49 protein-coding genes, 10 tRNA genes and 3 rRNA genes (2 of these 62 running past the window's edge) are annotated in these 57,671 nt (G+C 54.0%); 56 read left to right on the forward strand and 6 right to left on the reverse strand.

Features of this window, described 5'->3' with window-relative positions; all coding sequences use genetic code 11:
* The 28 genes from MKY58_RS06255 to MKY58_RS06390 all read left to right on the forward strand — a co-directional run.
* Positions 1–160, forward strand: partial view of a M50 family metallopeptidase gene (locus MKY58_RS06255; protein ID WP_339323889.1) — the final stretch only. The gene continues 707 nt to the left of window position 1, outside the view; only the last 160 of its 867 coding nucleotides appear in the window; its start codon lies beyond the left edge, outside the window; the stop codon is at positions 158–160.
* 127 nt (positions 161–287) lie between these two features.
* A complete protein-coding gene (locus MKY58_RS06260; protein ID WP_212952635.1) occupies positions 288–1,532 on the forward strand; it encodes an Rne/Rng family ribonuclease in 1,245 nt (414 codons plus the stop codon).
* Positions 1,533–1,688: 156 nt separating this feature from the next.
* Complete coding sequence (gene rplU, locus MKY58_RS06265) at positions 1,689–2,000, forward strand: 50S ribosomal protein L21 (RefSeq protein ID WP_036713027.1); 312 nt, start codon at positions 1,689–1,691, stop codon at positions 1,998–2,000.
* 14 nt (positions 2,001–2,014) lie between these two features.
* Positions 2,015–2,347: a ribosomal-processing cysteine protease Prp gene (locus MKY58_RS06270; RefSeq protein WP_036713028.1), complete on the forward strand. Its 333-nt coding sequence runs from the start codon at positions 2,015–2,017 to the stop codon at positions 2,345–2,347.
* Between the two features lie 17 nt (positions 2,348–2,364).
* The gene (gene rpmA, locus MKY58_RS06275; RefSeq protein ID WP_036713030.1) at positions 2,365–2,676 is read left to right on the forward strand and encodes a 50S ribosomal protein L27; all 312 of its coding nucleotides are present in this window, start codon (positions 2,365–2,367) and stop codon (positions 2,674–2,676) included.
* 277 nt (positions 2,677–2,953) lie between these two features.
* Entirely contained in the window at positions 2,954–3,691 is a 738-nt protein-coding gene (locus tag MKY58_RS06280; RefSeq protein WP_339323890.1) for a Spo0B domain-containing protein, read from the forward strand.
* A 13-nt stretch (positions 3,692–3,704) separates the two neighbouring features.
* Positions 3,705–5,018, forward strand: coding sequence for a GTPase ObgE (gene obgE / locus MKY58_RS06285; RefSeq protein WP_212952631.1), 1,314 nt, complete (start codon positions 3,705–3,707; stop codon positions 5,016–5,018).
* Positions 5,019–5,287: 269 nt separating this feature from the next.
* The gene (locus tag MKY58_RS06290) at positions 5,288–5,725 is read left to right on the forward strand and encodes an ACT domain-containing protein (RefSeq protein ID WP_036713034.1); all 438 of its coding nucleotides are present in this window, start codon (positions 5,288–5,290) and stop codon (positions 5,723–5,725) included.
* Positions 5,726–5,820: 95 nt separating this feature from the next.
* Positions 5,821–7,107: a homoserine dehydrogenase gene (locus tag MKY58_RS06295; protein WP_036713037.1), complete on the forward strand. Its 1,287-nt coding sequence runs from the start codon at positions 5,821–5,823 to the stop codon at positions 7,105–7,107.
* 99 nt (positions 7,108–7,206) lie between these two features.
* Positions 7,207–8,277 (forward strand): threonine synthase, encoded by a 1,071-nt coding sequence (gene thrC, locus MKY58_RS06300; RefSeq protein WP_036713038.1) that lies wholly within the window; start codon positions 7,207–7,209, stop codon positions 8,275–8,277.
* Positions 8,274–9,242: a homoserine kinase gene (gene thrB, locus MKY58_RS06305; protein WP_339323891.1), complete on the forward strand. Its 969-nt coding sequence runs from the start codon at positions 8,274–8,276 to the stop codon at positions 9,240–9,242. The genes thrC and thrB overlap by 4 nt, the downstream gene beginning before the upstream one ends.
* Complete coding sequence (pheA, locus tag MKY58_RS06310; protein ID WP_339323892.1) at positions 9,239–10,129, forward strand: prephenate dehydratase; 891 nt, start codon at positions 9,239–9,241, stop codon at positions 10,127–10,129. Before thrB ends, pheA begins: the two co-directional genes overlap by 4 nt.
* Before the next feature lie 3 nt (positions 10,130–10,132).
* The gene (ilvE, locus tag MKY58_RS06315; protein ID WP_339323893.1) at positions 10,133–11,014 is read left to right on the forward strand and encodes a branched-chain-amino-acid transaminase; all 882 of its coding nucleotides are present in this window, start codon (positions 10,133–10,135) and stop codon (positions 11,012–11,014) included.
* 171 nt (positions 11,015–11,185) lie between these two features.
* On the forward strand, positions 11,186–13,072 hold the full coding sequence (locus MKY58_RS06320) for a LysM peptidoglycan-binding domain-containing protein (protein WP_339323894.1): 1,887 nt from the start codon (positions 11,186–11,188) through the stop codon (positions 13,070–13,072).
* A 559-nt stretch (positions 13,073–13,631) separates the two neighbouring features.
* Positions 13,632–15,185: ribosomal RNA gene (locus tag MKY58_RS06325) — 16S ribosomal RNA — on the forward strand.
* Between the two features lie 352 nt (positions 15,186–15,537).
* Positions 15,538–18,466, forward strand: a 23S ribosomal RNA gene (locus MKY58_RS06330).
* Positions 18,467–18,611: 145 nt separating this feature from the next.
* A 5S ribosomal RNA gene (rrf, locus tag MKY58_RS06335) occupies positions 18,612–18,728 on the forward strand.
* Together the 16S, 23S and 5S rRNA genes with 10 tRNA genes alongside form the textbook arrangement of a ribosomal RNA operon.
* An 8-nt stretch (positions 18,729–18,736) precedes the next feature.
* Positions 18,737–18,812 (forward strand) — tRNA-Asn (locus MKY58_RS06340).
* Positions 18,813–18,816: 4 nt separating this feature from the next.
* Positions 18,817–18,891, forward strand: a tRNA-Glu gene (locus MKY58_RS06345).
* Between the two features lies 1 nt (position 18,892).
* Positions 18,893–18,968 (forward strand) — tRNA-Val (locus MKY58_RS06350).
* 31 nt (positions 18,969–18,999) lie between these two features.
* Positions 19,000–19,073, forward strand: a tRNA-Met gene (locus MKY58_RS06355).
* A 74-nt stretch (positions 19,074–19,147) separates the two neighbouring features.
* Positions 19,148–19,224: transfer RNA gene (locus tag MKY58_RS06360), tRNA-Asp, on the forward strand.
* 49 nt (positions 19,225–19,273) lie between these two features.
* Positions 19,274–19,349: transfer RNA gene (locus tag MKY58_RS06365), tRNA-Lys, on the forward strand.
* A gap of 15 nt (positions 19,350–19,364) precedes the next feature.
* Positions 19,365–19,439: transfer RNA gene (locus tag MKY58_RS06370), tRNA-Gly, on the forward strand.
* Between the two features lie 5 nt (positions 19,440–19,444).
* Positions 19,445–19,518: transfer RNA gene (locus tag MKY58_RS06375), tRNA-Arg, on the forward strand.
* 10 nt (positions 19,519–19,528) lie between these two features.
* A tRNA-Leu gene (locus tag MKY58_RS06380) sits at positions 19,529–19,608 on the forward strand.
* 13 nt (positions 19,609–19,621) lie between these two features.
* Positions 19,622–19,695, forward strand: a tRNA-Pro gene (locus MKY58_RS06385).
* Between the two features lie 101 nt (positions 19,696–19,796).
* The gene (locus tag MKY58_RS06390) at positions 19,797–20,462 is read left to right on the forward strand and encodes a BofC C-terminal domain-containing protein (RefSeq protein WP_339323895.1); all 666 of its coding nucleotides are present in this window, start codon (positions 19,797–19,799) and stop codon (positions 20,460–20,462) included.
* Between the two features lie 75 nt (positions 20,463–20,537).
* On the opposite strand, the gene MKY58_RS06395 is transcribed toward MKY58_RS06390, so the two are convergent.
* Positions 20,538–21,605, reverse strand: coding sequence for a branched-chain amino acid aminotransferase (locus MKY58_RS06395; protein WP_339323896.1), 1,068 nt, complete (start codon positions 21,603–21,605; stop codon positions 20,538–20,540).
* Positions 21,606–21,724: 119 nt separating this feature from the next.
* Between MKY58_RS06395 and MKY58_RS06400 the strand changes: the two genes are divergently transcribed.
* The 8 genes from MKY58_RS06400 (at position 21,725) to yajC (ending at position 29,785) form a co-directional block, all read left to right on the forward strand.
* A complete protein-coding gene (locus tag MKY58_RS06400; RefSeq protein ID WP_339323897.1) occupies positions 21,725–22,621 on the forward strand; it encodes a LysR substrate-binding domain-containing protein in 897 nt (298 codons plus the stop codon).
* Between the two features lie 219 nt (positions 22,622–22,840).
* Positions 22,841–23,344 carry a crossover junction endodeoxyribonuclease RuvC gene (gene ruvC / locus MKY58_RS06405; RefSeq protein WP_036711181.1) on the forward strand — a complete coding sequence of 168 codons (504 nt, stop codon included), beginning with the start codon at positions 22,841–22,843 and terminating at the stop codon, positions 23,342–23,344.
* Positions 23,341–23,955, forward strand: a complete 615-nt coding sequence (gene ruvA / locus MKY58_RS06410) for a Holliday junction branch migration protein RuvA (RefSeq protein ID WP_036711183.1) — start codon at positions 23,341–23,343, stop codon at positions 23,953–23,955. Before ruvC ends, ruvA begins: the two co-directional genes overlap by 4 nt.
* 36 nt (positions 23,956–23,991) lie before the next feature.
* Positions 23,992–24,996, forward strand: a complete 1,005-nt coding sequence (ruvB, locus tag MKY58_RS06415; protein ID WP_212951810.1) for a Holliday junction branch migration DNA helicase RuvB — start codon at positions 23,992–23,994, stop codon at positions 24,994–24,996.
* 66 nt (positions 24,997–25,062) lie between these two features.
* On the forward strand, positions 25,063–27,165 hold the full coding sequence (locus MKY58_RS06420; RefSeq protein WP_339323898.1) for a SpoIID/LytB domain-containing protein: 2,103 nt from the start codon (positions 25,063–25,065) through the stop codon (positions 27,163–27,165).
* Positions 27,166–27,171: 6 nt separating this feature from the next.
* On the forward strand, positions 27,172–28,200 hold the full coding sequence (queA, locus tag MKY58_RS06425) for a tRNA preQ1(34) S-adenosylmethionine ribosyltransferase-isomerase QueA (RefSeq protein WP_339323899.1): 1,029 nt from the start codon (positions 27,172–27,174) through the stop codon (positions 28,198–28,200).
* A gap of 36 nt (positions 28,201–28,236) precedes the next feature.
* A complete protein-coding gene (gene tgt, locus MKY58_RS06430) occupies positions 28,237–29,376 on the forward strand; it encodes a tRNA guanosine(34) transglycosylase Tgt (protein ID WP_212951807.1) in 1,140 nt (379 codons plus the stop codon).
* A 67-nt stretch (positions 29,377–29,443) separates the two neighbouring features.
* Positions 29,444–29,785, forward strand: a complete 342-nt coding sequence (gene yajC, locus MKY58_RS06435; RefSeq protein ID WP_339323900.1) for a preprotein translocase subunit YajC — start codon at positions 29,444–29,446, stop codon at positions 29,783–29,785.
* A 236-nt stretch (positions 29,786–30,021) separates the two neighbouring features.
* On the opposite strand, the gene MKY58_RS06440 is transcribed toward yajC, so the two are convergent.
* A complete protein-coding gene (locus tag MKY58_RS06440; protein WP_339323901.1) occupies positions 30,022–30,864 on the reverse strand; it encodes a phosphatase PAP2 family protein in 843 nt (280 codons plus the stop codon).
* 75 nt (positions 30,865–30,939) lie between these two features.
* Complete coding sequence (locus MKY58_RS06445) at positions 30,940–31,332, reverse strand: TIGR04086 family membrane protein (RefSeq protein WP_339323902.1); 393 nt, start codon at positions 31,330–31,332, stop codon at positions 30,940–30,942.
* A 203-nt stretch (positions 31,333–31,535) separates the two neighbouring features.
* Between MKY58_RS06445 and MKY58_RS06450 the strand changes: the two genes are divergently transcribed.
* Complete coding sequence (locus MKY58_RS06450) at positions 31,536–32,357, forward strand: DUF421 domain-containing protein (RefSeq protein WP_339323903.1); 822 nt, start codon at positions 31,536–31,538, stop codon at positions 32,355–32,357.
* Positions 32,358–32,360: 3 nt separating this feature from the next.
* Here MKY58_RS06450 and spoVB read toward each other — a convergent pair whose 3' ends face one another.
* A complete protein-coding gene (gene spoVB / locus MKY58_RS06455) occupies positions 32,361–33,974 on the reverse strand; it encodes a stage V sporulation protein B (RefSeq protein ID WP_339323904.1) in 1,614 nt (537 codons plus the stop codon).
* Between the two features lie 244 nt (positions 33,975–34,218).
* Between spoVB and MKY58_RS06460 the strand changes: the two genes are divergently transcribed.
* From MKY58_RS06460 to MKY58_RS06485, 6 genes are all read left to right on the forward strand, one after another.
* A complete protein-coding gene (locus tag MKY58_RS06460; RefSeq protein WP_156124605.1) occupies positions 34,219–34,476 on the forward strand; it encodes a post-transcriptional regulator in 258 nt (85 codons plus the stop codon).
* Positions 34,477–34,639: 163 nt separating this feature from the next.
* Positions 34,640–35,911 carry a protein translocase subunit SecD gene (secD, locus tag MKY58_RS06465; protein ID WP_339323905.1) on the forward strand — a complete coding sequence of 424 codons (1,272 nt, stop codon included), beginning with the start codon at positions 34,640–34,642 and terminating at the stop codon, positions 35,909–35,911.
* Positions 35,901–36,809: a protein translocase subunit SecF gene (gene secF / locus MKY58_RS06470; RefSeq protein ID WP_036711197.1), complete on the forward strand. Its 909-nt coding sequence runs from the start codon at positions 35,901–35,903 to the stop codon at positions 36,807–36,809. Before secD ends, secF begins: the two co-directional genes overlap by 11 nt.
* 178 nt (positions 36,810–36,987) lie before the next feature.
* Positions 36,988–37,944 (forward strand): cation diffusion facilitator family transporter, encoded by a 957-nt coding sequence (locus MKY58_RS06475; protein WP_036711304.1) that lies wholly within the window; start codon positions 36,988–36,990, stop codon positions 37,942–37,944.
* A gap of 56 nt (positions 37,945–38,000) precedes the next feature.
* A complete protein-coding gene (gene recJ / locus MKY58_RS06480; RefSeq protein ID WP_339323906.1) occupies positions 38,001–40,403 on the forward strand; it encodes a single-stranded-DNA-specific exonuclease RecJ in 2,403 nt (800 codons plus the stop codon).
* Positions 40,404–40,442: 39 nt separating this feature from the next.
* Positions 40,443–40,961, forward strand: a complete 519-nt coding sequence (locus tag MKY58_RS06485) for an adenine phosphoribosyltransferase (RefSeq protein ID WP_036711201.1) — start codon at positions 40,443–40,445, stop codon at positions 40,959–40,961.
* Between the two features lie 17 nt (positions 40,962–40,978).
* On the opposite strand, the gene MKY58_RS06490 is transcribed toward MKY58_RS06485, so the two are convergent.
* Positions 40,979–41,332, reverse strand: coding sequence for a hypothetical protein (locus MKY58_RS06490; RefSeq protein WP_339323907.1), 354 nt, complete (start codon positions 41,330–41,332; stop codon positions 40,979–40,981).
* Between the two features lie 18 nt (positions 41,333–41,350).
* On the opposite strand from MKY58_RS06490, the gene MKY58_RS06495 reads away from it, so the two are divergent.
* Genes MKY58_RS06495 through MKY58_RS06510 form a run of 4 tightly spaced genes read left to right on the forward strand, consistent with a single transcriptional unit; the run spans position 41,351 to position 46,010 of the window.
* Positions 41,351–42,676 carry a sugar ABC transporter substrate-binding protein gene (locus MKY58_RS06495; protein WP_339323908.1) on the forward strand — a complete coding sequence of 442 codons (1,326 nt, stop codon included), beginning with the start codon at positions 41,351–41,353 and terminating at the stop codon, positions 42,674–42,676.
* 19 nt (positions 42,677–42,695) lie between these two features.
* A complete protein-coding gene (locus MKY58_RS06500) occupies positions 42,696–43,577 on the forward strand; it encodes a sugar ABC transporter permease (protein ID WP_339323909.1) in 882 nt (293 codons plus the stop codon).
* Positions 43,577–44,422 (forward strand): carbohydrate ABC transporter permease, encoded by an 846-nt coding sequence (locus MKY58_RS06505; protein ID WP_339325070.1) that lies wholly within the window; start codon positions 43,577–43,579, stop codon positions 44,420–44,422. Before MKY58_RS06500 ends, MKY58_RS06505 begins: the two co-directional genes overlap by 1 nt.
* A 46-nt stretch (positions 44,423–44,468) precedes the next feature.
* Positions 44,469–46,010, forward strand: coding sequence for a DUF4127 family protein (locus tag MKY58_RS06510; RefSeq protein ID WP_339323910.1), 1,542 nt, complete (start codon positions 44,469–44,471; stop codon positions 46,008–46,010).
* A gap of 110 nt (positions 46,011–46,120) precedes the next feature.
* On the opposite strand, the gene uraA is transcribed toward MKY58_RS06510, so the two are convergent.
* Positions 46,121–47,425, reverse strand: a complete 1,305-nt coding sequence (gene uraA, locus MKY58_RS06515) for a uracil permease (protein ID WP_339323911.1) — start codon at positions 47,423–47,425, stop codon at positions 46,121–46,123.
* A 308-nt stretch (positions 47,426–47,733) separates the two neighbouring features.
* Here uraA and MKY58_RS06520 point away from each other — a divergent pair, with 308 nt between their 5' ends.
* From MKY58_RS06520 to MKY58_RS06560, 9 genes are all read left to right on the forward strand, one after another.
* Entirely contained in the window at positions 47,734–49,914 is a 2,181-nt protein-coding gene (locus MKY58_RS06520; RefSeq protein ID WP_339323912.1) for a bifunctional (p)ppGpp synthetase/guanosine-3',5'-bis(diphosphate) 3'-pyrophosphohydrolase, read from the forward strand.
* 34 nt (positions 49,915–49,948) lie between these two features.
* Positions 49,949–50,398, forward strand: coding sequence for a D-aminoacyl-tRNA deacylase (gene dtd / locus MKY58_RS06525; RefSeq protein WP_339323913.1), 450 nt, complete (start codon positions 49,949–49,951; stop codon positions 50,396–50,398).
* 67 nt (positions 50,399–50,465) lie between these two features.
* On the forward strand, positions 50,466–50,627 hold the full coding sequence (locus tag MKY58_RS06530; protein WP_339323914.1) for a hypothetical protein: 162 nt from the start codon (positions 50,466–50,468) through the stop codon (positions 50,625–50,627).
* Positions 50,628–50,770: 143 nt separating this feature from the next.
* Positions 50,771–51,244, forward strand: a complete 474-nt coding sequence (locus tag MKY58_RS06535) for a hypothetical protein (RefSeq protein ID WP_339323915.1) — start codon at positions 50,771–50,773, stop codon at positions 51,242–51,244.
* A gap of 642 nt (positions 51,245–51,886) precedes the next feature.
* Positions 51,887–53,143 (forward strand): histidine--tRNA ligase, encoded by a 1,257-nt coding sequence (gene hisS, locus MKY58_RS06540; RefSeq protein WP_339323916.1) that lies wholly within the window; start codon positions 51,887–51,889, stop codon positions 53,141–53,143.
* A 31-nt stretch (positions 53,144–53,174) separates the two neighbouring features.
* Complete coding sequence (gene aspS, locus MKY58_RS06545) at positions 53,175–54,959, forward strand: aspartate--tRNA ligase (protein WP_339323917.1); 1,785 nt, start codon at positions 53,175–53,177, stop codon at positions 54,957–54,959.
* A gap of 23 nt (positions 54,960–54,982) precedes the next feature.
* Positions 54,983–55,738, forward strand: a complete 756-nt coding sequence (locus MKY58_RS06550) for a tRNA threonylcarbamoyladenosine dehydratase (protein ID WP_036711218.1) — start codon at positions 54,983–54,985, stop codon at positions 55,736–55,738.
* A 152-nt stretch (positions 55,739–55,890) separates the two neighbouring features.
* A complete protein-coding gene (locus MKY58_RS06555) occupies positions 55,891–57,189 on the forward strand; it encodes an NCS2 family permease (RefSeq protein ID WP_339323918.1) in 1,299 nt (432 codons plus the stop codon).
* 94 nt (positions 57,190–57,283) lie between these two features.
* Positions 57,284–57,671: the 5' end (the start) of an HD domain-containing protein gene (locus MKY58_RS06560; RefSeq protein ID WP_339323919.1), read on the forward strand. It continues 575 nt past the right edge of the window; the window shows 388 of its 963 coding nt (coding positions 1–388); it begins with the start codon at positions 57,284–57,286; its stop codon lies beyond the right edge, outside the window.

The raw sequence follows: 57,671 nt of genomic DNA on the forward strand, positions 1-57,671 counted from the left end.
TCAGGCGAAACATTTGGACAGCATTTTGCGTCTATTTAAAAGAGGGAAGTACCATGTCGTTTATGTCATGAACAAACAAGGGGGCGTGATCGCCATGCTTCCCGAACAGCGCCTGATTTCGGCTTATTTTGCCACGGAGCGCCCAACGCTGCCGAGGTGAACCGGTCGGGCTGCTGGAAACATGCGGCGAGACTAAAATGGGGGCAATCCCGAAATAGAGCTTTGGAGCTAAAAAGGAGATTTCATGGTAATATGGGATGTAAATGTCTTCTGGCAGGGGTGAAGCCATGAAACAAATGATTGTTCATTGTGAACCGAAACTGACGCAGATGGCCCTCTTGGAGGAAGGCAAGCTGGTGGAGTTTGCGGCCGAACGCAGCCAAAACCACGGACTGGTGGGCAGCTTTTATAAAGGACGCGTCGTCAATGTGCTTCCAGGCATGCAGGCGGCGTTTGTGGATATCGGGCATAAAAAAAACGCGTTTTTGTATGTCGATGACGTGCTGCATCCGAATCTGGAAAAGCAGCCGAAGGAGAAACCGCCGATCGAGACGCTGCTGCGGGTAGGTCAGGAAATCGTCGTCCAGGTGATGAAGGAGCCGCTTGGCAGCAAAGGGCCCCGCGTGACCACGCATTATTCGCTTCCGGGCCGGTGGGTTGTTTTTATGCCCAATGCGGACTATGTTGCCGTTTCGAAAAAGGTAAGCAAGGACCAGGAGCGCAGCCGCCTTAAAATGCTGGGGGAAGAGATCCGGCAGAAGGGCGAAGGCGTTATCATGCGGACGGTATCGGAGGAAGAACATCCGGATGCGATCTTCGGCGATCTTGCCCTGCTGCGCGAGCAGTGGGCCGCCATTCAGAAGCGCGCCGAGGCTGCTGCAGCGCCCGCGCTTTTGCACCGCGATTTGAGCATCGTCCAGCGGTTTATCCGGGACGTGTTTGACCCGCAACATGACCAGCTTCAGATCGACAACGCCAAGGAAGCGAAGGAAGCGGAGGCGTTCCTGGAGGAAATCGCCCACGGCAGCCATTTGCCCGTGAACGTGTACCAGGGACAGGAGCATATTTTTAAAGCGTTTGGCATCCAGGAACAGATCGAGCGGGATTTCTCGCGCAAAGTCATTTTGGAAAGCGGCGGTTCGATCATATGGGATCAGACGGAGGCGCTCACCGTCGTCGACGTGAATACGGGCAAATATACCGGCGGGGAAAGCCTTGAGGATACGGTGACGAGGATCAACCTGCAGGCCGCCGAGGAGATTGCCAGGCTGATCCGGCTCCGCGACGCCGGCGGCATCATCATCGTCGACTTTATCGACATGGAGCAGGAAAAACACCGGCAAGAGGTCGTGGACAGGCTTGAAGCCGGCATGAGCAAGGACCGCACGAAAAGCCACGTGGTCGGCTGGACCAAGCTCGGCCTGCTTGAATTGACGCGCAAGAAGGTCAGGGACGACACGGCGATGCTTCAGGCGAAGCCTTGCGACCACTGCGACGGCACGGGGCGGATCAGCCTTCTAGGCATCCATTGACTTGGTTCCGTTGTTATGTTAATATCTATGAGTATGTGTCCAGTGTTTCTCTTAAATGCTTGTCACATGCTGTAACCGCTCCGGTCGGGTCAACAAGCGCAGCCTTCGGGAGGCCACCTGGATCAGGCGAGTCTGAGACATGAGGAGGTGCAAGCAATGTACGCAATTATCGAAACTGGCGGCAAACAATACAAAGTTCAAGAGGGCGACGTATTGTACATCGAAAAGCTGAATGCAGGCGACGGCGAAAGCGTGACTTTCGACCGTGTTCTGGCTGTATCCGGTGACAACGGTTTGGTAGCTGGTACGCCAGTCGTATCCGGCGCATCCGTAACCGCAAAAGTGGAGAGACATGGCAAAGGTCAAAAGGTTGTTGTATACAAATACAAACCTAAGAAGAACTACCACAAGAAACAAGGCCATCGTCAACCTTACACTAAAGTAACCATCGAAAAAATCCAAGCGTAAGAAGGTGCGCTCCTTTGATACAAGTGCGCATACTACGACGTAAGGATGGAAGCATCCATGGCTTCGAGGTGAAGGGTCATGCGAACTTTGCGAAACACGGAGAGGATATCGTGTGCGCCGGCGTATCGGCGGTCACCGTCGGAACCGTGAACTCGCTTGAGGAACTGACCGGAACCGTGATGGACAGCAGAATGAAGGACGGGTTTCTGAGCGCTTATTTTCCGGTTGACGGAGAGCAAGGCACGGATCCGAGGTCGCAGCTGCTGCTCGAGTCCATGGTCGTCATGCTGAATTCGATCGCAGAATCATACGGGAAGTATATTCAAATAAAAGAAGTGACTAATTAAAGAAGGAGGTAGACAACATGTTAAAGTTGAATCTTCAATTGTTCGCATCGAAAAAAGGTGTGGGTTCCACGAAAAACGGACGTGACAGTGAAGCGAAACGCCTTGGCGTAAAGCGTGCTGACGGACAAACCGTTACCGGCGGAAGCATCTTGGTTCGCCAACGCGGAACGAAAATTCATCCTGGTACGAACGTGGGCATCGGTAAAGACGATACTTTGTTTGCAAAAGTGGACGGCGTCGTGAAATTCGAACGTTGGGGCCGCGACCGCAAAAAAGTGAGCGTCTACCCTGTTGATGCTGCTCCGGTAGCGGCAGCAGTGGAAGCGTAAGTGTCTTCGCGGATCACGGGTTGATACACAAGAAGAGCCTTCGGCAGTGCTTGCCGAGGGCTTTTTTTTAACAGTTGGGATTTATGCCTTATACGATTCCGCCAAGGGCAGGCGGCGGCATCGGAGCGAAGGCCGGCCGGATTTGCGTGGAACGCCTTCCGGATTTACGGGTCGGGTCGTTTAAGTTTTGAACGGGTGGATGAACAACCGAGGATTGCTGTGGTATACTGGTAATTGATGTAAGGATGATCGGTGATCAGGAATGGGGAGAGGCCATTTGAAATCCTGGAAATGCATATTGGCTATAATCGCCGCATCTGTAGTCGTTCCTTTGTATTTCGTGGTGCGGGACAAGTCGTTCATCTGGAGCATCGTGCTGATGTTGTGGGTGGCTGCGGCTTTGGCCGGAGGTTTCGTCATCATGAGCCGCAGGCAGGAGGAGGAGCGTCAGACGCTGCTTCGAGGCTTCGAAGAAAGCGCCATAAGGACGCTGAACCACCATCGCCATGATTGGATGAACGACCTGCAGATTTTGTATGGTTATATCCGGCTCGGAAAAATTGATAAAGCTGTGGAGTGTGTGGAAAGAATAAAGGTACGGATGAACCGGGAAAGCAAAATTTCGAAGCTGGGCATCCCGTCTCTCGTGTTCTTTCTGCAGTCGTTCCGGACTGAAAACAGCGACTTGGAGCTTGAGGTCGACGTGGATCAGGACATTCAGCTCGATAAATTGAGCCCGAGGGACGGCGCCGATCTGGCGGCCGTCATCATGGAGACCGTCCGGGCTTACCAGGCCGGGGGGAAGGCGTCTTGGGCGGACACCCGCAAATTGTATCTGAGCCTGCGCCAGAACGGTCCGGAAATCGTCGTAGGTTTTGAAGGGGAAGGCCCCATGGGGGACCCGGAATTATTGAAGCAGCAAATTTATAATGTGGTACAAGGCAAACGAATGAAAGCGGAGCAGCTTCATCCCTCCCAGGCTTCGTTTCTGTTACGCGTGCCGTGTGAGTCATGAGGAAGGTGAAGTCATGTTTGTAGATAAAGCGAAAGTTTACGTAAAAGGCGGCGATGGGGGCGACGGTTTGATCGCTTTCCGCCGGGAGAAATACGTGCCTGAAGGCGGGCCGGCCGGCGGTGACGGCGGAAAGGGCGGGGACGTCATTTTCCGCGTCGACGAAGGTTTGCGCACGTTGATGGATTTCCGTTACCAGCGGCATTTCAAGGCCAAACGCGGGGAAAAAGGACGGAACAAAAGCCAGCATGGCGCCAATGCGGAAAATTTGATCGTGCGAATCCCTCCGGGGACCGTGCTGATCGATGATGATACGGGCGAAGTTCTCGCCGACATGGTCCGCCATGGGCAGCAAGTCGTGGTAGCCCGCGGCGGGCGGGGCGGACGGGGCAACATCCGGTTCGCCACGCCGAACAATCCGGCTCCGGAGCTTGCCGAGCATGGAGAAGAGGGCGAGGAGCGTTACCTCGTGATGGAGCTGAAGGTGATGGCCGACGTAGGGCTTGTCGGGTTTCCGAGCGTGGGCAAATCCACGCTGCTTTCCGTGGTTTCCGCCGCCCAGCCGAAAATCGGCGCATACCATTTTACGACGATCACGCCGAATCTCGGGATGGTGGAAGTCGGCGACGGCCGCAGCTTCGTGATGGCGGACTTGCCGGGCCTGATCGAAGGCGCTCACCAAGGCGTCGGACTGGGGCATGAGTTTTTGCGCCATGTGGAACGGACGCGGATCATCATCCATGTAGTGGACATGGCGGGATCCGAAGGACGCGACCCGTTTGAGGACTGGGTGAAAATCAACGACGAGTTGAAGCTGTACAACGCGACCCTGGCCGAACGACCGCAAATCGTCGCCGCGAACAAAATGGACATGCCGGATGCGGAGGCCAACCTGAAAAACTTCCGCGAGCAGGTGGGCAAGCTGAGACCGGACATTGAAATCATGCCGATCTCTTCCTTGACCCGTCAAGGGGTACAGGAGCTTCTTTACCGGGCGGCCGATATCCTGGATGCGATCCCGCAGGAGGTTCACGTCGAGGAAGTCGCCGAGACGGCCGAAAGAAAAGTGTACAAGCTGAACAGGAAAGACGACGACAACGCGTTTACGATTACGCGGGATAACGAAGCCTTTGTCGTTCACAGCGAAAAAATCGAACGCATGCTGAAGCGGCTGCAGATGAATTCGCATGAGGCGATTCTGAAGCTTGCCCGGACGATGCGCCATATGGGCATCGACGACGAGCTGCGCAAACGCGGAGCGGTGGAAGGGACGATCGTCCGGATCGCCGATTTCGAATTCGAATTCGTCGAAGGCAGCAGCTACTATTAAAGGCGGACTCCGCAACCGATGGGCGGCCCCTGAGGCTGCCTGGGGCATATTTCGAACCAAAGCCGTTAAAGGGCGCGCGACGCGCTCTTGAGCGGCTTTTTTCATACCCGGATGTTACCGCGCCGGGGTACATATAACATCGTTCTTGCCAAGTAAGCGCTATTATTGTATTCTTCTGGACAAAAAGGCGCAAATCTATTGACCCCCTGGATGCAATTCTTTATAATGTCCACTATATGAAAACATCAGTCTTTGAGGAGAGGACGTTCGTGAAAGAACGCTATTATTTGGTCCGGGAAGATATTTTGCCTGAAGCGGTGGTCAAAACGATGCAGGTAAAGCAGCTCCTTGCCGCCGGCGACGCAAAGACGGTGCATGAGGCTGTGGAGCAGGTCGGCATGAGCCGCAGCGCATTTTACAAATACAAGGACGGCATCCACATGATCAACCAGCTGGAAAGGGAGCGGATCGTAACGATCTCGATGGACATGGAGCACCGCTCCGGGATGTTGTCGAAGGTGCTGAGCCTCGTGGCGGGATTCGGCGGCAACGTCTTGACGATCAACCAGAGCATCCCGCTGCAGGGAATCGCCAACGTCGTCATTTCCGTCGAGGTTTCCCGCATTAGCGAAGAGCTCGGGGATTTGCTCGAAAGCTTGCGGGACTGCGCCGGCGTTAAACGCGCGAACCTGATCGGTCAAGGCTGATTTTCGGATTCGCCCCAAAGGGAACGTCGCTTGATTTGCAAAAACCTAGGTTAACAGTAAAAAAGAAATGCACGCATGTAACAGGAGGAGAGGGAATGAAGCCGGTTAAAGTGGGTTTATTGGGTCTCGGCACCGTGGGGACGGGCGTCGTCAGAATCGTGGAGGGCCATCAAGAGGATTTGAGCAGTCAGGTGGGCTCCCCGATCATCATTGAAAAAATCGCCGTAAAAAACAGCGACAAAACCCGCAGCATTACCGTGGACAAAAACAAGCTGACCGAAGATCCATGGGAGGTGATCCGGGACCCCGAAATCGACGTCGTCGTGGAGGTCATGGGAGGCATCGATCATACGAAGGATTACATCCTCGAAGCTTTGGACCGCGGCAAGCATATCGTCACGGCCAACAAGGATCTGATGGCGCTGCACGGCTCGGAGATTTTGGCCAAGGCCCAGGAAAAACAGTGCGACGTGTTTTACGAAGCCAGCGTTGCCGGGGGCATTCCGATTATCCGGACGCTGATCGAAGGTTTTTCGTCCGACCGCATTCTGAAGATTATGGGGATCGTAAACGGAACGACGAACTTTATTTTATCGAAAATGAGCCAGGAAGGGGCATCCTACGAAGCCGTGCTGGAAGAAGCGCAGAAGCTCGGGTACGCGGAAGCGGATCCGACCTCGGACGTGGAAGGCTTGGACGCGGCCCGCAAGATGGCCATCCTGGGAACGCTTGGCTTCCGTACCAACGTAGAACTGAAAGACGTCAGCGTGCGCGGAATTTCCCAAGTCTCGAAGGAAGACATTGCATACGCAAAACGGCTGGGATACGAAATGAAATTGCTCGGCATCGCCGACCGGGAAGACGATCATGTAAGCATCAGCGTACAGCCGACGATGGTTCGGAAGGGGCATCCCATCGCATCCGTGGGCGGCGTGTTCAACGCGGTGTACGTTTACGGCGAAGCCGTGGGCGAGACGATGTTTTACGGGGCCGGCGCGGGAGAAATGCCGACGGCGACTTCCGTCGTGGCGGATTTGGTGGCCGTGATCAAAAACCTGAAGCTTGGCGTCAACGGCCTGAAGGCGATCGTGCCGTACAAACCGAAAAAGTTGAAAAACGACGAGCAAATCGCATTCAAAAATTTCATTCTGCTTCACGTGGACGACAAAGCCGGCGTGCTAGCGAAAATCACCCAAGTATTCGCGGAGTTCGGCGTCAGCCTGGAGTCCGTGGTCCAGCAGCCGAACGAACTGAACCCGGAAGCGGAAATCATTATCGTCACCCACAATGCCAGCAAAGCAAGCATGGACAAAGTGCTTCAGCATTTTGAAGGACTTGACGTCATCCGCAAGATCAAAAGCGTGTACCGCGTGGAAGGGTAAAAACCTTCCGCGGCAATCGTACCAGCGCTTCATGATCCGCTTATATATAAAGGATTTTTCGCGAAAATCCTGAACAAAGAACAAAGGAGCCATACCAAAATGTCATACCAAGGACTGCTTCAAACATACAAACCATACCTGCCCGTCAATGAAAACACGCCGCTGCTTACGCTCAAGGAAGGCAACACGCCGCTCATCCGCGCGGTGAATCTGTCGGAGGAGCTCGGGCTGGACCTGCATTTCAAATACGAAGGCTTGAATCCTACCGGTTCGTTTAAGGACCGCGGCATGGTCATGGCCGTTGCCAAGGCGGTGGAAGAGGGCAGCCGCACCATCATGTGCGCCTCGACCGGCAATACGTCCGCGGCTGCGGCAGCATACGCTGCTCGCGCCGGGCTCAACTGCATCGTGCTCATTCCGAACAACAACATCGCCCTGGGCAAACTGGCGCAGGCAATGATCTACGGGGCGAAGGTCATCGCCATCGAGGGCAACTTCGACCGCGCGCTGGAAATCGTGCGCGAAATTACGGCCAAACATCCGATCACGCTCGTCAACTCGGTGAACCCGTACCGCATCGAAGGGCAGAAAACGGCTGCGTTCGAGGTGGTCGACCAGCTCGGGAAAGCGCCTGACGTGCTGGCGATTCCCGTCGGCAACGCGGGCAACATTTCGGCTTATTGGAAAGGGTTCAAAGAATACCATGCCGCAGGCAAAGCGTCCTCCCTGCCGAAAATGGTCGGTTTCGAAGCGGAAGGCGCCATGGCGATCGTGAAGGGCGAACCGATCCTCGAGCCGGAAACGATCGCGACGGCGATCCGGATCGGCAACCCGGCAAGCTGGAAAACGGCGGTCGCCGCGGCGGAAGAATCCGGCGGACAAATCAACTACGTGACGGACGACGAGATTTTGGAAGCTTACCGCCTGATCGCCTCCCGCGAAGGGGTATTTGCCGAACCGGCATCCGCCGCATCGGTAGCCGGCGTGCTGAAGCTGAAACGGGAAGGATATTTCCAAGGCGGCGAAACCGTCGTCTGCGTCCTGACAGGCAACGGCCTGAAAGATCCGAACGTCGCCCTCAAAACCGTCAACGCCGATCCGCTTGTTGTGCCCGACACCGAAGAAGCCGTCATGGAAGCCATTGCGAAGCTGGAAGAGGCTACGGCATGATCAGACCGGAAGGCGTATACGTAAGGATTCCTGCCAGCACCGCGAATCTCGGTCCGGGGTTTGACACGTTGGGCATGGCCTTGTCATTGTACGCATGGATCGGGATGAAGGAAGCGGACGAAACGGCGATTCGGTTGTACGGTAACGAAATGGAAGGGATCCCGACGGATAAAAACAATCTCGTCTATCAGGTCGCCCAAATGGTGTTCCGCGAAGCGGGCGTCCATTTGCCCGAGCTGGAAATATCGATGTATTCGGACATTCCGCTGACCCGGGGGCTCGGCAGCAGCGCATCCGCCATCGTCGGCGCGCTTTATGCCGCGAATGCCTTGATCGGATCGCCACTCCCGGACGCAAGGCTTCTGGATATGGCGACGGCGATCGAGGATCATCCGGACAATGTCGGAGCGTCGCTATTCGGCGGGTTCATTACGGCGGTTTGGGACGGCGAACATGCCGATTACGTCCGGATGGAGCCGCATGAGGATCTGGAGGTCCTCGTCGTCATTCCGGATTTTCAATTGAAGACGTCCGAGGCGAGAAAAGTGCTTCCCGAAAAGATCGGCCGGAAGGATGCGGTCTACAATATCAGCAGATCTTCGCTGCTGGTGGCCGCTTTGGCCCAGGGCAGGCTGGACCTGATCGGCCGGGCGATGTCCGACCGCCTTCATCAGCCGTACCGGGCGGGGCTTGTCCCGGGGATGGCCGAAATCTTGGAGCGGGCCGTGGAGCACGGTGCTTTGGGCATCGCGCTTAGCGGGGCTGGCCCGACGCTGCTTGCGCTCGTCGATCGCCATTCGCTGCGGAAAAAGGAACTGGAGTCTTATCTCCTGAATACGATGAAGGCCGAGGGCATCAGCGCATCTGCACGATGGCTGGTTCCCGACCGCGAAGGAGCCCGTCTGATCGGCAGCATGTCGACAGGCTCATTTATGGACATGATAGAAGGGGAAGTAAACGCATGAAGCGAATAGCATTATTGCCTGAAGGATCGGTGTCGCACGAGGCCGTTGCGCAGCTGCTTGGGGGCGAACCGGCGGAACTGGTGTACCACAAGCTGATCTCCGACGTGTTTTTGTCGACGGTCCATGGAAAAACGGATTACAGCGTCATTCCCATCGAAAATACGATTGAAGGATCGGTCAGCCTTCACATGGATTGGCTCGTCAACGAAGTGGACATTCCGATGCAGGTCGAATGGGTTTATCCGTCGATTCAAAACCTGGTCGGAGACCGGGAGGAGTTCCTTTCGGAGTCCGGGGAACTGGACTTTGCGCGCATTCAAAAGGTTCTGTCCCATCCCGTGGCGACGGCCCAGTGCCAGCAGTTCATCCGCAAGCATATGCCGCAGGCTGAACTGGTCAATGCGGGGAGCACGACGGAAGCGATCGGGATCGTCAAAAGCAATCCGGGACAGGGGCTGGCGGCGATCGGCACCAAACTTGGAGCCGCGACGCACAAGCTGGACGTTTTGGCCGAACGGGTAACGGACCATGACAACAATTACACACGGTTCATTTTGATCGGCAAAGAAGCGCTCGACAAGCTGCCGAAGCCCGTCAAACAGATGAAAACGAGCATCCTGGTCACGCTTCCGGAGGATTTTGCCGGTGCGCTGCATCAGGTTCTCGCGGCTTTCGCATGGAGACGGCTGAACCTGTCCCGCATCGAATCCCGTCCGACGAAGAAAAAGCTCGGAAGTTATTATTTTTATATCGATGTTCTTGAATCGGTGGAATCCGTGCTGCTGACGGCGGCGATCGGAGAGATCGAGGCTTTGGGCTGCCAGGTGCGCGTGCTCGGTTCCTATCCAAGCTATACGTATCAGGAATTAATATCGGAGGTGCTGTAGTTTATGTCAGAGCAGTGGATCTATTTGGATGGTGAATTCGTCACCAAAGAAAACGCGAAGGTATCGGTGTTCGACCATGGTTTTTTGTATGGCGACGGTATATTTGAGGGCATCCGCATCTATGAAGGCAATATTTTCAAATGCGACGAACACTTGGAGCGTCTGTACGATTCCGCAAAATCGATCGATCTCAACATTCCGCTGACGTTCGAGGAAATGCGCGAAGCGATGGCGGAAACGATCCGCCGCAACGACATGAGAAACGGATATATCCGCCTCGTCGTTTCCCGCGGAGCAGGCAATTTGGGCCTTGATCCGAGACGGTGCCCGAAACCGACGGTGCTCATCATCGTGGAACAGCTTGCGATCTATTCGGAAGAAGCCTACAAAAAGGGCCTGCGTGCCGTGTCGGTATCGACGCGCCGCAATTTGCCGGACGCTTTGAATCCGAAGATCAAATCCTTGAACTACCTGAACAATATTTTGGTGAAAATCCAGTCGAACCTGGCGGAAGCGGACGAAGCGATCATGATGAATGCGCAAGGTTACGTGACCGAAGGCTCGGGCGACAACATTTTTATCGTCAAAAGAGGCGTCGTTTACACTCCGCCTTGCTACCTCGGGGCACTCGAAGGCATCACGCGCATGGCGATTATCGAGTTGTGCGAAAAGCTTGGCTACAAGCTGAAGGAAGAGCCGTTTACGATGCATGACGTATACATCGCCGATGAAGTCTTTTTCACGGGTACGGCCGCAGAAGTGATCGCAGCCCGCGAAATCGACGGACGGATCATCGGCACCGGCGAAGCAGGTCCGATTACGCTGAAGCTGCTCGAAGAGTTCCGCAAAGCGGTGACTCAAGACGGATACAAAGTGTGGGAATAATCGTCCGGCGCCCGGTTTATGCGCGCCCGTTCGCAAAAAATCCTTTCATGACAAGCTCATGGAAGGATTTTTTTGTCGTTGGGGATGTCATTCGCCCATCCTCTGCATAAGATGTAGTAACGAAGGGCGGACGATTCATGCGCCTATTAGAGTTTAGGAGGTATTTGCCGCGTGAAGATACACATCGTAAAAAGTGGCGACACTTTATATGAGCTTTCCAAAAAGTACGACATTCCCCTGGAAAAAATCATCGACGCCAATCCGCAAATTGCGGACCCGAATCAGCTGCAGGTCGGGCAAAAGGTGAAAATTCCCGCAAAACCGGTGCAGGTGCCAAGCCAAGATCAAATCATCCATAAACATGTCGTGAAGCAAGGAGACACGCTTTGGAAGCTGTCGAAGGCTTGGGGCGTTTCCTTGAAGGAAATGATCGACGCTAATCCCCAGCTCAAAAATCCGAATGCACTGCTCGTGGGCGAAGTGGTGAATATTCCGAAAACAAAAGGCAACCCGGGAACGAACGATCATCCGAATCCAAGCTCCAACGCGAACGAACATGCCAATGTGCAGCATGAGAAACTCCAACCCGGCGGAAAGGCTTTTACCGGTCCGAAAGAAGAAATCACTGCCCCTAAAGCCGAAACGACGGCTCCGAAGCCGACGCAGCCCCAGCAGCTATCCGAACTGCCTAGCGTACCGCTCCCCAATCTGATGCCGGAACTCCCGAACGTGATGCCGAATGTTCCTAATATCATGCCGAACGTTTCCAACGTGATGCCTGAATTGACGGCCCCCAACGTCATTCCAAACGTGATGCCGAACGTGATGCCGGAAAACGTAACCCCGAATATCATGCCTGAGGCAACCGTTCCGAACGTAAAACCCAACGTGATGCCTGAAATGACCATGCCGAATATAATGCCTAACGTAATGCCTGAAATGACGATGCCAAACGTGATGCCAAATGTCATGCCGAACGTGACGCCAAACATCATGCCGGAAATGGTTGAACCGAACGCGACTCCGAATATTATGCCCTTTTCCGAGAAAAAGCCGACAGGCCTCAAACCTGTTGCGGAAGAGCCGTGCGGCTGCGGAGGAGATCCTTATTTCGGCGGAGCCCATCATCCGTTTATGCAGTTCCCGACAGCAGTTCATGAAGCAGGTGCTTATTATCCGGTGCCTTACGACGATGAGGTTCAGGCCGTGCATACTTACGACGACATGCCTTACCATGGGAAATCTTCGAAATATCCGGGGATTGTGGAGGGGGCCGAGGATCACTATGCACCTAACCAATCCTGGGTGAGCCCGTCCATGCAACATCCTAACGGACACTTTGATCATCATTGGGAAAATCAAGTTTCGCCGGTCGCTTACGAACCCAATATGCAGTCTCCCGTAAGTTATCAACCGAATCAGCCGTATCATCATGACCAGGTGGCGCCGGCCTATTATGAACCTGTTTATACGTCTAATCCATGCGGATGCTCCGGAACGTCTCCCGTGTATCATGCGCCTGAACCGGCTTATGTGGAGCCGCAAGCTTACGATCCTTATTGCTATCCGCATTTCATGCTTCCGCCATGGTGTTACCCCTATCCGGCGCCTGTGCCGCTGGTAGGCGGATACGGAGCGGGCCCGAATGCGCCGTTGGGCGTTCATGGCCATGGACCGAATATGCCTTACCACGACCCAAATATGCCCTATCATGATGTAAATGCGAATATGCCTTATCATAATCCGAACATGCCGTACCCCGGATTTGGTGGAACGGAATATCCGATATGGAACCGCACCCAAACGTACGCCTCCCCTTTACAGCAAACGGAGCCTCAATCCGCGCCTTCCGCGGAGGTAAATTCGGTTCAGGCGCCAAACCCGGCTTTTGAGGCAGAAGAGGACTCGGGACAAACGGATGCCGAACCCGCCAAAACCGCCAAGACGTTAAACAGCAGCAAAAGAAGCACGACGGTGCCTCGCGATAAATCCATTCCGAACAAATCCAAAAAACAAAACGTATCTTCCAAACGCAAAAATCCTTGGATCAAAGGATGAGGAATCCGCAGAGATGACGGCCGGACATGGATGTCCGGCTCTTTTTTTGTATTAATGGTTGATAGATCGATGAGCATTTTGTTTTGCGCGTTCGTCTGCTCCTTAGATGCAGGCCTTAAAATGAACATCTCTCATACCAACCGACATTGGGCCAATAGAGGAGGAGACAGAATGGCTATTCAGTTGATCCGCTATAGGCTTTTATAATTTGGAAATGGTTTATTCAAAAAAACACTTGTCAAAAATAATAGAAGTATGTTATATTATTATTCCGGCCAAGAAATCTATGAAAAGCCGAGTGGAATTGAGAGATTAAAAGTTTTCGAAAAAAAAGCTTGCAAATCTCGAGAAACCATGATATATTATAAAAGTTGCTGCTGAACACAACGGCGGCGACGAAAACGAAATGTTTGATCTTTGAAAACTGAACAACGAGTGAGATACAGGCTTTGCTTGCAAAGCCGATCGCGAAGCAAATCGGTCCAAGCCTATGGCTGGATGGTTTGCGGAGCACAAATGAGAATTAAATTCTCGTCAGATTCAAAATGAGTCACAAACTTTCTTGGAGAGTTTGATCCTGGCTCAGGACGAACGCTGGCGGCGTGCCTAATACATGCAAGTCGAGCGGACTTGATGAGGAGCTTGCTCCTCTGATGGTTAGCGGCGGACGGGTGAGTAACACGTAGGCAACCTGCCCGTAAGACCGGGATAACTACCGGAAACGGTAGCTAATACCGGATAATTTATCGCTTCGCATGGAGCGGTAATGAAAGACGGAGCAATCTGTCACTTACGGATGGGCCTGCGGCGCATTAGCTAGTTGGTGAGGTAACGGCTCACCAAGGCGACGATGCGTAGCCGACCTGAGAGGGTGAACGGCCACACTGGGACTGAGACACGGCCCAGACTCCTACGGGAGGCAGCAGTAGGGAATCTTCCGCAATGGGCGAAAGCCTGACGGAGCAACGCCGCGTGAGTGATGAAGGTTTTCGGATCGTAAAGCTCTGTTGCCAGGGAAGAACGTCGGGTAGAGTAACTGCTATCCGAGTGACGGTACCTGAGAAGAAAGCCCCGGCTAACTACGTGCCAGCAGCCGCGGTAATACGTAGGGGGCAAGCGTTGTCCGGAATTATTGGGCGTAAAGCGCGCGCAGGCGGTCACTTAAGTCTGGTGTTTAAGGCTAGGGCTCAACTCTAGTTCGCACTGGAAACTGGGTGACTTGAGTGCAGAAGAGGAAAGTGGAATTCCACGTGTAGCGGTGAAATGCGTAGAGATGTGGAGGAACACCAGTGGCGAAGGCGACTTTCTGGGCTGTAACTGACGCTGAGGCGCGAAAGCGTGGGGAGCAAACAGGATTAGATACCCTGGTAGTCCACGCCGTAAACGATGAATGCTAGGTGTTAGGGGTTTCGATACCCTTGGTGCCGAAGTTAACACATTAAGCATTCCGCCTGGGGAGTACGGTCGCAAGACTGAAACTCAAAGGAATTGACGGGGACCCGCACAAGCAGTGGAGTATGTGGTTTAATTCGAAGCAACGCGAAGAACCTTACCAGGTCTTGACATCCCTCTGAATCCTCTAGAGATAGAGGCGGCCTTCGGGACAGAGGAGACAGGTGGTGCATGGTTGTCGTCAGCTCGTGTCGTGAGATGTTGGGTTAAGTCCCGCAACGAGCGCAACCCTTGATTTTAGTTGCCAGCACTTTAAGGTGGGCACTCTAGAATGACTGCCGGTGACAAACCGGAGGAAGGCGGGGATGACGTCAAATCATCATGCCCCTTATGACCTGGGCTACACACGTACTACAATGGCCAGTACAACGGGAAGCGAAGTCGCGAGATGGAGCCAATCCTATCAAAGCTGGTCTCAGTTCGGATTGCAGGCTGCAACCCGCCTGCATGAAGTCGGAATTGCTAGTAATCGCGGATCAGCATGCCGCGGTGAATACGTTCCCGGGTCTTGTACACACCGCCCGTCACACCACGAGAGTTTACAACACCCGAAGTCGGTGGGGTAACCGCAAGGAGCCAGCCGCCGAAGGTGGGGTAGATGATTGGGGTGAAGTCGTAACAAGGTAGCCGTATCGGAAGGTGCGGCTGGATCACCTCCTTTCTATGGAGAATCGTTTCCTGCAACGGAAACATTCAAATATGCCGTAAGGCAAAACGATCTCACTCGTTGGTCAGTTTTGAGAGTTCAAACTCTCGCATACGATTTCCAGAACTTGCTTGGTGACAAGCGGTGCTGAGGATGGTATGATATAAGTCCGGTTGAAAAACCGGGTTTTGATCCTTGAAAACTAGATACCGAAACGAATTTGCGTTTTAGAAATATCCTTTTAGCTGAACTTGTGTCAAAACAAGTTAGTAAAAGAGTAGCAGACGAGTGTTTGAATCGAAGAGCGGCTTTGGCTTTGTGCGAAGCACAAAACAACGGAGCGAGGCGAGGCAAACAGGAGTCGAATGGTTAAGCTACTAAGAGCACACGGAGGATGCCTAGGCGCTAGGAGCCGATGAAGGACGTGGCGAACAACGATACTGCCTCGGGGAGCTGTAAGCAAGCTTTGATCCGGGGATGTCCGAATGGGGAAACCCGGCTGATGTAATAGTCAGTCACTCATAACTGAATACATAGGTTATGAAGAGGCATACCAGGGGAACTGAAACATCTAAGTACCCTGAGGAAGAGAAAACAATAGTGATTCCGTCAGTAGCGGCGAGCGAACGCGGATTAGCCTAAACCGGTCAGCTTGCTGGCCGGGGTTGTGGGACGTCTCACATGGAGTTACAAAGGAACTGGTTAGGCGAAGAGGTCTGGAAAGGCCCGGCATAGAAGGTAAAAGCCCTGTAGCCGAAAGTCAGTTCCCTCCGAGACGGATCCCGAGTAGTGCGGGGCACGTGAAACCCCGTATGAATCTGCCAGGACCATCTGGTAAGGCTAAATACTCCCTAGCGACCGATAGTGAAACAGTACCGTGAGGGAAAGGTGAAAAGCACCCCGGAAGGGGAGTGAAATAGAACCTGAAACCGTGTGCTTACAAGAAGTCAGAGCCCGATCTAGGGGTGATGGCGTGCCTTTTGTAGAATGAACCGGCGAGTTACGTTCCCGTGCAAGGTTAAGGTGAGAAGCCGTAGCCGCAGCGAAAGCGAGTCTGAATAGGGCGACTGAGTACGTGGGCGTAGACCCGAAACCGTGTGATCTACCCCTGTCCAGGGTGAAGGTGCGGTAACACGCACTGGAGGCCCGAACCCACGAATGTTGAAAAATTCGGGGATGAGGTGGGGGTAGCGGAGAAATTCCAATCGAACTCGGAGATAGCTGGTTCTCCCCGAAATAGCTTTAGGGCTAGCCTCGGTTGTACAGTCGTGGAGGTAGAGCACTGATTGGGTGCGGGGCCCGCAAGGGTTACCAAGTTCAGTCAAACTCCGAATGCCATAGACTGATTGACCGGGAGTCAGACAGTGAGTGCTAAGATCCATTGTCAAAAGGGAAACAGCCCAGACCATCAGCTAAGGTCCCCAAGTGTGTGTTAAGTGGGAAAGGATGTGGAGTTGCACAGACAACCAGGATGTTGGCTTAGAAGCAGCCACCATTTAAAGAGTGCGTAATAGCTCACTGGTCGAGTGACTCTGCGCCGAAAATGTAACGGGGCTAAACACACCACCGAAGCTATGGCTTGATGCTTGCATCAGGGGTAGGGGAGCGTTGTATACAGCGTTGAAGGTGTACCGTAAGGAGCGCTGGAGCGTATACAAGTGAGAATGCCGGTATGAGTAACGAAAAGATCAGTGAGAATCTGATCCGCCGAAAGCCCAAGGTTTCCTGAGGAAGGCTCGTCCGCTCAGGGTAAGTCGGGACCTAAGGCGAGGCCGAAAGGCGTAGTCGAAGGACAACAGGTTGAAATTCCTGTACCACCGTAAACCGCTATGAGCAATGGGGTGACGCAGGAGGGTAGTGACGCAGACTGATGGATGTCTGTCCAAGCAGTGAGGCTGATGTGTAGGCAAATCCGCACATCGTTAAGGCTAGGCTGTGACGGGGAGGGAAAATTATAGTACCGAAGGTCATGATCTCACACTGCCAAGAAAAGCCTCTAGCCAGGTGAAGGTGCCCGTACCGCAAACCGACACAGGTAGGCGAGAAGAGAATTCTAAGGCGCGCGGAAGAACTCTCGTTAAGGAACTCGGCAAAATGACCCCGTAACTTCGGGAGAAGGGGTGCCCCGGTAGTGTGAATAGCACGAGGGGGCCGCAGTGAAAAGGCCCAAGCGACTGTTTAGCAAAAACACAGGTCTGTGCGAAGCCGTAAGGCGAAGTATACGGGCTGACGCCTGCCCGGTGCTGGAAGGTTAAGGGGAGCGGTTAGGGATTAGTCCCGAAGCTGTGAACCGAAGCCCCAGTAAACGGCGGCCGTAACTATAACGGTCCTAAGGTAGCGAAATTCCTTGTCAGGTAAATTCTGACCCGCACGAATGGCGTAACGACTTGGGCGCTGTCTCAACGAGAGATCCGGTGAAATTTTAATACCTGTGAAGATGCAGGTTACCCGCGACAAGACGGAAAGACCCCATGGAGCTTTACTGCAGCTTGATATTGGATTTGGGTACGATCTGTACAGGATAGGTGGGAGCCTTTGAAACCTGAGCGCCAGCTTAGGTGGAGGCGACGTTGGGATACCACCCTGATCGTATCTAGGTTCTAACCTGGTACCGTAATCCGGTACGGGGACAGTGTCAGGCGGGCAGTTTGACTGGGGCGGTCGCCTCCTAAAGAGTAACGGAGGCGCCCCAAGGTTCCCTCAGAATGGTTGGAAATCATTCGAAGAGTGCAAAGGCAGAAGGGAGCTTGACTGCGAGACCTACAAGTCGAGCAGGGACGAAAGTCGGGCTTAGTGATCCGGTGGTACCGCATGGAAGGGCCATCGCTCAACGGATAAAAGCTACCCTGGGGATAACAGGCTTATCTCCCCCAAGAGTCCACATCGACGGGGAGGTTTGGCACCTCGATGTCGGCTCATCGCATCCTGGGGCTGAAGTAGGTCCCAAGGGTTGGGCTGTTCGCCCATTAAAGCGGTACGCGAGCTGGGTTCAGAACGTCGTGAGACAGTTCGGTCCCTATCTGTCGTGGGCGTAGGAAATTTGAGAGGAGCTGTCCTTAGTACGAGAGGACCGGGATGGACGTACCGCTGGTGCACCAGTTGTTCCGCCAGGAGCATGGCTGGGTAGCTACGTACGGACGGGATAAGCGCTGAAAGCATCTAAGCGTGAAGCCCCCCTCAAGATGAGATTTCCCAATTAGTAAGACCCCTTGAAGACGACGAGGTAGATAGGTTGGAGGTGGAAGTGCAGCAATGCATGGAGCTGACCAATACTAATCGGTCGAGGGCTTATCCTAAATGACCCACCAAAGTGAAGGGCAGCTTCGCAGCTGATTCCGAGTACTTTGGCGGGGCCCGGAACAAAAACCGGGAAATGCTACGGAGTATTTAAAACGCAAACGTTTCGTATCTAGTTTTCAGGTGATCAAAGCACTTGAATCGTTTGGTGGCGATAGCGGAGGGGTTCCACGCGTACCCATCCCGAACACGACCGTTAAGCCCTCCAGCGCCGATGGTACTTGGACCGAAGGGTCCTGGGAGAGTAGGACGTTGCCAAGCGTACATATTCCCTGATAGCTCAGTTGGTAGAGCACTCGACTGTTAATCGAGTTGTCACAGGTTCGAGTCCTGTTCGGGGAGCCATTAAGGCCCGTTGGTCAAGGGGTTAAGACACCTCCCTTTCACGGAGGTAACAGGGGTTCGAATCCCCTACGGGTCACCATGGAGACTTAGCTCAGCTGGGAGAGCATCTGCCTTACAAGCAGAGGGTCGGGGGTTCGATCCCCTCAGTCTCCACCATATCATCCTCATCAACGAGGATTCATAATGACGCGGGGTGGAGCAGTCCGGTAGCTCGTCGGGCTCATAACCCGAAGGCCGCAGGTTCAAATCCTGCCCCCGCAATTTATCTCCAAAAGGTCTACATATGTTTTCATAACATATTGCAGATTCTCTGCAGGAGAATTATTCAAGGCCGTGGAACCGTGGTGTAGAGGCCTAACATGCCTGCCTGTCACGCAGGAGATCGCGGGTTCGAATCCCGTCGGTTCCGCCATTTTACTTCGCTTCAGGAATGATTTCTTGGAACGACTCAATCAAAGTGAGAGCCATTAGCTCAGTTGGTAGAGCACCTGACTTTTAATCAGGGTGTCGAAGGTTCGAGTCCTTCATGGCTCACCAGTTTCACTTTCACTTGCGGACGTGGCTCAGCGGTAGAGCATCGCCTTGCCAAGGCGAGGGTCGCGGGTTCGATTCCCGTCGTCCGCTCCAAATTTGCGCCCTTAGCTCAGCTGGATAGAGCGTTTGACTACGAATCAAAAGGTCAGGAGTTCGAATCTCTTAGGGCGCGTTTTATATAAGCCGGTGTGGCGGAATTGGCAGACGCGCGCGACTCAAAATCGTGAGGGAAACCGTGGGGGTTCGAGTCCCTTCACCGGCATTCAATTTCATAACGGGATGTAGCTCAGCTTGGTAGAGCACCTGGTTTGGGACCAGGGGGTCGCATGTTCGAATCGTGTCATCCCGATCACGAAAGCCATCGAAATTTTCGGTGGCTTTTTTGCTGTATAAATATGTAATCCCCAGGTCACAATAAAAGAAAAAGACAGGGAATAGAAGGGGATTATCGTGAATGCAACTCGGATCAAGAAACAACTGCAAAAGCAGTGGCGGCGTTTGAAACGCCGGTCGTTAACGTTAGGGTTATCTTCGCTGTTGATCGCGATCGTGTGGGTCAGCATGTATTTGCCGGACAAGGTACAAAGCTTGCTAAGCTCCAAACCGCCAGTGGCCATAGAAACGCTTCAATATTATCAGCAGTCCGAAGGGATGAGCGATCCGGAGGATTCGAACTTTTGGAAACTGCTTAACAAATCCAAGCAAATTAATGAAGTGGTCGTCCGCCACAGTTATGTTTGCGGCGAAGAGGAACGGTCGTTAGGCAAGCTGAACGTGGATGAAATATATAATTTGCTGAATGATCACCCGTCCTGGAAGGGACAATTTGAAGGGCAGGGCAAAGTCGTTTTGAACGAAACGATTCATGATCTTTCGCCGGCATGCAAACAACGGGCATACATGAGTTTGGACAAGGATGGCAATTTGTCATTGTTTGACGGTCCGCCCGAACAGGAGAAAGTCATTAAGACGTTTTTTCAGCTGGACATCAACTCCATGGAGTCTTCCTTGCCGGACGATGCGTTAAGACATTTGTATGACGGCATTCGCATTCAGGACATCGACGAATATAACAGCGTCCTGTCCACGTTCAGCGATTACGCGCGTGAAGGATGACGGCCGATGCTAAAAGAAAAGGATCCCTTATGTCAGGATGACATTCGGGATCCTTTTGTCGTATCCGGTTTAAAGTTAAAACGTGATGGTCCAATTCCGCGTATCCGGGAGCTGACCGGACTGCAGGCCGGTGATGGTGTCATACAGCTTCTGGGACAACTCGCCGATTTTTTTGTCGTTGACAGCCATCGTATGCTCGTTCCAGTGGAGCTCGCCGACCGGCGAAATGACCGCTGCCGTACCGGTACCGAACACCTCTTCCAGCTGTCCTTGCTTGTAGGCTTCGTAAATTTCCTCGATGGATAGTTTCCGTTCTTCGACCGGAACTCCCCAATCCTTCAGCAGCGTAATGACGGAGTCGCGCGTCACGCCTTCCAGGATGCTGCCGTTAATTTCCGGCGTGATGACCGTGCCCGCGATTTTGAAGAAAATGTTCATGCTGCCCACTTCTTCGATATATTTCTTTTCGATGGCATCCAGCCAGAGCACCTGCGAGAAGCCTTCTTTTTTGGCGTTTTCCTGGGCTTTGATGCTTGCCGCATAGTTGCCTGCGGCCTTGGCATACCCGATCCCGCCGCGAACCGCGCGAGTATAGGAGCTTTCCACGTTGATTTTGACCGGTTCCAGGCCTCCCGAGTAATAAGCGCCTACCGGCGACAGGATGACGATGAGCTGATACGTGTACGAGGACCGTACCCCCAAGCATGGCTCCGTGGCGATGATAAATGGGCGGACGTACAAGGACGTGCCCTTCTCGGTAGGAATCCAGCTTTTATCGATCTCGATCAAGGTTTTGATCGCTTGGATGACGAACTCCCCGTCAACTTCAGGGATCCCCAGCCGGTCGTTCGAACGGTTCAAGCGTTCCATGTTTTTATCCGGTCTGAACAGCAGCACCTTGCCGGAGTCGGTCATGTAGGCTTTCAGCCCCTCGAAAACGGCCTGCCCATAATGAAACACCATGGCCGCAGGGTCCAACGCGATCGGAGCGTAAGGAACGATCCTTGGATCATGCCAGCCCTTCTCCGTATGGTAATCCATGATAAACATGTGGTCGGTAAAATATTTCCCGAAACTCAAATTGCTGCTGTCCGGCTTGTTCCCCGGCGTGGTGGTTAATTGGATTTTGATCTCATCGCTCATAGTCATGCGCTCCTATCGTACATTTATAATAATGTCTACTATAGATAACAAAAAATGATTGGTCAATTCAATGTTATCAATTAAAATAATAGATATCAACTATGGTGGAGGATCGGTCCATGGATTTTCGTCTGCTTGAGTATTTTCTGGCGGTTTGCGAAGAGCTGCATTTTACCAAGGCCGCCGTAAAGTTGGGCATCAGCCAGCCTACGCTTAGCCAGCAAATCCGGTTGCTCGAGGAAAGGGTCGGAACGCCGTTATTCCAACGGATCGGCAAAAAAAATTATTTGACGGAAGCCGGCATGACGTTAAAAGAGCATGCATTAAACATTTTTCACGAATTGGAACAAGCCCAAACCGAAATTAACGAACTCAAGGGGATGCAAAGGGGAAAACTTACCATCGGATGCTCGGGCAACCATCTGCTGACGCAAACGCTCATTTCCTTCCATCAAAAAATGCCGGGCATCTCGATCTCCGTGCACGAGCTCGCGACCGAAGAAACCAAGAAGGGACTGATCGACAACAAGCTGGATCTTGGGGTGGTGTTTCTGCCATTGGACGACGAACAATTGGTCAGCATGGAGCTTTATACCGAGGAGCTTTGCCTTGCGGTTTCCGCCAAACACCGGCTGAGCCGCCAGGCTGACGTCAAGCTGGAGGATCTTACGCTGGAGTCGCTGGTGCTGTTCCCGGAAAAATTCCTGGTGCGCCAAATGGTGGACGCTTACAGCAAAGAGGCCGGACATCGCCTGCATCCGATCATCGAGCTGTCGACCATGGATTCGATGCTGCAATTGGTCAAGCTGAACGTTAGCTGCACGATTTTGCCGAAATCGTATTTGAACATGATCCTTCACTCGGATATTGCCATCATCCCGATCGTTCATCCCGTTCCGCAGAAAAAGGTGGGCATCGTATACCGCAAGCAAAAATTTTTGAACGCCGCAATGGTCGCTTTCATCCACGAACTGACGCAAACCTACAATTCTGCCCAAACGCTGCAAAAGATGTAATCGACTGTCGGGGTACAAAACATCGGAGAGCATCGCTTTGACATGACAAGCCGCGGGAAGTCCGACAAATTTCTGCTTTATGAACATATGATTAGCGGCGGCCGAATGCCTGCCGATAGACGTTTTTCTGCTAGGGTCATAGACTTGATACGAAGTTTTACATTATAATGAATAGAACGAATACATATGTTCGCTTTCAATTTAGGGGAGAGAATTCATTTGCGCATATTAGGGATCGACCCGGGGATCGCCATCGTAGGCTTTGGTTTCATCGATCAAGCCGGAAGCAAGCTGACCCCGGTGCAATACGGCTGCATTCAGACCGAGGCTCACACGCCCGACGAAGAGCGGCTGCTGCATGTGTACGAAGCCATGATTCAACTGATCGATAAATATCAACCGGAATGCGTTGCTTTTGAAAAGCTGTTTTTCAACCGGAACGTCACGAATGCGATGCTCGTCAGCCAGGCGCGCGGAGTTTTGATCTTGGCGGCCACCCAGCGCGGCTTGCCCATCGCGGAATATACGCCGATGCAGGTGAAGCAGGCCATAGTCGGTTACGGCAAGGCGGAGAAAAAGCAGGTTCAGGAAATGGTTCGGATGTTTTTGAGGCTGCAGGCCGTGCCGAAGCCCGATGACGTGGCGGATGCCTTGGCCGTGGCGGTTTGCCACGCCCATTCGCACGCGTTAAATTCGAAAATAAACGAGGTATTGCGAAAATGATCGATTTTTTAAGAGGACCGATGGTCCATCTGGAAAATGAATATATCGTGCTGGACGTTCAAGGGGTAGGATACCGCGTATTCTGCCCTAATCCTTTTGTATTCGCCAAAACGGAAGGACCCGTGACCGTGTACACCCACCATCATGTCCGGGAGGACGCGATCCTGTTGTTCGGTTTCCCGACCCGGGAGGAGCAGAGGCTGTTCCGCAAACTGATCGACGTCTCGGGAATCGGTCCGAAGGTCGCATTGGGCATTTTGGCCGGAGGCACGCCGGAGCAACTGGTTACGGCCATTTACCAAGAGAACATTACGTTCCTGACGAAAATGCCGGGGATCGGCAAAAAAACGGCGCAGCGCATGGTCCTGGACCTTAAGGACAAGCTTGACGGCTTCGGCACGGCTTCGCTGGCGACCGGACTGTTTGCGGTGCCCGAGCCCGAGGAAGGTGACGGATCGGCCTGGTCCGAGGCGCGGGAAGGCCTCAAGGCGCTGGGATACACGGATGCGGAGCTGGATCGGGTATGGCTCAAAATCAAGGATGAAACGGCGTTCGGAGATTCGGTGGACGTATTGATGAAAAAAGCGCTGAAGCTGCTTTATGCGGGGTAATCGAAGCATTCGGCTGCTGGGAGAGGGGCGACAGGAATGGATGACCGGATCATATCGGCAAATTTAATGATGGAAGACCAGGCGGTGGAGCTGAGCCTTCGCCCCCGGTATTTGAACGAATATATCGGACAGAACCAAGTAAAGGAAAACCTGAAAATTTATATCGAAGCCGCCAAGATGCGCAACGAGGCATTGGATCACGTGCTGCTGTACGGGCCTCCGGGGCTCGGCAAAACGACTTTGGCCAACATTATCGCCAACGAGCTCGGCGTCAATTTGCGCACCACCTCCGGGCCTGCGATCGAGCGTCCCGGCGATTTGGCGGCGCTGCTGACCAACCTGCAGGAAGGGGACGTGCTGTTCATCGACGAGATCCACCGGCTGCACCGTACGGTGGAAGAGGTGCTGTATCCGGCGATGGAGGATTTTGCGCTCGACATTATGATCGGCAAAGGCCCTAGTGCGCGCTCCGTCCGATTGGACCTGCCGCCGTTTACGCTGATCGGGGCGACGACCCGGGCGGGTCTGTTGTCCGCTCCGCTGCGCGACCGCTTCGGCGTCGTCAGCCGGCTCGAATTTTACAACGTGGATGAACTCAGCTACATCGTATCGCGCGGCGCCGACATTTTCGGCATCGAAATCGTGGGAGATGCGGCCGAGGAAATCGCTTTGCGTTCCAGAGGCACGCCGCGGATCGCGAACCGCCTCCTGAAAAGAGTCCGGGACTACGCCCAGGTGCGGGGGGACGGCATGATTACGCCGAAAATCGCGGAAGAATCGCTGAAAATGCTTCAAGTCGACCCGCGCGGCTTGGACCAAATCGACTACAAAATGCTTACTTCGATGATTACGAGCTTCAAGGGCGGGCCGGTCGGCCTCGATACGATAGCGGCCACCATCGGCGAAGAAAGCCAAACGATCGAGGATGTGTACGAGCCGTACCTGCTGCAGATCGGTTTCCTGCAGCGGACGCCCCGGGGCAGGATCGTGACGGCTGCGGCCTATCAGCACTTAGGACTGCCGATGCCCGATCCCCGTTAAATCAATCGCGATTTTAACATTAATTTTTGATATAGACTTCATGGGATGCAAGGAGGAATATTACGAGTGCGAAAATCGACGGTACCGAAGGTAGTTACATGGTGTGGCAAAGGTCTTTTGGCCGTAATGCTGGCCGCCGGCGGCTTGCAGTTGTCCGGCAAGGCATCGGCTCTTTCGGCCGACCAGATCCGGGTCGGTTTGTTCATGGATTTAGGCAGCACGTATAAATCCACGCAGGCGGCAGTGACGCTTTCCTCCGGACAAGCTTGGTCCGTAGGATTCAAAGCGGCCGAAGGGCCATCCTCCGCCTTTGCGCTTGCCGCCGGAGAAGAAGCGCGCTTCAGCATCGACGGCTTTCGCGTGAAGGTGCTGGAAACGAAGGATTTTTCGGCCGCCTCCGCGGCCTACAAAAAACTGGCGGCCACGGCGGACAAGCCGTTTCTGTTTGCGGCCCAGACCTCCGCAGGACAAGTGTATCAGCTATATGCCGGGCCTTATGCAAGCGAGCAGGCGGCTGCTACAGGAGCAGCCCGCACGGCCAAAACCGCGGCCGCTTATCTGGAGGGGCAGGTTCCCGCGGTGAAGGGCCCGAAGCATTTGACCGCCGGTTCTTACGATACGGAAGCGCAAGCGGCGGCAGCCGCAAGCTCCATCAAGGATGCCGGGTTTGATGCGATGGTCGCGCTGGAGCAGACGGCCGACGGCGGCAGCCGCTACGCGGTTTGGGTCGGGGAAGCGGCAAACGATCAGGATTTGGCCGGCCTGTCAAGCTCCGCGGCGGCGCAATTGCCGCAATTTGCGCTCTCGAACGCCGATGCCGGACTTCCGGGTTTGATCATCCGGCAGGATGTCGGCCAAGGGCAACCCGTCAAGCATTTTCTGGTCAGCGGCAAAGACGCCAAAGCATGGGCTTCGAGCAGCGGCTCGGAACTGAAGGTAAAGGAAAGATCAAACCGTTCTTACCGCGGGGCGATGGAGATCAGCGTTTTGAACGGACAGCTGGCGCTTGTCAATGAGCTGCCGTTTGAAGAGTACCTCTATTCGGTCGTCGGCGGCGAGATGCAGTCCTCGTGGCCTGCGGAAGCACTGAAAGCCCAAGCGGTCGCCGCTCGCAGTTATGCGGAATTTCAAGTGGGGCAAAGCAGCAAGTTTAAAATCGCGGACGTCGTCGACACGACGCTGAGCCAGGCTTACAATGGGGTCGCCTCTGAATCCCCGAGCGTAGTCAAAGCGGTCGATGCAACCCGCGGCGAAGTGATCCGGAAAGACGGGAAAGTGGTCGAGGCGGTGTTCTCCTCCAACGCCGGCGGCGCGTCGGCCGATCCTTCCGAAGTGTGGAACAGCGGCGGGGATGCGTTCGCCAGCGTGCCAAGCGAGGGGGACACGGCCGCGGCGAAGGGCCAAAAAATGTGGTACCATGTGCTGCTCCCTTCCGGCATCAGCGGCTATGTGCGCGAAGACAACGTAAAAGAGACCGGCACGTTTACCGGCGGCGGACTCGCCAAAGTGACCGTGACGGCCAAAGATACGAACGTTCGCCCGCTGCCGCTGATCCAGTCCGATAAAAGCCCGGTCGCCAAAATGAATCCCGGCGATACGGCGGTCTTGCTGGAAAAAGTGAACGAATCCGGCAAGTACTCCTGGGTTCGCGGGCCGTTTACGTCGGCCGAGCTGCTTAAAAGCCTGCAGGGCAAAACCCAGACGTCGCCTCCTTCCCCGATCGTGACGCTGGACGTCACGAAACGCGGGCCCTCGGGCCGGGCGACGGAAATCAAGGCCAACGGCCAGGTTCTCGACGTAAAATATCCGGAGATGTTCCGGTCGGCGCTGGGAAGCCTTCCAAGCACCTTATTTGATATTGTCCAAACCGGGAGCTATACTGTACGGAGTGCCGACGGCACGACGGCCAAAAAGACCGGTTCGTCCGGCGTTGCCGTCGTCTCGGCTTCCGGCCAAAGCACTCTTGCAGGCGGAGGAACGGTCATCCTGAACGGGGACGGCAGCGCACGCAGCGTCGACGAAAACGAAGGCTTTATGTTCGTCGGCCGCGGCGACGGGCATGGCCTCGGACTCTCGCAATGGGGAGCGAAAGGGATGGCTGACGAAGGGTATGGTTATCAGGATATATTGAAACACTATTACCAGAACGTAACTATTACGAAGGAATGACGCAATATGAACGTAGACTTGTACGATTTTAACCTGCCGGAAGAATTGATTGCACAGACGCCGCTCAAGGAGCGGACGGCATCGCGTCTATTGACGCTGAACAAGCAAAACGGGGCGATTGCCCATCATACATTCAAGGATATCGTGGACCAGCTGCATCCCGGCGATACGCTTGTGCTGAACGATACGCGGGTCATTCCCGCGAGATTGTTCGGGACCAAGGAAGATACGGGCGCCAAAGCGGAAGTGCTCCTGCTGAAAAACCTCGGCGAAGACCGCTGGGAAGCGCTCGTCAAACCGGGTAAAAAGCTGAAGCCGGGCACGTCGATCGTTTTCGGGGACGAGCTGAAAGCCGTCATCGAAGATGAAGCCGACATGGGCGAACGCGTGCTGAAGTTTTATTATAAAGGGATTTTCCAGGAGATTTTGGATCGGCTCGGCCAGATGCCCCTGCCTCCGTATATCAAGGAGAAACTGGATGACCGGGAACGGTATCAGACCGTATATTCCCGCCATGAGGGCTCTGCGGCCGCGCCGACAGCCGGGCTTCATTTCACGAAAGAACTTCTCGAGGAAATCGAGCGCAAGGGCGTCACGATCGCCTATTTGACGCTTCATGTCGGGCTGGGCACCTTCCGTCCGATGTCCGTCGACAAGGTCGAAGACCATGTGATGCACGCGGAGTATTATTCCGTTTCGCAGGAAACGGTCGACGTCTTAAACGCTGCGCGCAGCCGGGGCGGACGCATCATTGCCGTCGGCACGACTTCGTGCCGGACGCTTGAAACGCTTGGCACCCGGTTTGCGGGCGGGCAGCTCGAGGCTTGCAGCGGTTGGACGGATATTTTCATTTATCCGGGTTATGAATTCAAGGTCGTGGATGCCCTGATCACCAACTTCCATCTGCCCAAGTCCACGCTGGTGATGCTGGTGAGCGCGCTGGCAGGCAGAGAGCATATTTTGCATGCGTACGAAGAAGCGATCAAAGAGAAATACCGCTTTTTCAGCTTCGGCGACGCCATGTTTATTTATTAAGTCCGATCGAGCGGAATCTAAGAGGATGGTATCTATATGACTGCAGCAGTTTATTACGAACACATTAAAACATGCAAACAATCCGGAGCGCGCCTCGGCCGCGTCCATACCCCCCACGGGGTGATCGAAACGCCGACCTTCATGCCGGTCGGAACGCTGGCCACCGTCAAAACGATGAGCCCGGAAGAGCTGAAGGCGATGGACGCGCAAATCATCTTGAGCAACACCTATCACCTTTTCCTGCGCCCGGGCCACGATATCGTCCGGGAAGCGGGCGGGCTGCATCAATTCATGAATTGGGACCGCCCGATTTTGACCGACAGCGGCGGCTTCCAGGTGTTCAGCTTGAGCGAAATGCGCAAAATCACCGAGGAAGGCGTGCATTTCCGTTCCCACCTGAACGGGGACAAGTTGTTCATTTCTCCTGAAGTGGCGATGGAAATCCAGAACGCGCTCGGCTCCGATATCATGATGGCATTCGATGAGTGCCCGCCTTATCCGGCCGAATACGATTACGTCAAAAAATCGCTGGAACGGACGTCGAGATGGGCCGAGCGCTGCCTGAAAAGCCACGCGCGCCCGCATGACCAGGCGTTGTTCGGCATCGTGCAGGGAGGCATGTACGAGGATTTGCGCAAACAAAGCGCGCGGGATTTGACTTCCATGGATTTCCCGGGGTATGCTATTGGTGGACTCAGCGTTGGAGAGTCCAAGCAGCTGATGTATGAAGTGCTGGATTATACCGTTCCGCTCCTTCCGGACAACAAACCCCGTTATTTGATGGGCGTCGGTTCTCCGGATGCCTTGATCGAAGGTTCGATCCGGGGCGTGGACATGTTTGACTGCGTCCTTCCGACGCGGATTGCCCGCAACGGAACGACGATGACCAGCCAAGGACGGCTCGTCGTGCGAAACGCCCAATACGCCAGAGATTTTGGCCCTCTTGATCCTGCATGCGATTGTTATACTTGCCGGAACTATTCAAGAGCCTACCTTCGTCATTTGATCAAAGCCGACGAAACCTTTGGCCTCAGGCTGACGACGTACCACAACCTGCATTTCCTTATCAACCTGATGAAGCAAGTGCGGCAAAGCATCATGGAAGACAGGCTGCTTGATTTCCGCGATGAGTTTTTTGAGCAGTACGGTCTTCATGACAATGATAAAGGTTTTTAATCCGAAGGTTTTTCGGAAGCAGCTGAAACTGAAACGACGGGGTTAATCCATGAAAGGGGGGAAAGGGATGTTCGAAAAATTCGAAAGTTTTGAAATTGCGGCAGGCGCAGGCGGCGCGGCAAGCGGCGGAAGCAACTTCCTCAGCTTGATTTTGCCTCTCGTGTTGATGTTTGCGATTTTTTATTTCCTGCTTATTCGTCCGCAGCAAAAGAAACAGAAAACCCGGAACTCGATGCTCAGCGCATTGAAAAAAGGGGATAAGGTCGTTACGATCGGGGGCCTTCACGGGACGATCATGGAAATCACGGACGACATCGTCGTTTTGCGCGTCAATGACGTCACGAAACTGACGTTCGACCGGAATTCCATCAGCCATGCGATCAGCACGGCGGCAGAAGGCGAAAAATAAGCTGCAGCGACATAACGAATCACAAGATTACTTATGAATTCCATTCATCATGACCAATAAGCGACAATGGAGCCGGTATGCGGAAAAAATCCCTATGCCGCTTTCTTTGAAGCGTCCAACGGCATGATGAAATCGGTTATCGCAGCGAATATGCAGCATCGTTAGCCGAACCAAAGAGGCGGTTCCCGTTCAGGGAGCCGCCTCTTTTATCAGTTGTAAGTATATAACTCTCGTTATTACAATCCGCCGAACATTTTGCGCTGCCGGTGAAGCAGGGATTCGTTTTGGCTTCGCAAGGAAAGCTTGGCGAACAGAATGCCCGCATTGGAAGCGATGAGGCCGAGTATGGTGCCGGCGATCATATCCGTGAGCCAATGAATGCCCAGATAGAAGATGCTGAAAATCACGATGATGGCGCTTACCGTCGTCATGATGCCGAAGCGTCTGTTGCCGGAACGCAATCCCAAAACCATCATCGTTACCGAAATGGACGTATGGAGGCTTGGGAAGCAGTTGTTGATGCCGGATAAAGGCCTGTACTCCTGCTCGAAGTTCGGAAAGACCTCCAGCATGAGGAATGACGCTCCGGATGGCGGGTAAGACCACACCTCATTGACCGGGAAAAACAGGTAAAACGGAATCGCGACCGTATAATTGATGATAATCGCGAAGCAGGTGGCCAGCACGAACACTTTATTTTGATCGGAAACATAAACGCCAAGCGATGCGACAAGCAGCGATTGAAAAACCACCACGTAGAAAAAAACGAGGACGGGCGTAAGGTACGGGCTGTGGAAAAAGCCCTGAAAATGCTGCACGAAATGTCCTTCCAAGCCGAATACCCAAGGCGTGAAATCTTTATGGTAATTCATGTTTTCTTCGATCTGCAGCTCATATTTGTTCAGCAGAAGAATCCCTACCATGATGAAGAACAGCAGCAAAAACTTGCGCGAAGTAAGCAGCTCTTTAATAAACAGGTAGGCCGCTTTGAACGGGTTGCGGAGCGTACCCAGCCAGATCAGCAGAATCACGGCGACCGCCGAGGCGATGGATATTCCCTGCATGGATTGGTATATCAAATCAGAAAAAGCCTCCTCTTGTAAGAATCAAGTGAACTTAGTGTACCATATTTCAAGAGGAGAGGCCTTATCGATTCACTTATTTTTAAGGTTCACGCCGAACATGCCGCCGATGGCCGCCGAGGCAAACGCCGCGGCAAGCAGCAGCAGATCCCCCGTCTGCAAATGGCTGTCGAGCGCGAGAAAACCGATCATGATGATCAGCGCGCCGTACAAAATGCCCGTCAGGCCGCCTTGGTACCAGCCTCTTTTTCCTGCCCGCTTGCCTGCGACAATCCCCCCGAACAACGATGCAACCGCATGAACCACATAAATGTAGCGGGAAAGGCTTTGTTCGTCCATGCCGCTGGACCACAGCAGGAGAGAAAGGACAAGCGCGCCAAGCATCATCCAGAAAAAAGAATAGTAGAGCCCGGACAGAATCGGATTTGCGATCCGAAAAGAAAGCACGCGCCGGATCATGTGCATAACAGGAACCCCCTTCATCATTCTAGGATTTTTTCGTCAATCCCCTAAACCATAAGTTAATGTAAATCTATGTCCAAGCCTCCCGGGGTAGTACAAGTAATTTTCCAATTATTAATCCGCGCGGCAGTGCATGCCTGAAATGGACGAAGGCCAAAATACCCATATATCTTCCAACCATATCGCATCAAAGGGAGGGCTTGGGTGTGGCTGCTCACATTTTGGTCACCGTATTTCGGACGGTACTCATGTATTTTGTCATCTATCTGACTTTAAGGATTATGGGAAAACGGGAAATCGGAAAGCTTTCGATTTTCGATCTCGTCATTTCCATCATGATCGCCGAAATCGGCGTTTTTGTGCTGGAAGATATCAAGCGCCCGGTTTTCGACGGGATCGTGCCGATGATCACGCTGGTCATCATCCAATTGATCATCGCCATCGTCAGCCTGAAGAGCAGGAAAGTGCGTTTATGGTTCGAAGGCGAGCCGAGCATTCTTGTGGCCAAGGGCAAGCTCAACCGGGAGGAGATGCGGAAACAGCGGTATAATCTGGACGATTTGCTGCTCCAGCTGCGCGGGAAAAACATCCAAAACATCGCGGACGTCGAATTTGCCATTCTGGAAAACTCCGGACAGCTGACGGTCATTCCCAAATCCCCTTCCCCTCCGCGCGAGGAACCCCGGCAGCCGTTTGGCGGGAACGATTCCCGAACAAGCGGCGGCACGGCTTGGGCGCAGCCCGAGACAAAACGACCCGCAAATCCGCGGCAGGCGGGGAAGATTGCGGCAAACGGCGGATCCAGATCGAAAAAGCTCTTTTTTGCCCCGGCCGGAACCTTCAGTTTCGGCGTGCTTCCCGTTCCGCTGATCATGGACGGAAAAGTGCAGGACGACAATTTGCGGAAGCTGAGAAAAAACCGGTTTTGGCTCAAACATCAAATTCAGCAGCATGGCGTCAAAGAGTTCAAGGACGTATTTTTATGCTCGATCGACCCGAACGGCAAGGTATACGTCGACCCGAAATAAACCTTATGCCGCAGGTTTCCTCGGCTCGTCCGAGCCGAACCATTTGCCGATGACCGGCATTCTTCTCACGTCGCGCGGCGAGACCAGCTTCACGGCAAAAACCGTGACCAGGAACGCAGCCACGCCAACGAGCGCCGATGCAAAAAGCTGAATCCATCCGAAGCCGGCAAACGGAAAATGGCGGAAGGCATACGTCGTTAGGGCAGCCATGATGAGCATGGCGCAAAGCAGTTTCACCATGTCGAAAAGCTTGAAGCGGTAAGCGAGCAGCCGGCTGATGCTAAACCCGTGAAGGACGGTGACGACGATGCTGTTGATGATGATCGCGATGACGGCGCCGTAAATGCCGTATTCCGGCTGGGAAGACAAATACCAGATCAGAAACAGCTTGATCGAAGCGCTGACCAGCGTGTTGAACAACGCCCTTCCGGGGCGGTCCAATGCCTGCAGCGCGGCCTGCAGCGGGGCCTGTACATAGACGAAAAGCGCAAAAGGGGCCAGCATCCGCAGCATCCCCGCGATGTCCGCGCTGTTGTACAACAGCCGGCAAAGCGGTTCGGCGAGCACGTACATGATCACGGAGAAAGGAGCGCCCGTAACCAAGGCGAGCCGAATCGTTTGGTTGAGCCGCTTATGGATCGTCAGCTTGTCTTTGCGGGCAGCCGCTTCGGAAAGGGATGGAACCAGCGATACGGCCAGGGAAGAGGTCAACGCGCCGGGCAGGAGCAGGACGGGAATGATCATGCCCTGCAGCGCGCCGTATTGCGCGGTGGCGACGGACGTGGCGATGCCTGCGATGGCAAGGCTTTGCGCGGTGATAATCGATTCGAACAGGTAAGAAAAGGAACCGACCAGCTTGCCTGCCGTCACCGGAATGTTGATGCCCATCAAACGAGAAAACAAACCCGGGCTTGACGCTTGATTGCGCGAGCCTTTTTCGGTTTTGGCCAGCATTGGCCGCTCCTTGCGGAACTGCCATAACAGGGCGAGCAGCCCGAAAAATTCGCCGGCCGTTACCCCAAGCATCGCTCCTGCCGCGGCATAAGCAATCCCCTTGGGCAGCAGCAGATAAGCGAACCATAACGTGCAGCCGATTCTGGCCACGGTTTCGATGATGCTTGAGGCGGCGGAAGGGATCATGTTTTGCTTGCCTTGAAAATAGCCTCTGTAAACGGATGATACGGCAACGATGACAAGCATCGGGCTCATGCTGATAAACGTGTAGTAGACGCGCGAATCCGTCAGGATATGGCTCGTCACCCAGGGCGCAAGCCAGACGGAAAGCGCCATGAACAGAATGCCCAAACCGACGGTCAGCATCAGGCTGACGCGGAGGACGAATTCGGAATTTTGCGGTTTGTTCTCCGTTTCCGCTTCGGATATCAGCTTGGCCACCGCAAGCGGAATCCCGCCGGTGATGATGGTGACCAGCACCAGGAAAAAAGGATATCCGAGCTGGTAAATGCCGACGCCTTCGGCCCCGATGATGCGGGGCAGGGCGATGCGGGGAATAAATCCCAAAATCCTGTTGACGATCCCGGCGGCGAGCAAAATCATCGTGCCTTGGATAAACGTCTGCTTTTTCGATGTCCCCGTGCGAGGTGTTAGCTTGTTCAAATGCGCCACTCCCTTTTTCCGTGCCAGCTCTTTTGCTGCTGCATGCGTTGCGACAGACCTTTTGTATATGGATATGCCGGACTCGTCCATTCATACCAGGACATTTTTGCGCGAGGGTTTGGCGAAAACCGAAAAAAGTCTTGCAATCCAAAAGAAGGAATGGGGCCATGCGGAGTCGAATGTGGTAGTATAAAAGTATAACTTGGCAGGAAGACACCAGGGAGACGGGGAGGAGGGTGCGCCAGTGAGCCCGGAATATATGAGCGAAAGCGAGATGGATGCCGCCATTGAGGCGTTTTGCCGGAGCAAGGCGGAGGAATTCAGGCTTATCGGTTATGAACATGTGACCAGCAAAGACATCTGGAACTGCATCAGCAGCAAATACGAAAAGGAAGGCATTCCTCCTTTGTATAAGCTGACCAACGATATTCTCTCTCTGAAGGTAACGACATTTATGAACTTTATGACCATATCTGCATATAAAGGTTCCTCTTTCGATTAATGGAGAGGAACTTTTTCAGGTTGGCGGCTAAGCGGATAAGGCCTCTCTTCAAGATCCGGAAAACCTCCCGGCGGGCGGAAACGACAAATATTGATAAATTGACTGCTTTTTGACGCATGGCTATAATAGGAATATTGAGAACGAAAGGGGAACTAGGAACGGCATGAAAAGAATTGCTACTTTCATCATCGTCGTGCTCGTTGCTGCGGGAATCATGGCCTGGTCGACTCCGGGATTGCTGAACGGCGTCCGGCTCGGTCTTGATCTTAAAGGGGGCTTCGAGATTTTGTACGAAGCTTCGCCGCTCGAAGCGGGACAAAAGATTACGAAACAGTCCCTCACGCGTACGGCGGAAAGCCTGGAGAAGCGCGCCAATGCGCTTGGTACCAGCGAACCCGAAGTAACCACTGAAGGTACGAACCGGATTCGCCTTAAAATCGCAGGCGTAACCAACGAAGCCGAAGTCAGAAAGAAAATGAAGGAGCCGGCCTCGCTGACATTCCGCAGCGCGGATGGCTGCAAGGCGCCTGCGGAAAACGCGCAACCGAAAGATATATATTGTAAGGTCGAGCTGGTCGGCAGCGATTTTGTCGAAAACGGAGCTTCCGTAGGCTACGACCAACTCAACCAGCCCGTCATCGATATCAAGGTGAAGGACAAAAAGAAATTCGCGGATGTCACCAAACGTTTGATCGGCAAAAACCTGGCGATCTTCCTCGATGACAACATGCTGTCCGACCCGACGGTCCGTCAAGAGCTGACCGACGGCAAAGCCCAAATTTCCGGCAGCTATTCGATCGAAGAAGCCAAACAAATCCGCGACACGATCAATCTGGGCGCCCTGCCTTTGAAACTGACCGAAAAATATTCTCAAAGCGTAGGCGCGACGCTGGGCAAACAGTCGCTGCAAAAAACGATCGAAGCAGGCATCATCGGTTCCATCGTCATTCTGCTCTTTATGATCGCAATGTACCGTTTGCCGGGCATCATCGCCAGCTTCGGGCTGATCGTGCATACCTGGCTGCTCATCCTGGTGTTCGTCTGGGCCGACTTTACGCTGACCCTTCCGGGCGTAGCGGCGTTTATTCTCGGGATCGGGATGGCCGTCGACGCGAACATCATCACAAACGAACGGATTCGGGAAGAAATCCGCAACGGCCGCAGCATCACCTCGGCGGTCAAAGCGGGGAACAAATCCTCCTTCCGCACGATTTTGGACTCGAACATTACGACGATTATCGTCGGTGCGGTGATGTTCGCGTTTGGGACAGGCGCCGTCAAAGGTTTCGCCCTCGTCCTGATCGTCGAAATCGTGTTGAGCATTTTGACGAACGTGTATTTGACCCACTTCCTGCTTAGTTTGCTCGTCAAGGGCGAGCTGCTCAAAAAACCGAAGCAGTTCGGTGTAAAGGAGAGTGAGATCAATGCACTTTAAGAGAGAATTCGACTTCGTGAAGCTCAGCAAGCCGGCCTTTATCTTTTCGATCGTGCTGACGATCGCCGGCATTATCGCGCTTTCCGCTTTCGGTTTGAACTACGGCGTTGATTTCCGCGCGGGTTCGAACGTGGACGTGAAGCTGTCCAAAAACGTGACGGCTGAAGAGATACAGCCGGTGCTCAGCGCCATCGGAGTCGCCAAAGAAGACGCGCATATCACGCCGGGGGATCAGCGGGTGAACATCCGTTTCACGAAAGTGCTCCAGGAGGATCAGGACGAAAAGCTGAAAGCGGAAATTCAGAAGCTGGACAAGTCTGCATCCTTCGAAATCAACACCGTTGATCCGGAAATGGCCAAGGAGCTCGGCCGGAATGCGATCTATGCCGTACTCATATCCTGTATCGGGATCATCATATACGTAAGTATCCGGTTTGAATGGCGGTTCGCGTTAGCGGCCATCGTCGCGCTTTTGCATGACGCGTTTATGGTCGTAGCGATCTTCTCCATCTTCCGGCTGGAGGTCAGCCTGACGTTCATCGTCGCGGTGCTGACGATCATCGGTTACTCGATCAACGATACGATCGTTATTTTCGACCGGATCCGCGAAAACCTGCGTTTCGGCAAGCAGAAGACGCGCGAGGATTTGGCCAAACTGCTGAACCACAGCGTCAACCAAATGCTGATGCGTTCCTTGTATACGGCGTTTACGGTATTTATCGCCGCGTTTTTCCTGTTCCTGTTCGGCGGAGAATCGATCAAAATGTTCTCGCTGGCCATGGTCATCGGCCTGATCTTCGGGGCATACTCTTCGATCTTCATCGCAAGCCCGCTGTGGCTGCTCTTTAAGTACAAGCAAAAACCTAACCGGAAAGCGGTCAAGCCTTCCAAAGCGTAAGGTTCTTGTACAGGTGAAAGCCGCGTCCCATGCGACGCGGCTTTCGATCTTCCATGTGGAACTCATCAATGGCTTATTCACCTCGAAGAAACGGATGCAGGTGCGTCATAACCGTACGGATGACATCCATTTCAAAGAAAAGAATCGGCATGTTGGGACTGCCGGAGAGGAGGCAAACATGAGCACAGGGCGTTCACATTCTTCCGATACGGTCACTTGGGCGGGAATGATCGGCGATTTGTCGCTTGCCGTTCTTAAAGGGACATTAGGTTATTTCGGGGGAAGCAAGGCATTGCTTGGCGATGCGTTGTATTCCGCTTCCGATGCGGTGACAGCGTTGAACCGGCTCATTCCGCGCCGCATGTCCGCCAAAGCTTGGGGCGCAGGCAAGCAGCCGAAACGCTCGCACCGAACGGAGCCTTTGTTTGCGATCATTTTTGCGGTGCTTGTTCTGATGGGAGGGCTGCAGATCGCGATCGCTTCCATTCGGGAAATCGCTTCGGGAACCATCGAGATACCGGAATCGTTTACGCTCATCGCCATTTTTGTGTCGTTGGCCGTAAAGGAAGCCATTTTTCAATTCCAATACCGCTATTCGAAAAAGCAAGGCGACGGGAATCATACCGCTTATGCCGAAGAACATCGCTTTAGTTTGTATACTTCATTGACCGTCTGCATCGGCGTCTTTTTGTCCTTGGCAGGCGACGGTTTGCAGGTGAAAGCGCTGATGTACATGGATCCGGTTGCGGCTCTGATCGTGGCGGCTTTGGTGCTCCGCAAAGGGTACCTGATGATCGTGACATCCGTTTACGGTTCGCTTGTGGAGGAAACCCAGCAGGAGGACTCTCTGAATTTCATCGAGACCGTGCAGCGGGTACACGGCATCATCACCGTCGACGATTTGAAGGCAAGGGAGCAAGGACATTACGTAACCGTTGATCTGAAAATCAGCGTCAATCCCCGCATTACGGTGCTGGAAGCAAACGAAATCGCGGAGCGGGCCAAAAAACTGCTGATGAACCGCTTCGTGCATATCAGTGACGTGAATATCCAAGTCGTTCCTTATGATCCCGGCTATCCGTACAAATCCAATCATCAGCTTACGGATAATGACATGCCGACGCTGCTTCAATAACGCGTTGAATCGCGCATCGAAGGCGCAAGCCGGCAGGGAAAGAAAGGTGAAGACGATTGTTTGAATCAAAATATTCGTGGCAGACTCCTTCCGGACATGAAGAGACCGCACGAACTTTGGCTAAGCAGCTTTCGGTATCCCCATTGACCGCTTCGCTGCTGGCCTCCAGAGGCATCACCAGCCTGGACGATGCCGAAATGTTTCTCGGGGGCAGCCTTGACGCTTTGCATGATCCGTATCTGCTCCTCGGCATGGATAAAGCCGTACCGCGGATTCGGCAGGCGGTTGAACAGGGGGAACATATACTCATATACGGGGACTACGATGCGGACGGCGTTTCCAGCACTTCATTAATGATTTTTTTCATGCGGCATTTGAAGGCCTCTTTCGATATTTACATTCCGCATCGTTCCAATGAAGGCTACGGGTTACATAACCATGCGCTGGATTGGGCCCATCAGCAAGGCGTCAGCCTGATTATAACGGTGGACACGGGCATAAGCGCGGTAGAGCAAATCGCCTATGCCAACGCGCTTGGCATCGACGTGATCGTGACGGATCACCACGAAGCGCCCGAAGTGCTTCCCGAGGCGTATGCCCTCATCAACCCGAAGCAGCCGGGTTGCCCTTATCCGTTCAAAGGATTGGCGGGCGTCGGCGTAGCTTATAAACTGGCACAGGCCATACTCGGGGAACCCCCGGTGGAATGGACCGAAATCGTCGCGATCGGCACGATCGCCGATCTGATGCCGTTAACCGGGGAAAACCGCATTTTGGTCAGCCGCGGACTGGAATCCATGCGTCGCACCTCGTTTCCGGGAATTCGCGCCCTGATGGAGGTCAGCGGGATTGCGATGGGATCGGTTACGGCCACGAACGTGGCATTCGGGATGGCGCCAAGAATCAATGCCAGCGGCCGGCTGGACCATGCAGGTTCCGCCGTGGCTTTGCTGACGTCCGATGATGCGGACGAAGCGCAGCGGCTGTCCCATGCCTTGGACGATCTGAACAAGGAACGCCAGCAGGTCGTCGAATCGATCGTCGAAGAGGCGCTTGGGCAGCTGCAGCATAAATGTACGGACGGCAGCGTTCCGGACGTGATCGTTCTGGCAGGCGAAGGCTGGAACGTCGGCGTCGTGGGCATCGTCGCTTCGAAAATTTTGGAACGTTATTACCGTCCGGTCATTATTCTCGGCATCGATCCCGAAACCGGGATGTGCAAAGGTTCGGCGAGATCCATCCCGGGGCTTGACATTTACGAGGCGCTGACCTCCTGCAAAGAGCTGATGGACCATTACGGCGGGCACCCGTCGGCAGCCGGCATGAGCCTGCACAAGGATCAGCTTCAAGCGTTTGAAGAAGCTTTGAACCGGTTTGCCGCCGCAGCGATGACGGAAGAAGATTATATTCCCGTCACGGCTGCGGACGGCGAATGGAAATTATCCGACGTTCCGCTGGACGTCATCGACGAAATGGAGATGCTGGCGCCGTTTGGCATGGCCAATCCGGTGCCGAAGCTCATTTTCCGCGGAACCCGGCTCGTCGAAACGAGAAAGATGGGGAAAGACGGCAAACATCTGAAGCTGGTCGTCCGACAGGACGGCGCGCGGATGGAAGCCGTGGCTTTCGGCAGGGGAGATTTGGCGGACGTGCTGGAAGAGGGAATGACCCTGGACATTCTGGCCGAGGTTTCGGTCAACGAATGGAACGGGTCGCGGAAGCCGCAGCTTATGCTGCAGGATATGCGGATCGTGGGACCGCAGGTGTTCGATTTGAGGGATGCCAAAGAGCCATGGAGGCTCGTCCGGCAAATCTACGACCGGATATCGCCGCATATGCGGCTGGACCGCAAACAGATCGCGGCCGTATTTAATCCGCGCCTCGAAGGTTCCCCGAAATTGCATTTGAATGATTGCACCCTTTGGGTATATGATAAGAATGCTGGAATTTCGGCATATAACGACGCGGCCCATACCTATGACGCTGACCAGATTACGACTTTGTTTATGATACACGTGCCCGACTCCGCGGATCAGCTCGATACGCTGCTTGCCACGTTCAAAAACCTCTCCAACCTGTTCCTGCTCCACTCGGGACGGAATCAGGCGGAGAAGCTGACCGTGCCGAGCCGGGACCAATTCAAACTGCTGTATGTATTGCTGATGCGGATGGCTGCGGAGCCGATCAGGGAGAAGGAAGCGCTTCTCCGTCTCAGCCAGCAGTCCTCCGCGACATTGCGTATGGTATCGATGATGATGGACGTATTCGAGGAGCTTTCGTTTATTGAACGCCGTGACGGCCATATCGTGGTCATTCCGAAACCGCCGAAACGCGAACTGAGCAGTTCAGCGCATTTCTCCGCATTGGGCAGCCTGGCCGAAATGGAGCAACATTTGCTGTATGCGGGCACATCCCAATGCACGAGCTGGATGATATCCCGTTTGGAAGGCGCCAGCTAAACGCATGACCTTTCGTATAACACTTAGGAGGAGATTTATTTGGATTACAAGAAACATATTCGGGTCATTCCCGATTTCCCGCAGCCGGGGATCAGCTTCAAGGATATTACCACATTGCTTCAGAACGGAGAGCTGTACAAAAAAGCCATCGACGACCTTAAACAAATGGTTTCCGCTCTGAACATCGATGTGATTGCAGGTCCTGAAGCGCGCGGATTCGTGGTAGGCGCTCCTCTGGCCTATGCGCTTGGCGTCGGTTTTGCGCCGATCCGTAAAAGCGGGAAGCTTCCATACGAGACGATCGAGGTCGGTTATGATTTGGAATACGGCAAAGACCGTCTTGCGATGCATACGGATGCGATCCGCAAAGGACAAAACGTGCTGATTGCGGACGACCTGCTGGCGACCGGAGGCACGATTTCGACTTCCGTCAACCTCGTGCGGCAGCTGGGAGGGAATGTCGTCGGCGCAGCGTTCCTGATCGAGCTTTCGGCTCTGAACGGACGTGAGAAGCTGCCGGGGATCGAAGTGTTCTCCCTCATGGAATACGAAGATTAATCGCCAATAGCGAATACTTATAAGGATTGTCCGGGACTTACGTTTTCCCGGGAAATATTAGGAATACCTTCGGGTCGATTCAGACCTGAAGGTATTTTTTGCTTTGTGCCGCAAATATACATGGAGTAGGGGTGTTGTCCACTCGCCGGCATGGCCGCCGTCATGACCAGTTTTCCCCGGGTTGTACGCAGATTGTTGGAATGCTCGGCGGCGATACGAAATAGTGTTATAAGAGAGGATAAAAACTTCATATTTTTATAATAAACAGAAGAAATTCTCTGAGTATCCCGATTTTCTTCTCCTACCCCAAAAGCTGATGCCGTTCCGCCGTTTTTATCCTCAAGCCAAAGGAATGTCTGCCCGACAATCATGGAAAGGGAGCCGAAAACATGAAAATGAACAAAAAGGGAATGTCTGTCATTGTGTTGTCCGTGTTATTGTTGTCGTTTATGCTGAGCGCCTGCGGCGGAGGTGGAGCAAGCCCGAAAGAAAGCAGTGGAACGACGAAGGAAAACGGCGACGGAAAAACGCAAGAAAACGTCAGCAAAGCGGAGCCGGTGAAATTGGAATTTTGGACGATCTCGCTGCAGCCGACCTTTACGGATTATTTCAATAACCTGATCTCGGAATACGAAAAAAGCCATGAGGGCGTAACCATCGACTGGAAGGACTATCCTTACGATGCCGTTACCAACAAGCTGCTTACCAGCATTGCCAGCGGATCCAGTCCGGACGTGGTCAATTTGAACACGGAATTCGCGAGCCAAATGGGTTCCAAAGGCGCCGTAACCGATCTGAACGCCTTTTTGACCGATGAACAGAAGAAGTCTTATTTTGACGGCATCTTCAACTCCACCGTGATCGACGGTAAAGCCTACGCCCTCCCTTGGTACACCGGCACCGAAGTTCTTTTCATGAACACCAAAATCGTCAAGGCGGCCGGCCTGGATCCGGCAAATCCGCCGAAATCGCAGGATGAGCTGATCGCCTGGGCCAAACAGATCAAGGAAAAAACGGGGAAAACGGGATATGCGACGCAGTGGGTTTCCAACCTGTTCCCGAAAGAAGGCATCAAGATCCTGAACGAGGACAAAAGCGCAGCCGCATTTAATACGCCGGAAACGAAAGCGATCCTCGAAAAAACGAAACAGAAAATCGCCGACGGCGTCATCATGAAGGAGGATGTTCCGTTCACGAAGCAGATCCAGTATTATTCCAGCGAACAGGTGGCTTTCGAAATCGCAGGCCCGACGTTCATCAACTTCCTGAAAACCTCGGCACCGGACGTTTACAAAAATACGGTTGCCGTTCCGCTTCCGACAGGCAAAGCCGATGTGCGCTTGTCGAACAGCATGAACGTCGTCGTGCCCGCCAAGTCGAAGCACCCGAAGGAAGCGGTGGAGTTTGCGGCGTTCATTACGAATGCGGATAACCAGACGGCGTTTGCCAAAGCGGCCAATACGCTTCCGTCCACGAAAGAGTCCATTAAGGATCCGTTTTTTACGCAGTCGGACAACACGCTGGAAGCCCAGGCCAAAATCGCTTCGGCCAACAGCCTGGATAAAGCGGTCGATTATATGGTCGGCGTGCCGAACGCAACGGATATCAACGGGGCGATCGCCAGAGGCCTGCAAAAAATCATGCTGAACGACGCCGACATCGCTTCCACGCTGAACGCCATGGAGCAGGAGGTCAATCAGGTGTTGAAAAAGTAAACGGGACGGTGAATGCGGCATGCGCAGATGGGTGCGTTCGGAAGCCTTCTCAGCTTGGACGTTTATGGCGCCCGGGCTGGCTCTAATAGCGGTGTTTGTATTTTGGCCGATCATTTACGGGATTCCGCTGTCCTTTACCGATTATTCCGTCATTTCCGAAACCCACTATGTTGGCTTGGATAATTTCGTGAAGGCTTTTCAGGATCATAACTTTTTGATTTCGCTGTGGAATTCGCTTTTGTACGTCATCGTCGTGCCGGTGATCCAGGTTTTATCGATTTTGATGGCGATTTTGGTGAACGGGAACATACCCGGCGTCAAAATATTCCGTACGGCCTATTACATCCCGGTCGTGACTTCGATGGTGGCCGTCGCCCTGATCTGGAGCTGGCTGCTCAGCAGCAACGGCGTCGTCAATTTCCTGCTGATGAAAATCGGGCTTATCCATGAACAGGTTTCCTGGCTGTCGACCAGCAGCACCGCGTTGTTCGTCCTCATGTTCATTACGATGTGGAAAGGGCTCGGATACTACATGATGCTTTATTTGGCGGGACTGCAGGGCATCCCCTCGGATCTGTACGAGGCCGCCCGGGTGGACGGCGCGAGCCGCTGGCGTTCGATTTGGAGCATCACCGTGCCGCTGCTTCGGCCGCATATCCTGTTTTGCACGCTGATTTCGCTGATGGGGGCCATCAGAGTATTCGACGAGGTCTACATTTTGACCAAAGGCGGTCCGGGGAACTCGACGTTAACCTCCAGCGTTTACATTTTCCAAAAAGGCCTGGAGCAGTTCAACTTCGGGTATGCGTCGGCGCTGGGGCTGATCGTCAGCGTCCTGATCGGCGCGCTCAGCGTGCTTGTCTTCCGCTTTAACCGCAGAGGGGGTGTACATCCCTATTGATGGCGACGACGACTTATGCGAAAAAATGGTTGACGGGCGTGCGGCTTGCGGTCGTGTACGTCCTGCTGCTGGCGCTGGCCTTATTTATGATGGGACCTTTTCTGTGGCTGCTCAGCGTGTCGCTGATGCCCGGCAAAAACGTGTTTGCCAATCCTCCGGCCATCTTGCCGACGTTTATCGATTTCGATAACTACGTGAAAGTATGGCAGTTCATGAGTTTTCCGAAATACATTTACAACACGGTGGTCATTACGGCGCTAGGGGTGGTCAGCAATGTCGTTTTATCCGCATTGACGGCTTACCCGCTTGCGACCTTTCGCTTCAAAGGCAGAAATTTCGTGTTCGGGCTGCTGGTGGCGACGATGATCATTCCGTCTTCGACGGCCATGATCGTACACTATTTGACCATCCAGTGGCTGCATCTTACAGGTTCTTTTCTCGGGGTGGTGCTGCCTTCGGCCGTTTCGGTGTTCAACATTTTCCTGATGCGGCAGACCTTTCTGAGCGTTCCGACGGACATCCGGGATTCGGGCAAAATGGACGGCGCCTCCGAGTACCGGATATGGTGGCAGCTCGTGCTGCCGCTCGTCAAACCGGCGATCGCGGTGATCTCATTGCTGGAGATGATGGCGTTTTGGAACAACTTTTTGTGGCCGATCGTCGTGCTGGACGATCCGCAGAAGTATCCGCTTGCCGCGGCGCTGACGTTCCTGAACGGACAGTTTTCTTATAATTTCGGCTGGATCGCGGCGGGGACGATGATTTCGGTGCTGCCGATCATCATCGTATTCCTGTTTACGCAGCGGTATTATATGGAGGGCATCGCGGGAGCGATCAAAGGCTAGGCGGCGGGGGATGGACTTTTATATGAAAAAGGGAGCTTGTTAAGCGATGGGGAAGCTGCACAAAATCGTCTATATGCCGCTGGATGAACGGCCTTGCAATTACCAATTTCCTTACCTGCTGGCGCAGGGAACCGGCGTCCGCATGGCGCGCCCGCCCATGGAGATGATGGGACTGAAAAAAAGGCCGGGGGACACGGACCGGTTATGGGCCTGGCTTGAGGAACAGACTGCGGATGCGGACGGCGCCGTCATAGCGCTGGATACGCTGCTGTACGGCGGCATCGTCCCATCCAGGCTGCATCCTATGGAAGAACCGCAGCTCAGGGAACGTCTGCAAAAACTGCGGGGACTGAAGGAGCGCAATCCGGGTCTGAACATATTCGCCTTTCAGCTGATCATGCGCTGTCCCCAATATTCGTCCTCCGACGAGGAACCGGATTATTACGCCGATTGGGGGCGGGATATTTTCCGGAAAGGATACATCGGCCATCGGTCGGAGCTGGGGCTCGCTGCCCCCGGGGAACTGGAGGAGCTGGCGAAGATCGACAGCCGTCTTCCCGCCGGCGTTCTGGAGGATTATTTGCGCCGCAGATCCGTCAACATCGGGGCGATCGACTACGCGCTTCGGCTCGCTGCCGAAGGCGTCATCGATTTTATGGTCATCCCGCAGGACGATGCGGCGCTTTACGGGTACACGGCAAAGGACCAGCAGAAGGTGCGGGCCCTGATCTCGGAGCTCGATTTGGAGCTGAAAACGTACATGTACCCCGGAGCGGACGAAGTCGGCTGCACGCTGCTGGCCAGAATGGTCAACGAAAGCCTGAACGCCGTTCCGCTCGTGTACGCGAGGCTGGCCGCCGCCCGGGGAGCTTGGGTAACCCCGCTGTACGAGGACCGCGTTCTCCACGAAAGCCTGAAATGCCAAATCATGGCCGCAGGCGGTTTGATGGCGTCCTCGGCAGACGAGGCGGATCTCGTGCTGCTCGTGAACACGCCCGGGGAGACGATGGCGGAAGCAACCGTTCAAGAGGAGCCCGATTGGAGTGACGAGGTATCCCGGAACATCGTCGAATTGGCCGAATACGGGGATTACATGCTTCGCCGCAAAGGAAAACCCGTGGCCGTAGCCGATGTGGCTTACGCAAACGGCGCGGATCGCAAATTGCTGAAGCTGCTGAGGCACAAAGGTCTTCTCTTCGAATTGGCGGGTTATGCCGGCTGGAACACGAGCGGAAATACGCTGGGAACGGTCATCGCGCAGTCGTTTTTGTACCTTCGTTTCGGCCGGACGCCGCAGCATCTGGATTTTTTGGGTCTGCGCTACGCGGAGGATTTGTGTTACTGCACCGTCGTCCGCACGAAACTGAATCAAGGCGAAGTCGAAGCGATGGGGCTCAGCCGATTTCAGCTGGACGGACCGCGGGGAAAAGTTGCCCGGCTGGTGCGGGAGCGTCTGGCGGATGAGCTCCGGCAGCGCATTGACGGAAGCGGGGGACGCGTCGAAATAACGGATTGCTTCCTGCCGTGGAACCGGACCTTTGAAGCGGGGCTAAGCGTTCGTTATTATCCGCCGGATGAGGAAGGCTAAGACTGCATCGGGTTCCAGCCCCGGCATGTTTATTCGGATTTGGCAAAAGCATAAAAAACAGAGCCGGCAGCGCCCCTTACAAGGGCTTGTCCGGCTCTGTTTATTTGGGATCAGTCTGGAGTCTTTTCAACAAGTTCGTCGTTTTTTTCGTTGGAAAGGCCAAGCACGTCAATCAGCTTGAAGAACAAGCTCAGCAACATGCCCACGATCGTTGCCAGCGCCATCCCTTTCAAATGGACGTTGCCGATATCGAGCTGCACGCCGCTGATGCCGACGACAAGCACGAGCGTGGCAAGGATCATGTTCGTCGGTTTCGAAAAATCGACCTTTTGCTCGACGAAAATACGCAGGCCCGAAGCGGCGATGACCCCGAAGAGCAGCAGCGACACGCCGCCCATTACAGGAACGGGGATGTTCGCGATGATCGAAGAAAACGTCCCCGAGAAGGACAGCACGATAGCGATCACGGCGGCCCCGCCGATCACGAACACCGAGTAGACCTTGGTCAGCGCCATCACCCCGATGTTTTCGCCGTACGTCGTGTTCGGCGTAGAGCCGACGAATCCGGACAGGACCGTCGAAATGCCGTTGGCAAGCAAAGAACGGTTCAAGCCGGGATCTTTGGACAAGTCTTTGCCGACGATGTTGCTTGTGACCAGCAAATGACCGATATGCTCGACGATGACGACCAGCGATACCGGTATGATGGTAAGAATCGCTTCCAGATCGAATTTAGGAGTGGTAATCGTCGGCATCGAAATGAGATGCGCGCTTGCGATGGCGCCTTTGTTGATCATGCCCGGCATAAAGTAAGCGACCGCGTATCCGGTGACGATCCCGATCAGGATGTGGATGATCTTCGGGAAGCCGCGGAACAGCACCGCGCCGATGACGGTAACGCCAAGCGTCGTCATGGACAGGATGACGGCGTTGGGGTTAAACCAATCCGCCGAAGCCCCGTTCTGCGGGATCAAACCGGCCATGCCGGCTGCGGTAGGCACGAGTTCAAGGCCGATCGTGGCGACGATGGCGCCCATGGCCGCGGGAGGGAAAACGACGTCGATCCATTTCGTTCCGGCGTATTGCACGATCAGTCCGACGACGATGAAGATGATGCCGGTAACGATAAACGCCCCGAGCGCGAGCGGATAGTTGTCCGTATCTTTCAGCAGTACGGCTTGCACAGGCGAAATAAACGCGAAGCTGGAGCCGAGGTAGGCGGGGATTTTTCCGCTGCAGATCAGAATGTACAGCAGGGTGCCGATGCCGTTCATCAGCAAAATCATGCCGGGGTCGACGCCGAACAGGTTAGGCACGAGGACCGTGCTGCCGAACATGGCGAACAGGTGCTGCAGGCTGAGAAGGAATCCCGGGCCAAGCGGAAGCCTTTCATGGACTTGAATTTCGCGTTGCAAGGTTCTTCACTCCTAAATATGAAATATTTTCGTATCTCGAATTGCATTCAATGAACTAGATTAGCTAAGATGCCGACATTTTTCAATCATTTTTTTATGTGATTATGGCCAAATTCGATGATAAAAATTGACGAAAAACCAAAAACATCGGAATGTTCCGTCCAAACCTCCCTGTTCCTGGCACGAAATATTGACGCGGAGCCTTTCAAGCGTCATAATTATAGGAAATCTTATTTGACCAGGGAACCTGCTTAGGATAAACGTTTGCGGGTTCTATTTCATATAGAAGGGAAACGGAAACGACTAGAATGGGCATAGAGCGATTACTTGAAAAGGCAGGAGCCTATATCAAAGAACCGGATTTGAGCCGCATCCGCGAAGCCTATGAATTTGCGGAGCAAGCTCATCACGGACAGGTGCGCAAATCCGGCGAACCCTATATTCTGCATCCGCTGGCGGTTGCAGAAATTGTCGTGGGCTTGATGATGGATACGACATCCATCGTCGCTGCGCTGCTGCATGATGTCGTTGAGGATACGACCGTATCGCTGGAAGAAATCCGGGACAAGTTCGGCGACGCCTGCGCGATGCTGGTTGACGGATTGACCAAACTGGAGCGTATCCAGTTCCGTTCCAAAGAAGAGCAGCAGAACGAAAATTACCGCAAAATGTTTATCGCCATGGCGCAGGATATCCGGGTCATCGTGATTAAGCTTGCGGACCGGCTTCATAATATGCGTACTTTAAAATACCAGTCGGAGGAGAGCCAGCGGCGGATCGCGTACGAAACGCTCGAAATTTTTTGCCCGATTGCGGACCGGCTCGGTATTTCGGCGATCAAAAGCGAAATGGAGGACCTGTCGCTTCGCTATCTCAACCCTCAGCAATATTACCGGATCGCCAACCTGATTCATAAAAAACGCGCCGAACGGGAACAGTTTGTCGAAAACGTCATCGCCAAAATCCGCGAAAAGCTGGACGAAATGGGGATCGAAGGCGATCTGTCCGGCCGGCCGAAGCATATATACAGCGTTTTTAACAAAATGACGTCCAAAAACAAGCAGTTTAACGAAATTTACGACCTGATCGCGATCCGGGTCATCGTCGACAACATCAAGGATTGTTATGCCACGCTCGGCATCATTCATACGTTATGGAAGCCGATGCCCGGACGGTTCAAAGATTACATCGCCATGCCGAAGGCGAACATGTACCAATCGCTTCATACGACGGTGGTCGGCCCCAACGGGGAACCGACGGAAGTGCAGATCCGGACGTGGGATATGCACCGGACGGCCGAATACGGGATCGCGGCTCACTGGGCGTATAAGGAAGGGACGACGCCGGCCGGAGGCAATTTTGAAAATAAAATGACTTTCTTCCGGGAAATTTTGGAGCTTCAGCATGAAGCGAAGGATGCTTCCGAGTTCGTGGAATCCCTTAAGATGGATTTCTTTTCGGACCTCGTATTCGTGTTCACTCCGAAGGGCGAGGTTATTGAGCTGCCTTCAGGATCCGTGCCTCTCGATTTTGCTTACCGGATCCATACGGAGGTCGGAAACCGTACGATCGGAGCGAAGGTGAACGGGCGGATCGTGCCGCTGGACCATCGCTTGAAAACCGGAGACATCGTCGAAATCCTGACGTCCAAGCACTCCTACGGACCCAGCGGGGACTGGCTGAAGATTGCCCAGTCTTCCCATGCCAGAAGCAAAATCAAGCAGTGGTTCAAAAAGGAAAAACGCGAAGAAAACGTCGAAAAAGGCCGCGACATGATCGAACGAGAGCTGAAAAACCGCGGGCTCGATCCTGCCGAATGGACCACGGACGACAAGCTGCTGGAAGTCGCCAAAAAGTTCGCCTTCAACGACGTGGAGGACATGCTGTCAGGCATCGGATTCGGGGGCATCACGGCCGCCCAAATTTGCACCCGCTTGACGGAACGCCTCCGCAAAGAGCAGGAAGAAGCCAATCTGCTGGAGCTGACGTCGGAGAAAAAGGAAATCAAAGCCCCGTCGGAAAAACGATCCCGCCCGACCAACGGCGTGCGCGTCAAAGGAATCGACAATTTGCTGGTCCGTTTTGCGCGCTGCTGCAACCCTGTGCCGGGGGACGATATCGTCGGTTACGTTACCCGCGGACGCGGCGTTTCCGTACACCGCTCGGATTGCCCGAACATTCAGGCGTCGGAGGAAAGCGAGGATGCAGCCCGCGTGATCGAGGTCGAATGGGAGACGGAAATCGAAGCGAATTACAGCGTCGACATCGAAATTACGGGCCATGACCGCAACGGCCTGCTGAACGAGGTGCTTCAGGCGGTATCCGAAAGCAAAACGAACATTTCCGCCGTCACCGGACGTTCGGACAAAAACAAGATGGCGCTGATCCACATGACCATCCTGATCCGCAACACGGATCATCTCCATTCGGTCGTGGAGCGGATCAAACGCGTCAAAGACGTTTATACCGTGCACCGGATCATTCAATAACATTCATCATTCAGCAAGCGGAGGGAATCGCAGCATGAGAGTCGTCGTTCAGCGCTGCAAGGAAGCGCAGGTTACCGTGAACGGAGAAATTACCGGCCGGATCGGCCAAGGTTTGATGGTCCTCGTAGGGGTTACCCATGAAGATACGGAAAAGGATGCGCAATATTTGGCCGACAAGGTCGCGGGCCTGCGCATTTTCGAGGACGGGGAAGGCAAAATGAATTACAGCGTCACCGATGTGGGCGGGGGGGTTTTGTCCGTCTCGCAGTTTACGCTCTACGGCGATTGCCGCAAAGGCAAACGTCCGAATTTTATGGCTGCGGCCAAACCCGATCGGGCGCTTGAGCTGTACGAACGTTTTAACCTCGAGCTGTCCGCCAAAGGGCTGCAGGTCGAAACCGGCATTTTCGGCGAGATGATGGATGTCGCGTTTACGAACTGGGGTCCCGTCACGTTGATCATCGACAGCAAAACGACGGCATAAACCGGCGTCCCCAAGGGAATGCTGAAATATAGAACATCAGCAATTATCCGAAGGAGCCGTCCTATTTATGCGCCAATCTTTCCAAGGATCTGCACTAAAGCAGCTGCCGCTTATTCCGCTTGAATCCGTGAAAGAAGCGGTCAAGCTGGAGCAGGCAAGGAAAATTCCTTTTCCTTTATGGCATGGATACGACAAGGGAAAAGGATCGCTGCCTTACCGCCAGCGCTAACAATCGAACAGTACCCATGCAAAGCAGGGCTTCCAGCATATCGGAACCCTGCTTTTTTAAATGATGGTTACACCGGTTTTCTTTGGGGTAATTACAGAGCATAAAGGCAAACCAGAATCCTTCCGGAAAAGGAGGCAATGATCATGTCGAAACAAATTCAGGCATACTTCAAAACGGAAGACGACGCCGAGCAAGCGAAAACGAAATTGATCGGCATCGAGACGGAGCATTTGGAGGTCGGCCGGCTCGGGACTGCGCTGGAAGGCAACAGGCGGATTCTGCTCCCGTTTGCCCCGGCGGGGATGACAGGCAATGGTGTATCGACCGGTTCCGCATCGGCTGCCGGCGTTTCCGGGGCGGCCTATACTCCTCCGGTGGTGATGTCGGTCGATGATGACGAGGGCGCGCGAGACCGGGATGGCGATGCAGCCGGGGAATCACCGGTGGAAAACCGGACCGCGGAAGACGTGCTGCTGCCGGATTCCATGGATTTGTACGCGGATCGTTACGATGATCTTGAATACGTGCTTTCCTGCAAAGTGCGGGATGAGGATTATGCAAAAGTCGTCAACACGCTGCGCAATCACGGAGGTCACGTCGAAATCTTTGAGGAATGAGTAAAAGCCAGGCTTTTTTAAAGCGGTTTCTTATTTGTAATATAACTGTAATATAAGCTTCATCATCCTTTAATATAGCCTGCTTATAATAACAGCATGACCCCCTTTTTTAATATAAAGTCTTTTGGACCTACAATCGGATTGTAGGTTTTTCTTTTGCCTGCCCCTTGACTTTAGTAAAGCAGTTCATTACAATCTAAAAATAATCCAAAAACCGATTCGATGACGGGACCAAGTAGTCCGCGCCCCACCATGCAGAGAGGAATCCCTTAGGCTGGAAGGATTCTATGGATGACCGGATGAATGACTTCCCCGAGAACACGCGTCGAAAACCGAGGAATCTGTGCGATCCTTGCCAGTAGACGTGCTGCGCGTAACGGGCGTTAAACGTATGAGCGGATACGCTATATCAGCGGGTCCGGAATGTGGGTGGCACCACGGGAGATTGATCGATCCAATCCCTCGTCCCTGTTTGCTTATTGAAGCGGCAGGGCGAGGGATTTTTTGCATACCCGGCGGCTTTTGGCCCGTACTTTGATAAGCGATATGAAATACGAAAAGAAACATTCAAAACCGTATTTTGGCAAATGTTGAGCTTTGCTGCGAAATTTGCGAAAAATACATGGAGCAGGAGGTAGAACGATGGCTTACCAAAAACCGACAGGCACGCAGGACTTTTTGCCTGGAACCGTGGAAAAATGGCAGTCCGTCGAGGAAAAAGCCAGAGACTTGTGCCGGCGGTTCAATTACCGCGAAATCCGCACGCCGATGTTCGAGCAGACGGAATTGTTTGAACGCGGCGTCGGCGAAACGACGGATATCGTCGAAAAAGAAATGTACACGTTCAAGGACAAAGGCGACCGCAGCATGACGCTTCGTCCGGAGGGAACGGCGGGGGTCGTCCGTTCTTACGTAGAGAATAAGCTTTACGGGGAACCGGACGTCAGCAAACTGTATTACATCGGACCGATGTTCCGCTACGAACGTCCGCAGGCCGGCCGTTATCGGCAGTTCCACCAGTTTGGCGTCGAAGCCTTCGGCGCGATCGATCCGGCGATCGATGCGGAAGTGGTATCGCTTGGTTACCAGTTCTGCAAGGAGCTAGGGCTGCAGGGCGTGAAGGTAGAGATCAACTCCGTCGGCAACCCGGCGAGCCGCGCGGCATACCGCGAAAAGCTGCTGGAATTCCTCACTCCGATGAAGGACCGTTTGTGCAAGGACTGCCAATCGCGGATGGAGCGAAATCCGTTGCGCGTGCTGGACTGCAAGGTCGATCGGGACAAATTCGTCGACGCGCCTTCGATTCTCGACAGTTTGGACGAGGAATGCACGACCCACTTTGAACAGGTCAAACGGTATTTGACGGATATGGACGTGGATTTCGAGGTGAACCACCGTATGGTTCGCGGCCTTGACTATTACACGCATACGGCTTTCGAATATAAAGCGCAGGGCATCGGCGCGATCGACACGATCGGCGGCGGCGGCCGCTACAACGGCCTCGTGGGCGAAATCGGCGGGCCGGATCAGCCGGGGATCGGATTCGGGCTCGGGCTCGAGCGCATCTTGCTGATCGTCGAGAAGCAGGAAATCGACCTGAACGCCGTTAAACCGCTGGACGTTTATTTCGTCGCGCTCGGCGAAGCGGCCGACCGGGAAATCACGAAGCTGCTGTATCTCGTCCGCAAGGAAGGATTGTCGGCCGAACGCGATTACCTGGGAAGAAAGATGAAGGCCCAAATGAAATCAGCGGACCGTTTTAACGCCAAAGTGACGGCGATCCTGGGCGACGACGAGCTGCAGCGGGGCGAAATCGCGCTGAAATCGATGGCGACCGGCGAACAGCAGACGGTAAAGCTGAGCGAGCTTGCAACGAAACTAAAGGAAATCGCCGAATAGGCATACCAAATATAAAAGGAGTTTGAGAATCATGCTTAGGACCCATCAATGCGGAAGCCTGACGACAGGCCACATCGGAGAAACCGTAACACTGAACGGCTGGGTGCAAACCCGCCGCGACCTCGGGGGCGTATTGTTCATCGACCTGCGCGACCGCAGCGGCGTCGTGCAAATCGTATTCAACCCCGCTTATTCCGGGGAAGCGCTGGCGATTGCCGACAAGGTGCGCAGCGAATACGTGCTGGCGGTTACCGGTAAAGTCGTCAAACGCGATCCGGAAACGATCAACCCGAACCTTGCCACAGGCGAAATCGAAGTTCAAATCACCGAGATCGAAGTGCTGAACGGCGCCAAGACGCCTCCGTTTTTCATCGAAGACGGCGTAGAAGTCGACGAGTCGCTTCGCCTGAAATACCGTTACCTGGACCTGCGCCGCCCGGAAATGCAGAAAACGCTGCTGCTCCGCTCGAAAGCTTCGAAGATTTTCCGCGACTTCCTGGACGGCGAAGGGTTTATCGAAGTGGAAACGCCGATCCTGACCAAAAGCTCCCCGGAAGGCGCACGCGATTATCTCGTGCCAAGCCGGGTGCATGAAGGCGAATTTTTCGCTTTGCCGCAATCCCCTCAGCAGTATAAACAGCTTCTGATGGTGGGCGGCATCGAGCGTTACTTCCAAATCGCCCGCTGCTTCCGGGACGAAGACTTGCGCGCGGACCGTCAGCCGGAATTCACGCAGGTCGACATCGAAACGTCCTTCATGAGCCGGGACGAGCTGCTGGGCATGATGGAAAAACTGATGGCCCGCCTGTTCAAGGAAACGATTAACGTCGACATTCCTTTGCCTTTCCAACGCCTGACCTACGCTGAAGCGATGGACAAATACGGCTCCGACAAACCGGACCTTCGTTTCGGGCTGGAACTGATTCAAGTCAGCGACCTGGTTGCGTCGAGCGGCGTCAAGGTATTTGCTTCGGTCATCGAAAAAGGCGGAGAGGTCAAAGTGCTAAACGCCAAAGGCTGCGGCACGTGGAGCCGGAAGGAAATCGACGATCTGGGACCGTTCGCGGCCCGTTACGGCGCCAAAGGATTGGCATGGATTCAAGTCAAGGAAGGCGAATTCAAAGGGCCGATCGTCAAATTCTTTACCCCTGAAGAGATCGAAGCGCTGAGAGAGCGCACCGGAGCCGAGGAAGGCGACCTGCTGCTCTTCTCCGCCGACAATAAAAAGGTCGTTGCCGACGTGCTTGGCGCACTCCGCCTGAAAATCGGCAAACAACTCGGCCTGATCAACGAAAACGAGTTCAAATTCGCCTGGGTAGTCGACTTCCCGCTGCTGGAGTGGGATGAAGAAGAGAAACGCTACGTCGCTCTCCACCATCCGTTCACCCGTCCGCGCGATGAAGACCAGCATCTGTTTGAAACGAACCCGGGTCAAATTCTGGCTCAGGCGTACGATATCGTGCTGAACGGTTATGAAGTCGGCGGCGGTTCCATGCGGATCTACAAACGCGACATGCAGGAAAAAATGTTTGCGGCGCTGGGATTGTCGCCGGAGGAAGCCCAAGACAAATTCGGCCATCTGCTCGAAGCGTTCGAATACGGCACGCCGCCGCACGGCGGAATCGCCTTCGGCCTGGACCGCCTCGTCATGCTTTTGGCCGGCCGCAGCAATCTGCGCGAAACGATCGCGTTCCCGAAAACGGCAAGCGCCACGGATCTGCTGATGGACGCGCCATCGCCGGTCGATGCGTCCCAGCTTGAGCAGCTTCATATCAAAGTGGCGAAAAAACCTGCAGAGAAAAAAGTGAATGCTTAAATAAAGGGAGGCCTCCATACTCTATGCTCAACCAATTTTCCCGGACGGAACTGGCCATAGGACCGGAAGGTCTGGAAGCGATGAAAAACAGCACGGTGGCTGTCCTCGGAATCGGCGGCGTAGGCTCCATTGCGGTGGAGGCCCTCGCCCGCACGGGCGTCGGCAAGCTGATCCTGATCGACAAGGACGTCGTGGACATTACCAACATTAACCGGCAAATCCATGCGCTCACGACGACGATCGGCCAGAAAAAAGCCGATTTGATGGTGGAACGGATCAAGCTGATCAACCCCGAATGCGAAGCGATCGCCTTGAATATGTTTTATACCGAGGAAACCTGCGAGGAGCTTTTCAAATACGACCTGGATTACGTGCTGGACGCGTCCGATACCGTTTCGTACAAAATCCATCTGATCAAGGAATGCCTCAAGCGAAAAATTCCGATCATCTCCAGCATGGGCGCGGCCAACAAAATGGACCCGAGCCGCTTTCAGGTCGCAGATATTTCCAAGACGACGGTCGACCCGATCGCCCGCGTCATCCGCACCAAGCTGCGCAAGGAAGGCATCAAAAAAGGCGTGAAGGTCGTCTTTTCGACCGAAGAGCCGATGAAGCCGCGGGTGGACGTGACGGAAAAAATCGTGCCCGAAAATGCTCCGGAAATCCGCAAAGCGAAGCAGCCGCCGGCCAGCAACGCGTTTGTCCCGCCGGTAGCCGGACTTATCATGGTCGGCGAGGCCGTCAAGGATCTGCTGAAAAAGGCCGGGATCCGGGTGTAAAGAAAATCCCTTCCTTAAGCCAGAATGTGGTACAATCAAAAGGCGTGAAAAGTCGAGAAAAACCGACAATCACGCCTTTTTGTTTCATGCCCGGCAATGAGGGGTCATTTGCCGGAGGGTTCGACATAGAGAGAGAAAAAAGGGGGATTTTTTTGAGACAAGGTTTTTGGCGGAATCGTCTCGGCCTCAGGCCGGGAGACAGCTGGAAAAAGGAACTCATCGCCGGAGCCGTAGCTTATTTTTCGGTTGTGTACATCGTGATGGTGAACGCGAACATCCTGCATGATGCAGGCATGCCGCTGAAGGCGGCGATGATCGGAACCATTTTGGCATCGATCGTCGGCTGCTTGCTGATGGCGTTCGGCGGAAAATCGCCGATCATCGTCGTGCCGGGCATGGGGATCAATGCTTTTTTTACCTATACGCTGGTCCACTCGATGCGTTTAAGCTGGCAGGAGGCTTTGATGGTGGTGACGGTGACGGGCGTTTTGTTCACGATCGTGGCGTTTACGTCCCTTTACCGGATCATCAGCGAGGCGATACCGCATCATTTGCAGCATGGCATCACCGTCGGGATCGGCTTGTTCCTGACCTTTATCGGTCTTCAGAAAAGCCAAATCGTCATCGCGCATCAAACGACGTTTGTTACGATCGGCCATTTCAGCGATCCTTCGGTCATCGTATCCTGCATTACGCTGCTACTGGCGTTGATCCTGTTTATCCGCAACGTCCAAGGCGGCCTTTTGATCGCGATCCTGGCAGGCACCGGGCTGGCTTATCTGCTTGGAGCGGTCAAACCCGTACAGCAGACGGAGTCTGGCCGCCTGTTCGAATCGTACGGGACCTTATTCGGGCAGCTTTCCTGGTCGGGAATCGGCAGCCTCGTGTTTTGGATCGCGGTGTTTTTGCTGCTTTTGATCGTCGTGTTCGAAAACATCGGCCTGATCGCGGCCCAAACCCGGATGATCGGCCGTCCCGGCAATTTCAGGGGAAGCCTGCGGGCGTTGGCGCTGACGAATATCGTTGCCGGCGTTTTCGGCAGCAGCCCGATGGTCGCTTCGGCGGAGACAAGCGCGGGGATCGCGGCCGGCGGACGGACAGGCCTTACGGCGCTCGTATCGGGCGCGTTATTTGGAGCGACGTTCTTTTTTATTCCGCTGCTCGCCTACATTCCGGACAGCGCGATCGCTCCGGTCCTGATCGTGATTGGCGGACTGATCGTGCAGAACGTGAAGGAAATGGATTTCAGCGATATGACCGAAGCGTTTCCGGCCTTTTTGATCATGGTGATGATCCCTTTCACATACAGTATTGTGGATGGCATGGCTTTCGGATTCATCGCGTACCCGCTCGTCAAAATCGCCCGGGGAAAAAGCAGGGACGTTTCTCCGGTGCTTTATATCATCGCCGCTTTGTTCGTTGTCAACTTTGTGGTGCATGCCCTGCTGTAATACTGAAGCAAAGGTAGAGGCAACGGGCCGCTTGCTTGCAGCAGGCGGTTCCTTGCTTTTTCAAGCAAACGAGATTCGGGGGAGGAGATGCCATATGACGCTTATACAATCATTTACCGAAGGACAGGAAGTTACGGGGTTTTATTTATTAAAAACGGCGATGGTCAAACAGACGAATTCCACGCCGCCCAAAGATTATTTGGATCTTGTCCTTGCGGACGCCAGCGGGGAAATTCCGGCTAAATTTTGGGATGCATCCGCGGCGGACAAGGAAACCTTTTTTGCACCCATGCTCGTGAAAGTGCGCGGCGTCGTGCAGCTGTACCGCGAGCGGCTGCAGTTCAAGGTGAACAAAATCCGGCCCGCAACGGATGAAGACGGCCACAACATCACCGATTTCGTACGGTCCGCGCCGGTTCCGCCCAATGATCTGGTTTATACGATCAAAACGGCGGCGTATACGATTCAGGACACCGAAATCC

The organism is Paenibacillus sp. FSL W8-0194, from assembly GCF_037969745.1.
Classification (GTDB): domain Bacteria; phylum Bacillota; class Bacilli; order Paenibacillales; family Paenibacillaceae; genus Paenibacillus_AQ; species Paenibacillus_AQ cookii.

Excerpts from the sequence above, each read along its gene's own strand:
- MKY58_RS06260 (WP_212952635.1), top strand. The coding sequence starts at position 288 with ATGAAACAAATGATTGTTCATTGTGAACCGAAACTGACGCAGATGGCC.
- rplU (WP_036713027.1), top strand. The coding sequence starts at position 1,689 with ATGTACGCAATTATCGAAACTGGCGGCAAACAATACAAAGTTCAAGAG.
- rpmA (WP_036713030.1), top strand. The coding sequence starts at position 2,365 with ATGTTAAAGTTGAATCTTCAATTGTTCGCATCGAAAAAAGGTGTGGGT.
- obgE (WP_212952631.1), top strand. The coding sequence starts at position 3,705 with ATGTTTGTAGATAAAGCGAAAGTTTACGTAAAAGGCGGCGATGGGGGC.
- MKY58_RS06295 (WP_036713037.1), top strand. The coding sequence starts at position 5,821 with ATGAAGCCGGTTAAAGTGGGTTTATTGGGTCTCGGCACCGTGGGGACG.
- thrC (WP_036713038.1), top strand. The coding sequence starts at position 7,207 with ATGTCATACCAAGGACTGCTTCAAACATACAAACCATACCTGCCCGTC.
- thrB (WP_339323891.1), top strand. The coding sequence starts at position 8,274 with ATGATCAGACCGGAAGGCGTATACGTAAGGATTCCTGCCAGCACCGCG.
- pheA (WP_339323892.1), top strand. The coding sequence starts at position 9,239 with ATGAAGCGAATAGCATTATTGCCTGAAGGATCGGTGTCGCACGAGGCC.
- ilvE (WP_339323893.1), top strand. The coding sequence starts at position 10,133 with ATGTCAGAGCAGTGGATCTATTTGGATGGTGAATTCGTCACCAAAGAA.
- MKY58_RS06395 (WP_339323896.1), bottom strand. The coding sequence starts at position 21,605 with ATGAGCGATGAGATCAAAATCCAATTAACCACCACGCCGGGGAACAAG.
- MKY58_RS06400 (WP_339323897.1), top strand. The coding sequence starts at position 21,725 with ATGGATTTTCGTCTGCTTGAGTATTTTCTGGCGGTTTGCGAAGAGCTG.
- ruvA (WP_036711183.1), top strand. The coding sequence starts at position 23,341 with ATGATCGATTTTTTAAGAGGACCGATGGTCCATCTGGAAAATGAATAT.
- ruvB (WP_212951810.1), top strand. The coding sequence starts at position 23,992 with ATGGATGACCGGATCATATCGGCAAATTTAATGATGGAAGACCAGGCG.
- queA (WP_339323899.1), top strand. The coding sequence starts at position 27,172 with ATGAACGTAGACTTGTACGATTTTAACCTGCCGGAAGAATTGATTGCA.
- tgt (WP_212951807.1), top strand. The coding sequence starts at position 28,237 with ATGACTGCAGCAGTTTATTACGAACACATTAAAACATGCAAACAATCC.
- yajC (WP_339323900.1), top strand. The coding sequence starts at position 29,444 with ATGTTCGAAAAATTCGAAAGTTTTGAAATTGCGGCAGGCGCAGGCGGC.
- MKY58_RS06445 (WP_339323902.1), bottom strand. The coding sequence starts at position 31,332 with ATGCACATGATCCGGCGCGTGCTTTCTTTTCGGATCGCAAATCCGATT.
- secD (WP_339323905.1), top strand. The coding sequence starts at position 34,640 with ATGAAAAGAATTGCTACTTTCATCATCGTCGTGCTCGTTGCTGCGGGA.
- secF (WP_036711197.1), top strand. The coding sequence starts at position 35,901 with ATGCACTTTAAGAGAGAATTCGACTTCGTGAAGCTCAGCAAGCCGGCC.
- MKY58_RS06475 (WP_036711304.1), top strand. The coding sequence starts at position 36,988 with ATGAGCACAGGGCGTTCACATTCTTCCGATACGGTCACTTGGGCGGGA.
- MKY58_RS06490 (WP_339323907.1), bottom strand. The coding sequence starts at position 41,332 with ATGATTGTCGGGCAGACATTCCTTTGGCTTGAGGATAAAAACGGCGGA.
- MKY58_RS06495 (WP_339323908.1), top strand. The coding sequence starts at position 41,351 with ATGAAAATGAACAAAAAGGGAATGTCTGTCATTGTGTTGTCCGTGTTA.
- MKY58_RS06500 (WP_339323909.1), top strand. The coding sequence starts at position 42,696 with ATGCGCAGATGGGTGCGTTCGGAAGCCTTCTCAGCTTGGACGTTTATG.
- MKY58_RS06505 (WP_339325070.1), top strand. The coding sequence starts at position 43,577 with ATGGCGACGACGACTTATGCGAAAAAATGGTTGACGGGCGTGCGGCTT.
- MKY58_RS06510 (WP_339323910.1), top strand. The coding sequence starts at position 44,469 with ATGGGGAAGCTGCACAAAATCGTCTATATGCCGCTGGATGAACGGCCT.
- MKY58_RS06520 (WP_339323912.1), top strand. The coding sequence starts at position 47,734 with ATGGGCATAGAGCGATTACTTGAAAAGGCAGGAGCCTATATCAAAGAA.
- dtd (WP_339323913.1), top strand. The coding sequence starts at position 49,949 with ATGAGAGTCGTCGTTCAGCGCTGCAAGGAAGCGCAGGTTACCGTGAAC.
- MKY58_RS06530 (WP_339323914.1), top strand. The coding sequence starts at position 50,466 with ATGCGCCAATCTTTCCAAGGATCTGCACTAAAGCAGCTGCCGCTTATT.
- MKY58_RS06535 (WP_339323915.1), top strand. The coding sequence starts at position 50,771 with ATGTCGAAACAAATTCAGGCATACTTCAAAACGGAAGACGACGCCGAG.
- hisS (WP_339323916.1), top strand. The coding sequence starts at position 51,887 with ATGGCTTACCAAAAACCGACAGGCACGCAGGACTTTTTGCCTGGAACC.
- aspS (WP_339323917.1), top strand. The coding sequence starts at position 53,175 with ATGCTTAGGACCCATCAATGCGGAAGCCTGACGACAGGCCACATCGGA.
- MKY58_RS06550 (WP_036711218.1), top strand. The coding sequence starts at position 54,983 with ATGCTCAACCAATTTTCCCGGACGGAACTGGCCATAGGACCGGAAGGT.